The following is a 57,671-nucleotide window of genomic DNA, read 5'->3' on the forward strand; positions in this document are numbered from 1 at the left end:
TTTTCAACAGCAAGAACATTGAGTTCTTTCTCGCCCTTAAGCAGTTGGAGGACAAGATTGGTTTTAAATTCAGCACTGAAATTTCTTCTTGATCTGGACATAATAAGTACCTTCTTTCTTTTGGGGATTATAGTATATCAGATTCATTAAGAAATGTCGCTTTCAGTGTCTTAATTTATGAGGCCATTATATTCAATCGTGGTAAATCTGTGGTAAAATGAGTATTTCCTATACCTCAAAATGTTTAAAAGTGTAGTGTTTATGCGGATAATCTAAAATTAAATATAAAATTTAATATAAAAATGCTATATGGTTTATTTTATTTCCTCAACGTTACCGCCGTGGCAGCACTTCGCTTTTTATCATCATCGAGTGCTGCATAATGCTTTCTGGTCGTATTTACATCATTATGCCCAAGAACTTCCGCTACCAGGTAAATATCGCCTGTTTCACGATATAGAGAGGTGCCATATGTACTGCGTAGTTTATGTGGTGTAATATGCTTAAATGTTGTGATCTGGCTGGCATATTCCTGCACAAGATTTTCAATTGCCTGCACGCTGATACGTCGACGCTGGATAGAGTAGAAGAGTGCATGTTCATGTCCGGGAAGAGGTTTGATATTGGCTCGTGATATCTCAATATAATTGGTAAGAGCTTTGCAAACTTCATCACCAAAATAAACATATTCTTCCTTGCCGCCTTTTCGCATGATTCGAATACGGTTTTCACGAAAATCAATATCTTCCATATCGAGTCCGACACATTCGGAAACTCGAATACCCGTTCCTAAGAATAATGTAAAAATAGCAATGTTTCTTAACTTATTTTTTTCATAAAACGATTTTTTTCGTCCTGTCAAAGAATTACCGGCATTTTCTACCAGATCAAGCAACTCATTGACCTCTTCGGCATCCAGTCGGATGATTTCACGGTCATGTAATTTAGGCATATCGACAACAACCGTTGGATTATTCGTGATCAGGTCTCGTTTCTGATAATATAAATAGAACTTTCTAAGCGAAGCCAGTTTGCGATGAATTCCTCGTTCATCATTCGAATATTGCCTGCCGTCATAAGTATAAACCTTTAGGTATTCTAAATATTCTTCAATATCAACAGGTTCTAAGGCATTTAAAACTGATAAGGAGATATCTGCAATTTTTTTATCGGCTAATGTAGGATTGTTTGTGATCAGGAAACGGAAAAATGTTCGGAGATCATAGGCATAGCCAATTCGTGTGTTGATCGATGATGTCGGTTCGATACCTCGAAAGAAATCTTTTGAAAAACGTGGAAATTCTTTTAAAAGGCTGCGAAGCTTTTCGACATTTTTTTCGTTCTTTGTCTGATAATAAGTCTGATGATTGGATGTTCCCATATGTTATGTACCTCATTTCTACACAGTTTATAAATTTCAAAAATACAGCAACAAAATCGTAAAACCGGCATTTGCTTTCTATATAAATTTGCAAGTATAAAATAATAAGAAAAGCAATGTGTTTTTTATGTTAAATAGGCAGATGTGTTGTATTTTTTATATTGTACGAAAAGATATTAGCATTGATAAATCTGTATACTAAATAAGCTATACAGTGTAGGTTTCCTTTATAGTATAACAGACTACTTTCGATTTCTCAATAACTATTTGAAAAACTGGAGTTTATCCCAGAGTTAAAATCAAATAGAAATACTCTTCCAGTATCACTATTTACGCTATATTTAAGAATGATTATGGATTATGGATTACAACTTATCAAGGATTATAATAAAAGCACCAATACATATCTTAATTGCTCCGGGCTTTCAGACTCGTTAAACATGTATTGGTGCTTTTTCTGTCAAGATTATATGACTGCTTTAAGATTGCTTTCGTTGTGCCAATTGTAATAATGCAGCTCGTTCTTCCTCATTCATTCTATAATTCATCATGTATGAGTTTATAAAATTAACAAGTGATCCGCCATAAAATTTGTCCAATAAAATATTAGTTTCTGTTTCCTGAATTTTTTTCTTAGTAACATTTGCTTTGCAAATAAAACCGGGATCTTCGCGAACAATAGCACCTTTGTCAATTAGTCGTTTGATCACCGTATAGGTTGTGTTTTTCTCCCAACCGATATATTCCTTTATGATTTTAGAAATATCTCTGGCAGCCAATTCTTTGTTTGACCATAAAAGTTCCATTACATTTAGTTCACCATCATGTAAACGTATCTCATTTTTCATAACATTCTCCTATCTGAAGTACAGATATTATCATGCATATTTTTCTGTACATTCTCCTTGTAATTGCTACTGTCCTGCTTAGATCATTTTTATAAATAATACGTTAGTTCGCCCTCTTTAAATGTTCATTTGCTGCTATAATACAATTAAATTCATTATAATAATTTCAATATCATTTAGACAAATACAAATTTGTTTTTTTCTGACCTTACTTCTCTTACAATACACAATACTACAAAAGTAGAAAACATTTATAATACAAAATAAATATTCTATGTTCATAGAATATTTATGAGATATCAATTTTATTTTTTCAAGTGAAAAAAATTTGATATAAAAAAACAAGTAAATTATATATTCTACTATTGTAGAGGATGCAATGGTATGATTGACATTGTTTAATTGTTCCTATTTTTATAGTAAAGTATAAAACCATCTCGTAATTCGTTTTTAGCACTTAAATTTTCTTAATTATATCATATCGTTTATTCTATTCTACTCGTGAAGAACAAAATAGTCAATGTGCATTTTTACTAATCCTATCATTATTTTACTGTTAAAAATTTTGAGATCTATATGTTTTCAGAAAAGTTTTGCTCATATCATATATAGAAAGCTTTTATACTAATGCTAATACCAATTTTTGTTTAAAGTCTAAAGATAGAAGAAAATGAGGCTTGTTCTTGATGATATGTTTCCATAATGAAAAGATCACCATGCTCTATTCAATGCATATAAGAACATGATGATCTTTGTCGTTTTAGATTACTTCTATTCTATTTTTATCTTAGATTTCTTACTTTTTTAGATTGCTGTTTTTACTTTAGTATTCTGCTTTCTTGTTTTTGTTTTAAATTACCATTTTCTTATTTTCGTTTTAGCTTTATGTCATCCTGCTTTACTTATTTTTTCTGCTTCTGGCTGTAGGGTATTTTTTGAAAGTTTCTGAAACACCTTTATACAATGATTTCGCGGCTTTCATCTGATATGTGGATGTTTTTAATTTACCACGTTCTCTAGGATTAGATACAAAGCCTAGTTCTACTAATACAGCAGGAACAGTATTTCGCTTAATTACAACAAAACCTGCCTGTTTGATACCTCTATTTTTGGTATGTAGATTCTTTACAATCGTATTACGCATACGTGTAGCAAAGATCTTGCTGTTCAAGCCCGAAAAAGATTTTTTGTTATTTACTTTAGAGTAATATACTTCTGTTCCTTTGGCTTTTTTTGATGTACTAAAATTCATATGAAGACTTAGGAAAAGGTCTGCAGAATATCTTTTTGAATATTTTGGTCGTTGGTACAAATTGATAAATGTATCATCATGCCGTGTCAAATACGCTTTTACATTGGATGAAGTTGAATCAAAGTATTCTTTGGCTTTGTTATATAAAATATCCAAGCAAAGATTTTTTTCCTTTACACCTGCTGCTGTTGCACCACTATCTTTTTTACCATGTCCTGCATCAAGCATAATAATATTGCGATAAATTTTTTTAGGAGAGCCAATATTAACGGTAAATCCGTTTTCACAGGAAAGTAATTTGTAACCCTTTAGTGATTTAGTATTCACAATGATCTGGGTATTTCCTGCAGAAGTTTCCTTAATTGAAATATTTTTAATGCAGGAATTATTTTTATATGGAGGGTTTTCTTTATAAAAATTCTTTTGTTTTCCGGGAATAACGATCAAAAATCTTTTCTTCCAATATTGGTCTGTTGTTTTAATTTTAGAAAATTTTACGTTGTCAGGCAATGCCACTTTTAATGAAAAATTACCTTTTGATAATGTGATTTTTCCGCCATTCGATAATGTTTTCTTTGTATAGACATATTTTTTTTCATAATAAATCTTTACATATGTGGAATGCATAGATGTGTCTTCCCAGATATGGATTGAACGTACAATACCATTTTGAATGTTTTTTTCATATGCACCAATACCATTTTTAACGCCAGAAAACGCCATTGTTACCGAATATTCCTTCGCATCAGAGGATATTTTTAGATCAGATGCATTCATTTCTTTGACTGTTGTTACTTGAATACTATTTTCTGTTCCGGACGCATTGGCATCAAGTATTATTCCGGATATAGCATTAGAATAGACTGTATCGTTATAGGAATTATCCGGTGAAGTGACTGCAAACAGATGTGATGAGGTCACACTTAACGTCTGGTTATTGTAGGTATAAGAATAACCTAACTGTTTTAAATAAAAATCCATTGGAATATAAAAATCTGCGGATTGATCTGTTATATTCTCACCACGAATAATGGGATATGGTAATGTAATGTTTGTGCCATCTACTGTTGCAGATAATGCATTGACATTAGCAACAATACGATGTTCGCCTCCATTTCCGGTGATTGTTAATGCACCGGTAGTTTCATCATATCGGTAGGCTGCGGACAATGCAGTAATCGTGCTTTTTACCGGCAACATATCAATATTATTAATGCGGATACAGGTTATTCCTGTGGCTGTTGTTTTTCCGTTAAACTGAACTGTAGTGTCTGATGCAGTATAGTCATTTGTACTATTATTTACAGCTGTTTGAATTGTTGCGGCGGATACAGAAGCAGTATGACTCAGCATAGCAAGTTCAATGCAAACAATACTTCCTAAAAAAAATTTTGTTGCAAATAAAAGTTTTCTTTTACAGGTGAAAAATTTGCAAATATCCTGACGATGATATTGCACCAAAGACTGCTTTAGTATTTCGGTGGGGGTTGCTAGATTCTTTTTCTTGTGTCGTAACATTATTATAGAGTCCTCTTTTCTTTTTTCTTTTTATATTAGTCTCGAAACATCACAGTTTGCATCTATATTTTGCATAGGCTATGATTTTTTAAACCACTGTCTATTATAGCAAAAATAAAAGCAAAAATATGGCAATTTGAAAAAAATATGTCGAAATCAAAAAAGTTGGACAAGACGATTGAACTAGTTCTGATCTGCAGAGTGTTCCTGAACATAAACAGGAACAATGATTGAACATCCTGCATTAATGCTGTCAGAAGATAATGAATTACATTCTTTAATATCTTTAATATAATTTTGTAAAGAACCATATTCCTTACGATAATTGTCTTTTGCAATACTCCATAAAGTATCCTTTGCAGTAATACGAACTGTCTTATAACTGATCTCAGAACAGATTGCTGCTTGAGCATGCGATGCATTCTGGCCGGAAATATACCAAGCTAAGAACAAAGCAAGGAGCAGACTGCCTATAATGAATAACAACTGTACTTTTTTTGTTAAAAATGTAACGTGTGATTTTTTTTTCATATCGTACCTCTCTTTCAAACAAATGTTCGTTTTCTATGTATACAATATATCACCCGAACATTCGTTTGTCAATGCTTTTACGAACATTTGTTCATAAAACTTTATATTTCATAAATGAGAGCCTGTTTTTTTGTGTATGGATGATTATAATTCACGAACGATAAAATAATGGAGCAAAAAGTACGATAGATATAACGCATTTGGATTTAAAAGTTATGATATAATAACTCCAAAATCCAAGCATTGCATGCTTGTCGCACTTCGTGCTTGACGATTTTGTCGTTCATAAATTCTGCACAGAAAAGCAAGCTCTTCTGTGTTGCGAATTCATTATATAATAATTACTTTTGTGATAAGACAAAAAACAAAAAGCCAAAGATCCATATAATGACATGGCCTCTGCCTGTGTAGGCGAGATCCTATCATAAAAAATCTATTGGCTTTTTCTTCAATGTTATTAATTTGATTTTATTAAATTTGTTTTATGCTCTTTTGCCACAGCACTTCTTATATTTCTTTCCTGAACCACATGGACACGGATCGTTTGGATAGATTTTTTTGTTATGCTGAACCGGATTGGCAACCGGAACATATGGAGCCTGACCATCTTTTGCAACGTTCATAACATGAGGCGCAACACCGATGATAGGAGTCTTCGTATGAGTAGTCTTTTTTTGTACTGCTTTCTCTTTTGTCTCTTCTTTTACAAAGATATTCTTGATTTCATCCGGTACATCTAAAGATGCAACTTCTACCTGCTCTAACTGTTTGCTGACAGCTTCTACAAGTTCTGCTTTTTTTAGTTTTGAATAACCTTTTAAGCCTGAAGTTTTAGCTAATTCTTTTAATTCTCCTACTTTATATCCGTCTAAAATTTCTACGAGATTTTTGCTCATTTGTACTACTCCTTATATATAATTTCTTAATTTGAATATCAATGCTGATCCAATCATATCAAAATATTTCTTTTTGAAATTTTTTTGATATGTCGTCATAGAACAAAGTGTCCATTACAAAGAATAAGCTTATTCTACGACCTTGTAAATTATAATGGAAAATCCCCTAAAATACAAGTATTTTAAGGGATTTGAATTTTTTTCGTGAAACTTAAACAATAGATTTTTTTTTTCATGATTAAAATTTGGAAAAAACACTATAGGATTACGCACATTATACTCTTTTCTTTCAGCTGCAGCTCTTTGCATGATAATTTTTAGAGAGGTATATGGAAGTTTTTAGAGAGAAGAATGTTTTATTCTTCCTTTTTTTCAGAATCCATTTCTAATATTTCCAAAGCATCGCTATAATAATACATCTCAGATTTCTGAAAGCAGGCAAGAAATACAGCATCAAGCCAATATTTATCAGGATCTAATTTTACCATGCCGCAAGAAAGTAAAATAGCATTGGCGGATTCTATAAATTGTTTCCGGGCTTCCGACATATTATAATTTAATGTCGGTGTGATCATATCCATATAACGCCTTTGTGCCACATAATGGATCATTGGCAGTATATCAGATCGTTTCACATATAAACATCTTCTTTTCTGCTCTTTCCTAAGAATTTCTAATTGCTTTTTGGCATTTTCCACGCTGTGGTCCTGTAATTCTTTATGACTATATTCTTCAATAAGTTTTTCTATATTGTTAGGACAGCTTTCATTTTCCTTACAGGAATATAATTCTCTTAATGCAAGATGGATCATAATCTCTTTTTCTTTTTGAAATGGCTGGTTTAAAAGATCGGATAAATATTTTTCAGACATATGCGGTAATTGTGCGATTGCATGATTATTTCCAAAAAGCTCCGACAAAAACATGCGATTACTGCCAAAGTCAGAAGCGACGATATGGTTTAATTCCATGATCGTCTGCAGGATCACATCATTCTCAACGCTGCTCTGCTTTTTTTTATAAGCAAGACAGTATTTTTGTATCAGTTTACTTCGTTTTTTACTTGTAAAAGCTCTTTTCCTATGCAGCCATGATAAAAAATCCGTTTCGATCAATAAACTGTTCAGCTGCTTGTTGGTATCCTGCCTGATATATTCAATGATCAGTTTTTTATATGTATTGATATAATCCCAGGTTGTCATACTGTATCCCTTAAACCAAGCTGCATTTGTGATCATCCATTGCATAAAAGAATCTTTGTCGATCTTTTTGTACATACGGAATTCACTTGCAATCTGGTTGGTAGAATGGGTATGCATAAAGGAAGGCCCATCAAGAATGGACTGTTCAAATTTTTCGATCATTTTGCAGCATTCCTCATACGATAAGCTGTTTTCTAATCCATAACAGAAAATCGTTTCAGAATAGTCATTATAGCAGATACCGGGTTCTAAAATTCCTTTTGTCAGCCATTCCTGCAAATCTTCGATCGATAACTGAAGTGCAAAAGCAATACGATATATCTGATAACGCTTAGGGATTGTAAAGCCATTGATACCAAACCATTTTTTTGTTGTTGGTCTCGATGAAATATTCTGATCGGCAATCAGGGAATAAAAGTTCTTATATGCCTGACGACGCAGGGCATCATCTACCTTCCCCGTAACTTCAAATCCCATTTTAGAAATAATAAACCGGTCAAATGTATCATAAGATCTCTTGTTTTGTAATTGTTTTAAAGCAATATATAACTCATTATTTTTTAAATCTTTGTTCTTAAATCTTGTCATATCGTTCTCCGTGTTTCTTATGGAATCGTTGCTACAAAATCATCCTTATTCCGATCAGAACGTTTTGTACTGTCAGATGTACTGACCGGCGCAGAAGTGGTGCTGTCCGGTACTGAGACTGCTTTCTTTGCTCCTTTTTGCCTGCTGATTGTTAAATATATGACCGTGTTTTCCTTTTGCCTGCTGTTTGGCTTTTTATCCTGTCTTAATACAATTCCGGTTTTTCCCGTTGTTGTTTTGTATTGAATCTTCCATTTTAGCCTGTGCTGCTTTAATCGTTTTTTAGCTCCGGAAACCGACAGGTTCGTCAAATCCGGAACAGATACAAAAGCCTCCTGCTTTGTTGATTCCGGTGTTGGAGATGATGAACTTATTTCTTTTGTTGTGTTACTGCTTTCCAAAAGCAACGTTGGTTTTGTTGATGCTGATACCGGATTTTTTGTCTTGTCATCGGAAGACATCCTATTGATATGCCCAATGGTATTTATGCCTGTAAAGATGACAAAGACAAAAATAAGAACCGGCAGAATATGGCGTACAAAGAAAATCCCATTATTACTGATAAAAGAGAACCATTTTCTCCTAGGATACAGAGCTTCATTTAATTCCTGCATAGTTTGATAACGGTTTCTGGCATAAATTTCCATGCCTTTCATGATCACACTTGATTGCCAGCGACTTAAATGAACATTCGGAACAGATGATAAGGGAACTAACTTATCTTTAAGTATCCGTTCAATTGCTTCATTCGGAACAATCCCCGTCATCATAAAATAAATCGTGGCACACAGTGAATATACATCAGAATATGGTCCCTGTTTACCCTGGCTGCGATATTGTTCTTCTGCTGTATATCCTCTTTTGAACATTACAGTAAGACTTTGTGTCAGAGATAAATTTTCATGACGTGCAGATCCAAAATCAATCAGGATCAGTTTTCCCTCTGCCGTCAGCAAAATATTATCCGGACTAATATCACGATGTAATATTCCTTCTTTGTGAACTGCTTCCAGTGAAACAATAACCGGTTTGATCAGACGCAGTACATCTTCGGAAGACATTGGACCATTCTGTCTGATGTATTTTTTTAATGTCATTCCATTGATATAATCCATCACCAGATAGCCGGTCTTGTTTGCATAAAAAAAATCACGTACCGTTACGATTCCATCCATTATATGAAAATCCGATAAAATTTTTGCCTCTCTATAAAACTGCTTTAACCCTTTTTGATATGCTTTGTTTTCTTCACCTGCCAGTACATATACATTATTATCTAACTCTTTTCTGGTATCCCTGCTGACTAAATGTAAAGGAAAGTATTCTTTAACAGCAATTGTCATATTCAGAACTAAATCTTTACCAATATAAGTAATTCCTGAGCTGCCTTCTCCTATCACTTTACCAATTAAATATCGGTTTTCTAAAATAACACCCAGCGGGAGGCATCGTGGTGTCGCTTTGTATTTTTCCGGTAAAAAATCACAAAAAGAGCAATTTCCCTGTTCTCTTAACGGATGCATACATCCCATGCAAAAATGTTGCCTGTCCATTTTCATTTCTGTCATTTTCTCCTTGTATCGTATACTCATCTTTTTTATTATACTACATTTTCTTAGAAACTTTTTTCCGTTTCTTTCACTTTTCTCCATTTTTTCCCAATATATAAAGCAGCCCTATGTAAGTATTTTTCTGTCTGAAATTTTAGGCTTTTTTCTAAGGATTATCCCAAAAATATATTTTGGGTTTCCGGAACTTTTTGACAAAAAGTCAAAACGAGGACCTGTCAAAACAGACAAGTCCTCAAAAAAGAGAAATATTCTTTTTTAATAATTAGAATTTACCATTGTCGGCTGCTTCCTGTACAGCAACTGCAACTGCAACTGTCATACCAACCATTGGGTTGTTACCTGCACCGATCAGACCCATCATTTCAACGTGAGCCGGTACAGAAGAAGAACCTGCGAACTGTGCATCTGAATGCATACGTCCTAATGTATCTGTCATACCATATGAAGCAGGACCTGCTGCCATGTTATCAGGATGAAGTGTACGGCCTGTACCACCACCTGAAGCAACTGAGAAGTATTTCTTACCCTGCTCAAGACATTCTTTCTTATATGTTCCTGCTACCGGATGCTGGAAACGAGTTGGGTTAGTTGAGTTACCTGTAATAGATACATCAACGCCTTCTTTGTGCATGATAGCAACACCTTCCGGTACAGAGTTTGCACCATAGCAGTTTACTTTAGCACGAAGTCCTTCAGAATATGCCTTACGGAATACTTCCTTTACTTCGTTTGTATATGGATCGTACTCTGTCTCTACGTATGTAAATCCGTTGATACGTGAGATGATCTGAGCTGCGTCTTTACCAAGACCGTTTAAGATAACACGAAGAGGTTTCTTACGTACTTTGTTTGCTTTTTCTGCGATACCGATAGCACCTTCTGCTGCCGCAAATGACTCATGACCTGCTAAGAAAGCGAAACAGTCAGTCTCTTCTTCCAAAAGCATCTTTCCTAAGTTACCATGACCAAGACCTACTTTACGTGTATCTGCTACTGATCCGGGAATACAGAATGCCTGTAATCCTTCACCAATTGCTGCTGCAGCATCTGCTGCACGACGACAATCTTTCTTAATTGCGATTGCTGCACCTACGATGTATGCCCAACATGCATTCTCGAAACAGATTGGCTGAATGCTCTTGATCTGATCGTAAACGTTCAAACCGGCATCCTTAGTGATTTTTTCAGCTTCTTCAATAGAAGCAATACCATAGCTGTTTAATACGCTATTGATTTTATCAATTCTTCTTTCATATGATTCAAATAAAGCCATTATTCGTTTGCCTCCTTTATATTATTTTGCGATTTCTTCATCTGTTCTAGGGTCGATGAGCTTAACTGCGTCATCTACACGACCATACTGACCACAAGCTTTTTCATATGCTGTGTTAGGATCGTCACCTTTCTTGATGAAGTCAGTCATCTTACCAAGGCTAACGAATTTATAACCGATGATCAGATCATCAGCGTCTAAAGCGATTGCTGTTACATAACCCTCAGCCATTTCAAGGTAACGAGGACCTTTCTTTAATGTACCATACATAGTACCAACCTGAGAACGAAGTCCCTTACCAAGATCTTCAAGACCTGCACCAACCGGAAGACCATCCTCTGAGAATGCAGACTGTGAACGACCATATACGATCTGTAAGAAAAGCTCTCTCATAGCTGTGTTGATAGCATCACAAACTAAGTCTGTGTTTAAAGCTTCCATTACAGTAAGACCCGGAAGAATTTCTGAAGCCATAGCAGCGGAATGTGTCATGCCGGAACATCCGATTGTCTCAACTAATGCTTCCTGAATGATACCTTCCTTAACGTTAAGGCTGAGCTTGCAGGCACCCTGCTGTGGTGCACACCAGCCAACACCGTGTGTAAATGCGGAGATATCCTTTACTTCTTTTGCTTTAACCCATTTTGCTTCTTCTGGGATTGGTGCTGCACCATGGTGCACGCCCTGAGCTACTGGGCACATGTTTTCTACTTCCTGTGAATAAATCATGTTCATACTCCTTTCAATATGCTTTTAATCTGCTGGTAAAAAACCGCAGTACTGAATTTATTTTCTCACAAAATTCGATTTTCGTCTACTCTTTTTGACAAAAAAATATAATTTTTCTGATCCTTTTTCTGATCAATCGGCTTTTTTTTCTACAATGTCGCCTTGTTTTTTATAAATACTTCCTTTTGGAATATAACCACGAATCATAGACAGCGGATACACATTGGTGTTGCTTCCGATGATCGTTCCCGGATTCATTACGCTGTTGCATCCGACTTCTACATAATTTCCAAGTATTGCTCCCATTTTCTTTAAACCGGTTTCAATCAAGTCACCCTCATAGCGAATCGTAACATTGCTCTTATCCGATTTAACATTGGATGTGATCGATCCGGCTCCCATATGGGACTTATATCCAAGGATGGAGTCTCCTACATAATTATAATGAGGTACCTGCACATTGTTAAATAAAATGACATTTTTTAATTCTGTTGAATTTCCGACAACACAGTATTCTCCCACAATTGCATTGCCACGGATAAAAGCACCCGGACGTACTTCCGTCTTTTTCCCGATGATACATGGTCCATTGATCGATGCATTGGCTGCGACGGTTGCACTTTTGGCAATCCAGATATCTTCCTGGGGATGGCTATATTCTTCTAAAGATAATGTCTTACCAAGTTCAATTATAAAATTCTTGATCTTTGGAAGCACTTCCCATGGGAAAGTTACATCGTTAAAGATGTCTTTTGCAATGGTTTCATCCAGATTAAATAATGTTTTGCACTTTAAATTATCATACATTGTTCTCTCTCCTTTTTAATTTAATTTTTTTCGTTATTTTTTATAATAAACAGCCGCCTGTTCAAACATCTGTTTTAACAGGTATTGATTATTGGTATGTTTTACATAGTCCACACGCCTCGTAATAAATCCGTTAAGCTTTTCCATATATTCATCGGATGTGATCTTCCCATCGGCAACCTGTGTCAGTCCCAATTCCCAGCTTGCGGTCAACTCAGGATTTAACAAAGACCGTATCGAAGAATTCACAACATCATAGACCATTTCGCCAAGCAGCTCCGGTGTAATGATCTGCGTTTTTTTATTTAATTTTAAGTAACGGATCTTCACTAATTTACTCAGAATCTCCGCTCTTGTAGCACTTGTTCCGATACCATTGCTTTTAATCTGGGAACGAAGTTCTTCGTCTTCGATCAACTGTCCTGCATTTTCCATTGCGAGGATCATTGATCCGGAATTATAACGCTTTGGCGGAGAGGTTTCACCTTCTTTGATTGAAAGCATGGACAGTTCCACTTCCATTCCTTTTTTCAGATTTTGCATAACAGATAAAACAGTGCTGTCTGTATTTTGCGTCTCTTCTGTATCATTATCTTTCTTATCGGCTGCTTTTGTCCGTGAAAATGAAGCCGAAGCAATTGCTAAATATCCTTGTGCCGTCATCACTTTAAAATTAGCAAAGAAAGCTTCTTCTTTACGTTTTGCAATGATTGCAAGCTTTAGATATTCTGCAGGTGGATAAAAGATGCAAAGAAAGCGTCTGACGATCACTTCATAGATTCTTTGTGCTGTCAGGTTCAGTCCGGCAATCGCACCAAATCCCTGACCGGTCGGAATAATCGCATAATGGTCTGTGATCTGTTTATCATTGACATATCGTGTCTTAGCAATGCCCTGATATGACTTTTGTTCTAAAATGTGTTCGGCAATCTCTTTGACAACCGGATAGTTTCTTAATCCTGTTATATTTTTATGTATTTCTTTTGAAACAGCTGTCGAAAGCACTCTGGCATCGGTACGCGGATAGGTAACGAGCTTTTTTTCGTATAATTCCTGAATGATCTTTAATGTCTCATCGGGACTGATCTTAAACAGTTTCGAACAGGTATTCTGAAGCTCTGCTAAGTTAAATAATAATGGCGGATTTTTCTTTTCTTTTTTCTTTTCTACTTTCTGAATAACTGCCATTCGTGGCACGTCTGTCTGGTTCTGATCCTGTACCGGTTCTGTTGTATCAGTCTTTGTTTTATTGGTATCCGTTCCTTTTTCGACTTCTTCTTTTGTAAAATCCAGAGATTCGCATAGTGCGATGGCATCTTTGTATTCTTTAAAACCATTTTCTTTATAAAGTAACGGAGATTGAAAATAGGCAGAACCTTCTATTGCTTTCCATTCTCCGTCAAATTGCTGCCCTTCATAGGAAAATGTACCAAGAACACGATAAAACGGAGTCTTAACAAAGTTTCGGATCTCACGTTCACGACGCACCACCATACCAAGCACACAAGTCATAACACGGCCTACCGAGATTGCTGACCATTTTCCGTTATTTAAAAAGTTCATGACATTGCGTCCGTATTTTAAAGAAAGGACACGCGAAAAGTTAATTCCCATCAGGTAATCTTCTTTTGCACGCAGATAAGCGGCATCGGAAAGATTGTCGTATTCTTTTAAGTTTTTTGCCTCTTTGATACCACGTTCTATCTCTTCTTCGGTCTGTGAATCGATCCAGACACGTTTCTTTTCCTTGGATGCAGGAACATGCGCCATCTGGTCTACAAGCCGGTAAATGTATTCTCCCTCGCGTCCCGAGTCGGTACAGACATAAATGCAGGTCACATCTTCCCGGTTAAGCAATCCGGCTACAATGTCAAACTGTTTTTTGACATCCGGTATTAATTCATAGAGAAACTGTTCCGGTAAAAATGGAATTGTTTGCAACGACCACTTCTTTAAAGCCGGATCGTAGGCATCGGGATAACTCATTGTAACCAAATGACCGACACACCATGTTACGACATAGTCTTTGGATTCTAAATATCCATTTCCGGCATTTCCATTGACACCGAGTACTTTTGCAAATTCTTTTGCAACACTTGGCTTTTCGGCAATAAATAAATGTTTTCCCATATGGATTAATTATCCTCTTTCGTTTTTTCGTTTTTTTTGCATTCTACAAAGCTTTTCGAACCAAAAATAATCCCAACGATTGCAATGCCGGCCAAGCAGACATACTTGACAATGTTTGTAACATTGATTTGCACTTCTACATTTGCTCCTGTTTTTGCCGGTTTTACGGCATCTGTCATTTTCATTAAATCTTTACATTTCCACATAATAAACCTCATTTCTTCTTGCTTTTTCTATACAGTTGCTTTATTTTCAAAAAAAGAAACATAATCCCCACGGGATGTTACAATATGATATCCAACCGACTCCATACGATTTTCCAAACAGCCACGGCATTGTGCTGATTCTTCACCGGTACAGATCTTATTATCATATAGTTCGTATTTTTTACGGACTGACACCGGAGAAAGATTTGGCATAACCACATTTGCTCCGGCAAGGATTCCTTTTTCTCTACCTTTTGGATCAATCGTTCCTAATGCTGTCGTTGCCGGAAGTAATACTTTTGGCAATGTCAGACGGATCAGACCTAACATCAAAAGTGTTTCTCTTAAGGTACCATTCTTTTCTTTGGCAAATGGGGAATCTTTCTGTGCGATAAAAGGTCCAATCCCCACCATGTGCGGATCAAAGTCCTTTAAAAAACACAATTCTTTTGCCAGATGTGCAGCTGTCTGATAGGGAGATCCTACCATAAAACCGGCTCCTACCTGATAACCGATCTCTTTGAGATCTCTAAGACATTGTATCCGATGTTCCCATGACATTTCTTTTGGATGTAATGCCTGATAATGCTCTTTTGTAGCAGTTTCGTGACGCAGAAGATAACGTTGTGCACCACAGTCATACCAATATTGGTATACTTCTTTTTCACGTTCTCCTATCGACAATGTGATCGCACAATCAGGATGGGCTTGTTTAATTTTTTTTACCAGCTCTCCGATCTGTCTGGCGGAGTACGAAAGATCTTCGCCCCCTTGTAAGACAAAAGTACGAAAGCCAAGTTCATAGCCCTGATTCGCACATTCTAGAATCTCGTCTTCACGTAAACGATATCGTTGTGCATTCCGGTTACTGCATCGTATTCCGCAATAGAAACAGTCGTTTTTGCAATAATTTGAAAATTCGATCAGTCCACGTACATAAACATCTTTTTGATAATACTGTTCTCTTAACTTTCTGGCTTTTTCAAACAGATATTCCATGTCCTGTGTTGTATGGTTCGTAATGATTGCAGTATATTCTTCCTGTGTTAAAATATGATCTCTTTCTAAACGGTCGATCAATTCCTTTGTTTCCATAAATTATATTCTCTCTTTTTCTCCTTTTCAATACATTCTGTTTCAAACTTACAAATGCACTCTTTGCAAATCGTTTGATCAATAGCCAAGTTCTTCGCCCACTAAGATGACTTTGATCCTGCCCGGCACACGGCACATTCTTGTAACTACAGTATGGCAGCACATACAGTCATCCGTCAGACAATCGACACATCTTCCGTATTCCGCACAAGGTGTATTTGTGTTTAATCGTACTCCGTTTGGCGGAGCGGCAATGTTTCTGACGCGGGCAATCCCGCTTTGTATATCAGGAACTATTTTATTCATTCCTGCAACAATGATCACATGATCCGGTCCGTTGCAAAGACAGGCAACACGGTTTCCGTTGCCGTCAATATTTATTAGTTCCCCATCTACCGTAATCGCATTTGTACTCATCAAAAAGAAATCAGCCGTTACCATCTTTCCATAGAACTCTTTTGCAGATAAGGCAGGATCAGGATTTTTACGGTCAAGGATCTCGTATTCATTTTCAGATTCCTTTAAGTCTGCAATCAGTCCGATCTGTTCTAAGGTTTCTGAGCCGCCCCATGAGATCGAACAATCCGGCATTAAAAAACGCTTTACTTTTGCATTTGCTTCTTCCCGGTCTTTGCAATAATATCCTTCCATATTACGCTGGGCTAATTTTGCGATAATACTTTCTGCAAGATTTTCATAATTTCTCTCTTTTGCTGTCATATGCTACCTCCAGTCGGAAAAAGGGCAAAGACCATGCTTTGCCCCCGAAAACTATAAATTACTCATATAATGGATATTTGTCTGTTAATGTTTTTACAATAGCAGTTGCCTTTTCTTTGTTTCCTTCCGGATCATTAATGATCAAAGCAATTGCTTCTGCAACTTTATCCATATCATCTGTACGGAATCCTCTGGTTGTTACGGCTGCTGTACCAAGACGGATACCACTTGTGACAAATGGAGACTGTGGATCATTTGGAATGGTATTCTTATTACATGTAATATGCGCTGCATCGAGCCATTTTTCTACTTCTTTTCCTGTCAGACCCTTGTCGGCAAGATCCACTAACATTAAATGGTTATCCGTACCACCGGATACGATCTTGATTCCACGGCTTTGTAAGCCTTTTGCTAAAGCCTGGGCATTGTCGATGATATTTTTTCCGTATTCTTTAAAAGACGGATCTAATGCTTCTTTGAAGCAGACTGCTTTTGCAGCGATCACATGCATCAAAGGACCACCCTGGATTCCAGGGAATAATGCTTTATTGAAGTTGACTTCTTTTGCAAACTCTTCACTAGAAAGTATCATACCGCCACGAGGTCCGCGAAGTGTCTTATGTGTAGTGGTTGTAACAACATGTGCATATGGGATCGGGCTTTCATGATAACCTGCTGCAACCAGTCCGGCAATATGAGCCATATCAACCATCAGATAAGCACCTACTTCATCAGCAATCTCACGGAAGCGTTTGAAGTCAATCTTACGTGCATATGCACTTGCACCTGCTACGATCAATTTAGGTTTGCAATCTTTGGCGATGCGTTCTACTTCATCATAATCAATGAAGCCTTCATCGTTAACACCATAAGGAACGCAATGAAAATATTTACCTGACATATTAACAGGGCTTCCATGCGTTAAATGTCCGCCATGATCCAGGTTCATTCCCATAAAGGTGTCTCCCGGATTCATTAAAGCGAAAAATACCGTCATATTTGCCTGAGCGCCGGAATGTGGCTGTACGTTTGCATAAGTACAGTTAAAAAGCTTCATGGCACGATCACGGGCAAGGTTTTCTACGACATCGACATATTCGCAGCCACCGTAATATCGTTTTCCCGGATAACCTTCCGCATATTTGTTTGTCAATGTACTTCCCATAGCTGACATCACTGCTTTGCTGACTAAGTTTTCAGAAGCGATCAATTCAATGTTTTCTCTCTGTCTTCCTGTTTCGTCTGCGATTGCTTTTGCAATTTCCGGATCAAAATTTTCTACTTCTGCAAATGAATACATATTTCCCTCTTTTCTGCACATTTTAAGAGCATTTTGTGCTATTTTATTTTTTAGAATACAGTTCACATATCTATAAACATTATCCTGTTATTATTGTTCTGGTATGCTTATTCGTTTACTTCATCAATTGCTTTACCGATATCATGTCTCATATATTTATTTTCAAAGGAGATCCATTCGGTTGCTTTATACGCATTGGCACGAGCTTCTTTTAAGTTAGAGCCTTTTGCAGTAACACCAAGTACTCGTCCACCGTTTGTTACAATACCTTCATCGGTTAATTTTGTTCCTGCGTGGAATACATAATATCCGTCTTTTCCTTCAAAGTTTTCTAAGCCTGTGATCAGCTTGCCTTTTTCATAGCTCTTTGGATAACCGTCAGAGGCTAAGACTACACATACTGCTGCATTGTTTTCAAATTGCAAATCAATCTGATCTAATCTGCCATCAATGCAGGCTTCCATAACATCAATGATATCATTTTTCATACGTGGTAGAACAACCTGTGCTTCAGGATCACCAAAACGGGCATTGTATTCTAATACCTTAGGACCATCTTTAGTAAGCATTAATCCGACAAATAAGATACCGACAAAATCTCTGCCTTCTGCTTTCATCGCATCCATTGTCGGCTGATAGATCTTTTCTTCACAGAATTTCTGAATATCTTCTGTATAGAAAGGACTTGGTGAAAAGGTGCCCATACCACCTGTGTTCAAACCTTTATCGCCGTCTTCGGCTCTCTTATGGTCCTGTGCACTTGTCATTGGCTTAATATGGGTACCATCGCAATAACATAATACAGATACTTCACGTCCTGTCATGAAATCTTCGATCACGACCGTATCACCGGCTGTACCAAACTGCTTATCAAGCATCAGGCTGGCAATCCCGGCTTCTGCTTCTTCTGCTGTATTACAGATCAAAACACCCTTTCCAAGAGCAAGACCATCTGCTTTTAAGACAACCGGATAGGTTACATTTTCCAAATAAAGCAATGCTTCTTCCGGTGAATGAAAAGTCTCATAATGACAGGTTGGAATACCGTATTTTTTCATAAGATCTTTTGAAAAGCTTTTTGAACCTTCGATGATCGCTGCATTTTTGCGTGGTCCAAAGACACGGAGTCCTCTTTCTTCAAAAACATCAACGATACCGCCAACTAACGGATCATCCATACCGATGATCGTAAGGTCGATCGCATGTTCCTGTGCAAAATCAGCTAATTTGTCAAATTCCATTGCTGCAATATTGACACACTCTGCATACTGGCTGATACCGCCATTTCCCGGAGCACAATAGATCTTATCTACGCGCTTGCTCTGTGCAACACTCCATGCGATCGCATGTTCACGTCCACCACTTCCTACAATTAAAACCTTCATTAAAAATACTCCTCTCTGTATGAATCTCCCTGATAACGGCACAACAAAAATCAATATGTTAATGATTCATTGTGCTAGTCTGCTATATGGGCGATGCCATTTACAATCGTTACTTTCTTTTGTCCGATCAGGTCGATCGCTTCGGGAAGAATGTGCCATTCAGCTTCTTCCATTACTCTTCTTTGAAGAGTCTCCGGTGTATCACCTTCACAGACTTTTACGGCCTTCTGTAAAAGAATTGGTCCGTGGTCAGCTACTTCATCCACAAAATGTACTGTAGCTCCCGTTACTTTATTTCCTGTTGCCAATACACTTTCGTGTACTTTTAATCCATAATATCCCATACCGCAATGTGCCGGTATCAAAGATGGATGGATATTAATGATCTTGTTTCGATAATGCTGTACTAATATCTCAGGAATAATAACCAGATAGCCGGCTAATACGATCAGATCGATCTCATGCTCGTCAAAAATACGAACCATTTCTTTGCCAAATGTTTCCCTGTCAGCATAATCTTTTGGACATATGCATGCAGTCTCAATCCCTGCTTTTGCCGCACGTTCTAAAGCATAAGCCTCTTTTTTGTTACTGACAACAAGTTCAATCTTTGTATCACGGATCGTTCCGTTAGCAACTGCATCGATGATCGCTTGTAAATTTGTACCGCCTCCGGATACACAAATTGCGATTTTTTGCATGATACTTCCTCGTTTCTGCACATTTTTCTGTTATCCGGCAAACCATGTGCGGGTAATATACCGGAGTCTTTTATCAGTCAATAAAAGACTTCATAATTTATACAGGTAATATAACTGTCTCCCTGCTTTCTGTATACTAAACTAAAGTAATACCTTTTTCACCTTCTGTGATCTCACCGATGATAAATCCTTTCTGACCGGATGCATTGACTAATTCTACAGTCTTATCTGCATCTTTGGCATCTACGGCAAGGATCATACCCACACCCATATTATATGTATTGTACATCATTTCTTTTGCGATATCTCCATCTTTTGCAAGCATATCAAAGATTGGAGGAATCTCATAACTGTCTGCTTTGATCTGTGCATGAACACCATCATGAAGCATACGTGGAATGTTCTCATAAAATCCACCACCGGTAATATGGCTGCATCCCTTGATCGTTATGCCGCCCTCTTTAACACTGCGAAGTGCTTTGACATAAATGATCGTCGGTGCAAGCAAGGTCTCTCCTAATGTCTTTCCACCAAGAGATTCAAATGTTTTATTCAGATTTGTCTTTTCAATATCAAATACTTTGCGGACTAACGAAAAACCGTTACTGTGAATGCCCGAAGAAGCAATTCCGACCAATACGTCTCCTTTGGCAATTGTCTTTCCTGTGATCATATCTTTACGATCTACAACACCTACTGCAAATCCGGCAAGATCATATTCATCAACAGGATAAAAGCCCGGCATTTCTGCTGTTTCTCCACCGATCAATGCAGCATTTGACTGTTTACATCCTTCGGCAACACCGCTGACGATCTGTGCGATCTTTTCCGGTTCATTCTTACCGCATGCAATATAATCAAGGAAGAACAAAGGTTCTCCACCCGCACATGCAATATCATTTACACACATCGCAACACAGTCGATACCTACCGTATCGTGTTTGTCCAGTTCAAAAGCAAGTTTTAACTTTGTTCCCACACCATCTGTACCGGAAACTAGCGTTGGCTGTTCCATATTCTTAAATGCTTCCATGGAAAATGCACCGGAAAAACCACCGATATCTGTTAAAACTTCTTTGCGCATTGTACTGGCAATATGCTTTTTCATTAATTCTACCGATCTGTATCCTGCCTCAATATCAACGCCTGCCTTCTTGTAATCCATCATTGCCTCCATTCTGCCGGTAACGGCAAATATCTTTCTTTCATACTTATCTTGTCTTTGTAATCTTTTTTCTTTTTACACGATTTATCAGCAAAATCGCACAAAAATACTCAAAATCCTTTTTATTGTATCACAAAGCATAACGTTTGTCATGTATATTTGCAAAATGTTTCGATCTTTAAGGAATCGTCTTTTTTTCGGTTTAACAGACTTTTTGGTTCTTCCTTGATACTGATCGCGCCGGATGCAGGTGTTGTATAGATATGAGAATCTATCTTTTTAAGTCTTTCTAGCAACTCGGCATGTGGATGACCATACCGGTTCTGATAACCGCAGGATATCAGAGAGACTTTCGGTAAGACTTTTTGTAAAAAGACCTCACTTCCTGCATTCTTAGAACCATGGTGTGGTACTTGCAGGAAATCATATCTTGCAGGAAGCGACGGATTCTTTTGTAATTCTTCTAATACCGCTTCTTCGCCATTCTTTTCTAAATCTCCCGTCAAAAGAATGGAATACTTCTTCCATTGTAAGGATAATGTCGTAGAATATGCATTTGCAGAATCCGCACAAAAGTTTTTTTCGGGATGTACACAATACAAAGAAAGATCACCGATCGTTAATTGCTCTTTCTTATGAAGATATTGCAACGTAATACCGGCTTTCTTTGCTTCTGCTACGATCTTCTTATAATTGGAATCCTGCAAAGACTGTTCCGGCTGTGGCAGCAGATACGTTGTAATCGTAAGCTGCCCTTTTTGCATCATTTCGATTAATTCCAACTGACCGGATATATGATCTGTGTCAGCATGTGTCATGATCATGGCATCAATACAGGTAATACCGTAATATTTCAGACATGGCAGCAGTCGGTATTTTCCAACCTCAGTCACATCACTGCTTCCACCATCCACTAAAATTGTCTTCTTTGCTGTCTGTATCAGAATACCATTTCCCTGTCCTACATCTAGCATTGTGCAGGAAAAAGCAGCCTTTTTGCGATAGCTAAAAAGCAGGATCATCAAAAACATACATACCATAACAAATATATTTCTCTTCCAAAAAGGAAAGTGTTCCTGCTCATAAAGGATTTTTCTGATTAAAAAAATCATAAAAAATAATATAACATAATAGAAAACTATTGTTTCAAGTGGTGGCTGTCCCGGTGTTAGAAGAGAAAACGGAAGCTTTCTTGTGACGCGGCATAACGTATCATAACCTGCCAGAATGCAATGTATCAAAGAAAATATCCCTTTTGTAAAAGGGAATGACAATATTCCTGCCAGACCACCCAGTGCAGATAAAATAACGAGAAAGGATACTGCAGGAAGAACCAGAAGATTGATCAAAATGCTGTAGGTTGGCAGTTCATAAAAGAACCATAAGAGTAAGGGGGTTGTCATCATGGAAATACTAATACTCGCAAGCAGCAAAGATCCAAACATATGCAGACATTTCTTTTTCAAATGTGCAAAGAAAGCTTCTTTACAACATAAAAACCGTGGTATTTTTTTGGAAACTGCCCCAAAGTGCCGCTCCTCTTTTATTTTCCAACTGCTTTCCTGCTCCCGTTCTTTTCGTAATCGTTTTCGATAATAATGATCCTGCTCGTGATGGGAACCAAGAACAATCCCTTTACAGACAGGAATTATTAGGACGACTCCAAGCACGGCTCCGTAGGATAGCAAAAAACCGACCGAAAAAACGGCATATGGTTTCTGAATCAATATAATCATTGCACTCAATGCCAATGCCGTAATCGTATCATAGCTTCGACCAATCTCCTTTGCCAAAAGAAACATGCACATCATAATGATCGCTCTGCTTGTCGAAACAGAAAAACCGGTCATGATACCATATAAGAATAAAAAGAATACAATCAGGCAAAACGGAATCGGACGTGGCAGACAAAGTTTTTGGAAAAGCCGGTATAAAGCCATAGATAAGATAGAAATATGTAGTCCGCTGATTGCAAGAATATGTCCGATTCCGTTTTGTTGATAGAGTTCTTTGATCTCACTATCCAGAGCGGATCGGTCTCCAAGTAACATAGCGGTCACCACCCCTGAATCTTTTGGATTCAGATACTTCCGATAGATCTTTTTCATATGTTGTTTGAAAGAAAATAATGTTACTTTTAATGAATTTTTTGTATTGCTGATACAAAAACTATTTTGCTCTTCTATTTTATAAAAAATATTCTGCTCTCTATAATACGACCGTTCATCAAATTGTCCGGGATTTTGTGCCGGAAGCAGCTTTTTTAATTTTCCTTGTATCCGGATCTGATTCCCATGATTATAGGAAGACGATGTTAATGTATTAGATGTCATAATTACATGACCGATAGAACAGATGCCCTGATCCAGCTGAGACGGCAGTTGGATAGAAACATCCTTTAGATAAATAAAAACGGAGTTCTTCTTTTGCTCAATCTGTTCGATTGTTCCTATTGCATTACAAAAAGCTTCTCTGTCAAAAAGTGCATCCAGACAATATTGTTCTTTTTGAACCTGCTTATTAAAAAAAGTGATACGAATCAGAAAACATAGAAACAAAAGACCGACTCCCCATACCATTGGTCTTTTCAAATAACCTCCTTTCTTTTTAACGTCTTAAATAGACCTTACAGGATCATTTTAAGACCAGATCAAGATTGCGTTCAAATGGTTCTCCGAAATTGATCGAATCGTTATAAAGAAGAACCTGTTCTCCATCAATACTAAATTGTACTTTATTGATATTAGATAATTCTACTAATGTGTTTACGACAGAGTAAATCGTTACTTCATCCGATATATTATCTCTTTTATCAAGAAAATCCGATGATAGATCCAAATAGCAGGTATTATCTTTTACAGATATTTTGTTTACTTTTGTGCCGGAAGGTATCGTAGCCAGCATACGTGTATTGCTGATTCCGCCAACAGAAGAAGGACCTTTGATCAACTGTTTCAGTGCAAGCTGCTCTAACGGGATCGAGGCGTCATATGTGATCTTAACAGGTACTTCTACGAGCGATGTCCCCGAGGCACTTGCAAAATACATATTTAATGTAGTATTTTGAGTGTATTCCATATCTCCGGTATTATCAACAAAGGTATCTGCTGTCATAAAACCGATCGTATTCATATTTGTGTCAGTCAGTGGCTGTCCGGCAACATAGAATTGTACGCTTTTTACATCCGGTACCTGACAAAGAGTCTTTACGATTGCGGCACGGCGAAGCACTTCCGAAGGACCGGTATAATTCGTATAAGAGGCTGTCCAGTATAAAGAAAGTTCTCCGGAATTCGTCAGAGTATAATCGTCTAATGTAATGCTGTCAGACAGTGCATTTTTTAACGACACTGTCTCCGGTTCTTTTCTCATCTTATGCAAAAGTTCGCGGATCATTTTATCGGTATCTTTACTTTTAATTGTATATTTTTCTCCCTCAATCTTTGTTTCATTCGAATCCAGACAATAAATGTAAGAACCGGTATAACTGCTTTTTTTCTTATCTTTTTTGGTGCATCCATCAAGTACAGATAAGCATAACAGGCAGACAAATGCTGTCAGAATCAGATGTGTTTTATTTCTTTTCATAGACTGTAACATTTGTTTGCCTCCTATCAGTTTTCTGCTGTGACATAATTTAACGGAATACGGATTGTAAAGGTAGTACCTTCTTTTTCTTTACTATAAACTTTAATTGAACCGCGATGCAGCAAAATAGCACGTCTGGTCAAAGCCAGTCCAAGTCCGGTACCACCGGTTTCTCTTGACCTCGCTTTATCAACTCTGTAAAAACGTTCAAAAATTTTATCTTGTAATTCTTCCGGAATACCGACTCCGGAATCCTGAATACGGACATAGAAGAATTTGTGATCCGCATTTAATGTGACATGTACCCAGCCGCCATCATAGTTATATTTGATGGCATTTTCAATCAGATTGTTTAATGCGATTGACATTTTAACTTCATCTACATCAGCTACTACCGGTCGATAACTCTCATATACCAATTCAATATTGCGCTTGGCTGCGATCGGACGGAGTCGTTTCAAAACACCATCCAGTAATTCATTGATACTGATATTTACAATCGTCATATCGGCACTGTTTTTTTCTAACTTTGCCATAGAAAGCAGATCGTTGATGATATTTGTCATTCGTTCAATCTCGCTGGTAATATCTCCGAGAAATTCCCGATACAGTTCTTCCGGCATTCCCTCCTGGGAAAGCAAAGAATCCGAAAGTACTTTCATGGATGTTAATGGTGTCTTTAATTCGTGGGAAACGTTGGATGCAAATTCCTGTCTTGCATTATCCTGTTCCTGAATAAAACCGATCATACGATTAAAGGATTCCGAAACAGACTCCAATTCGGAATAAGAATGAATGTCCAACGCAACATCAAAATCACCTCTTGTCACTTCATCAATCGATTCGGTTACTTTTTGTAATGGCTTAGATAATAATGCGGAATACAAGAAACTAAAAAGTACGATACAAATTGCTAATGCCAGTATGATCAGGATCGCACGATAATTGACCGAGTCTTCCAATACTGCCAGGCTTTTTGTTGAGAAACTGATCAAAACAGCACCGGTTACTTTTTCGGTTGATGGATCTACAATCGCTGATGTCAACTGGATATAATCACCGATCGTATTTGTATATTTATCTTTTGAACCATTCATGCATTGGATTACTTCGGTAGAAATGGCAGTTTTTCCTGTTTCAACATTGTATGTATCTTTGATAATACGCAGATTCTGATCAATGATCATAACCCTTCCCTGATAAATATTGGCAATCTCTTCGGATTCTCGATTAACTTCATCAGAGCTTTCACCGGACAAAAAACCGGAAGATAATACTAAGTTTGCAATAACAGTTGCATAGGACTGAATCTCATCGGTTCTTTGTGTAATGATCTGTGAATTATATGCTTTAATAATAATATTTGAAAAGAGTATAACAGGAATAATGCCCGCTAAAAACATTGTGGTAAATACTTGAATACGCATACTGCGCATCTTATTAAATATCGCTGTCCACTTCTCTTTCAAAACAATTCCTCCGACATTTTGAGCCTCTATTTGATCGTATCATTTCTACATATGAAAAGATATCTGCCCTTTATTTTTGAAAATAATATCCAACACCCCATTTTGTGTGAATGAATTTGGGATCACTTGGTGTTGTCTCAATCTTTTCACGCAGTCGACGAATATGTACATCTACTGTGCGGACATCTCCGGGATAATCATAGCCCCATACGGTATTTAGAAGTTCTTCCCTGCTGTATACTTTGTTAGGATGCATCATTAAAAGTTCTAACAGATCAAATTCTTTTGCTGTCAGATTAACTTCTGTATTATTGATATAGCCACGGCGGCTGTCAATATTAATCCGCAGCTCTTCAAATGATAACTCATTTGTCTCCGGAGCTTTTGGTTTCTTTACTTCACTTCTGCGGATGATCGCTTTGATCCGGGCTTTTACTTCTAAGATATTAAATGGTTTCGTGATATAGTCGTCTGCACCGTAATCCAGCCCAAGGATCTTATCCATATCATCCCCTTTGGCTGTCAGCATGATAATCGGAACATCCGAAAACTCACGAATCTGCTGACACACTTCAAATCCTGTCATTTTTGGAAGCATCACGTCTAACAGAATTATATCATATTGGTTTTGTGATGCCAGATCAAATGCTTCCTGACCATCATAGGCACAATCAACTTCCATTCCTTCCTGTTCCAGACTGAAACGGATTCCTTTCACGATCAGCTTTTCATCATCGACTACCAATACTTTTCTTGCCATTTCTCTTTCCCCCTGCTTATTTACCATCAGATTATACTGTAATATTTTCTTTGATTTTATTATATACGCCTTCTTTAATACCTGATATCTTCATAATATCTTCAACCTTTTGAAAAGCACCATTCTGCGTGCGGTAATCAAGGATCATCTTTGCTTTTGCCTCACCGATTCCCGGTAGCTGCATCAGTTCTTCTACGGATGCGATATTGATATTGACTTTTGAAGCACCCTGACTGTCTTGTCTGTTTTTTGAATCATTGACCATAGCAGGATCTTCTTTTGGACTCTTTTGCTTTTTTGCCTGTTTCTTTGTCAAAACAACGATCTGTTCGCCATCCTGCAAAAATTGAGCCAGGTTAATACTTTCTGTCGACGCATTTTTACAAAAACCACCAACAGCCGTGATTGCATCATCTACTCTCTTATTGCCATAATAACGATATAAACCGGGATGCTTTACCGCTCCTGAGACATATACTGCATTTTCAGTAGTATGATCCTTTTTGTCTTTTTTAGGCGCAGGAGTCTCTTTTGGGGTAGTTGCCTGTTTCGTTGTAGCAGTATTTTCTACAAAAGACAACGTTTCTTTGTTTTTCTTTGGCGGCCCGAATAAAAAAAGTGCAATCGCAGCAACCAAAAAAAGAAAACAAAGCACCCAAATCATGCCTGTATTCTTGTTTTTCACAAATAACCTCCCTTTCTTTTGAGTGTTTCAAAAGCAAGATTGGCTGTTTCGCAATATACAGTAAACTCCGATTACTATTCTAACGAATTTTTTCTCCGATTACAATAGATACAATGTACAAATAATCAGCAATTTTTTTAATGATTTTGCACTTAATATCTACTCTTTTGTTCTTTTAAAACAGTTCTTTCCATTTAAAGACAACAATTCCGGTAATAAAAATAGCAACACCTGCTAATTTTAGCCAGTCAAATCCGATTTTTTGTGTGCCAAACCAGCCAAATAGTTCTACGATATATGCCGCGATCAATTGCGCAGCAATAATAAAAAGAACAGCTTTTGCAGGACCTAACTGGTTCATGCCAAGGATTACCGTATAAGTGATAAATGCTCCCATCACACCGCCAAGAAGCATATACCATGGTCTGACATGCATGATTCCGCTAATACTGCCTTCTCTTCCGGTTACAAACCATGCAATCATACATACTATTAATGCCGTTAATTGTACGAAACCTGCACTAATCCATACACTTGTCTGCTTTGTGACCTGTGTATTAAAAACGCCCTGAAGACTCATTAAGATTCCCGATATAACAGATGCGATCATTCCAAACATAAAAAACCTCTTTTCTTTTTCATGTCTATGGGCTGTCTTATCCGTTTTGCAAGAAAAAGCAACGTAAGATATGCCCATATCTTCATTTTTATACGTTTCTTTCCTCTTATTTTTTCCACATTTTATGGAAATATGCATTTAAAAAGAAAAAAGCAGAATGATTCAAAGGACATTCTGCTTTTTTCTGCCTTATTTCACAACAGTACGTTGACAATAGCACGTTTTGATATCGTTAAATAGAAATAGGGAGTGTTTTAGCGTATATCTTACATTTTATATATCTTATGACAGTTCTGCAAAAACACTGTCTAAAATAGAAATACACTGATCAATATGCTTTGTTTCAATTACAAGCGGAGGCACCAGACGGACAACATTAGAACCGGCTGCGATCACAATCATGCCCTTTTCTAATGCCTTCTTTACCACATCGCCATTTGCACAGGATACTTCGATACCGATCATCAATCCTTTTCCGCGAACATCGGTTAAAAGTGCCGGATGTTTTTCCTGTAATCTTTGTAATTGTTCTGTAAAGTAATTCCCCATTTTGGCAGCATGTTCTACGATATGTTCTTTTTCAAAAATTTCAAACACTTTACATACAGCCGCACAGGCTAATGGGTTGCCTCCATATGTTGTACCGTGGTCTCCCGGACACATTGCTGTTGCAAATTTCTCTGTTGCGCAGAATGCGCCAACCGGCATACCACAGCCTAATGCTTTTGCACTTGTCATAATATCCGGTTTGATACCATAATGTTCGTAGGTAAACATCTTTCCGGTACGTCCCATTCCACATTGGATCTCATCTAAGATCAAAGCGATATCGTTTTCGTCACAAAGTTTGCGTACTCCAAGCAGGAATTCTTTCGTTGCCGGATAAATGCCGCCTTCTCCTTGTAATGTTTCCATAATGATCGCGCAGGTATCTTTTTTGATCAGCTTTTTCACACTTTCTAAATTATTGTAATCCGCAAAAGAAACACCACCGATCAGTGGTTCAAACGGATCACGATAATGCTTGGTACCTGTCACTGCCAACGCACCCATGGAACGTCCATGGAATGAGTGGTTCATTGCAATGATCTCGCCTTTGCTGTCTTTGTTCTTTAAATACGCATATTTACGGGCAAGTTTGATTGCTCCTTCAATCGCTTCTGTTCCGCTGTTTGTAAAAAATACACGATCCATACCGGAAGCCTTTGAAAGATACTTTGCGGCTTTTATCACCGGTTCGGTATAAAACAGATTCGATACATGGATCAACTGATCAATCTGGTCTTTTAAGGCTTTTTTATATTCTTCGTTGCTATATCCGAGAGCACAGACTGCTATACCTGCACCCATATCAAGATATTCCTTCCCTTTGTCGTCAAAAAGAGAAACACCCTCCCCTTTTACTAATGTAACCGAACGGTTATAGGTATGTATTAAATGTTTTTCTAACTCATTTTTCATCTGAAGAATCCTCCCTTGTTTCCTTCGGACAATTTATTATTATGCCCATTTCTTTTTTATTATTGTGACCGCTGTTCTAAAAAAGAACCTGCTAACCGGCTTTTCATATATGTTATTTCATTTCATCGGTACTCTATTTTTCATTTGAATATAATTCGCTGTCATCTCCGATGATCGCTGTACCGATACCTCGTTTGGTAAAGAATTCCAAAAGCAGACAATGTTCTCTTCTTCCATCCAGAATATGGACACGTCCTACTCCCGAGTTTACGGCATGAATACAATTATTGACTTTAGGAAGCATACCACCGCTGATCACGCCACTTTCAATCAGCTTGTTTGCTTCGATCAGATTTAATACAGATACCAGTGTTGAAGGATCTTTCGGATTCATGCAAACCCCTTCTACATCTGTTAAAAATGCAAGCTTTTCCGCACGGATACCACCGGCGATCGCACAGGCAGCATCATCTGCATTGATATTATACGTATCTCCTTTATCATCCATTCCGATCGGAGCAATAATCGGTATAAAATCATTTTCGAGTAAAGTATCGATCACTTCTGTATTAACAGACTTAATGTCACCAACATAGCCGATATCTTTTCCGTTTGGCATTTTCTTTTCCACCTGAAGCATACCACCATCTTTCCCACAGATACCGATTGCTTTGACGCCAAGATGTTCTACCATTTGGACTAAGTTTTTATTGACACGGTTTAAAACCATTTCTGCAATTTCCATCGTATTTTTATCAGTTACACGAAAACCTTCTTCAAAGTGTGTCTCCATGCCGACTTTGTCAATCCATTTGCTGATTTCTTTTCCGCCACCGTGAACAATAATCGGTTTCATTCCAACAAGCTTCAAAAGGGCAACATCCTTGATCACACTTTCTTCCAGGCTTTTATCAAGCATGGCACTACCACCATATTTTACAACAACTCTCTTATTATTAAAATCACGGATATAGGGAAGTGCTTCGATCAATGTCTCCGCCTTCACTGTAATCTGGTCCATAAAGTTTTCTTTTTCTTCGCTGCTCATTTTCTGTCTCCTATCTGTATTTTTCTGTTACTGATTATACTCCTGGTCTTATATTTATGCAATAACTTTTTTGCATATTTTTCTGTTTATATGATAATTTGCAATGTTTATATGACTTTTTATAAATAAATATTGCATATTTATAAATAATGCTGTATAGTAAACTATAGCTTGAAAGTCAGATCACGTTTTTGATCCTATGGATTTTAGAAAAAAACATTGCATTGTACATTGTTTCTGCTTATACTAAAAGGTAACGGTGTCTGATGCTTCATACTATTTTAGTCAGAATAGAAAAGGATCATGAGTGGCATCTGGAATTGCATAAAATATATGCAAAATTTCTACATATTTATAGGAGGATTTTATAATGAAAGAAAAAGTTGTTCTTGCCTACTCTGGCGGCCTTGATACTACTGCTATCATCCCTTGGTTAAAAGAGAACTTCGATTATGAAGTAGTCTGCGTTTGTATTGACGTTGGACAGGAAAGCGAATTAGATGGTTTAGAGGAAAGAGCCAAGCTGAGTGGTGCTTCTAAGTTATATATCGAGGATGTTGTTGATGAATTCTGCGATGACTACGTTGTACCTTGTGTACAGGCGAATGCTGTATATGAATACAAGTATCTGCTTGGTACTTCTATGGCACGTCCTGTCATTGCGAAAAGATTAGTAGAGATCGCACGTAAAGAAGGTGCGGTTGCTATCTGTCATGGTGCTACAGGCAAAGGAAATGACCAGGTTCGTTTTGAGCTTGGTATCAAAGCATTAGCTCCTGATATTAAGATCATCGCTCCTTGGAGAAGCGAACTTTGGAAACTCGATTCCCGTGAATCAGAGATTGAATATTGCAAGGCTCATGGTATTGATCTTCCATTTGCTGCAGACAGCAGCTACAGCCGTGATAGAAACTTATGGCATATCAGTCATGAAGGTCTTGAATTAGAAGATCCTGCAAATGCTCCAAATTACGATCATCTTCTTGTTCTTGGAACACACCCTGAGAAAGCTCCTGATGAAGCAGAAGAAATTACAATGACATTTGAACAGGGTATCCCAAAGACGATCAATGGTGAAGCCATGAAGGTTTCTGATATCATCCGTACATTAAATAAACTTGGCGGAAAGCATGGTATCGGTATTGTTGACATCGTAGAAAACCGTGTTGTAGGCATGAAATCACGTGGTGTTTATGAAACTCCCGGTGGAACAATTCTTTTAGAAGCTCATGAGCAGTTAGAAGAACTGATCCTTGATCGTGATACCATGACAGCAAAGAAAGATATCGCCAACAAATTCGCTGATATCGTATACGAAGGAAAATGGTTTACACCTCTTCGTGAAGCCTGCCAGGCATTTATTGAGTCTACACAGAAATATGTAACCGGTGAAGTAAAATTCAAGCTTTATAAAGGTAATATCATCAAGATGGGTACAACTTCTCCATATTCTATGTATAGCGAGTCTATCGCTTCCTTTACAACAGGTGATCTTTATGATCATAAGGATGCAGATGGTTTCATCAACCTCTTTGGACTTTCTTTAAAAGTTCGTGCAATGAAGCAGGGTTCTTTTGTAGAATTAAATGATAAATAATTCCGACGATTTGTTACAGACATCTCATTATAGGCTGATCGGATCATGAATCAGATATAAGTGAGTTCTGCATCGGATCTGTTTATCGTTTTAAAACAGTTTCATTCATACATAAAAAAGTGCAAAGCCGGCGCTTTGCACTCCAAGAATTGCTAAAGCAATTCTTGGAGGTGTACCGCTACTGTACGAGCATTTTCCTATTCCATAAAAAAGAAAGCAGATGATATAAGATCATCTTGCTTTCTTTTTTTATGAAAAGTCAAGAGTAAAACATCTCTTTTTCTAAAACGAGCTAAGATAAAAAAACATGCATTTCTTTCATCAGATGAGCAAGCGGAAGCCCGACTACATTATAGTAATCGCCGACAATTCCCTTGATATATTGTGCAAAAAATCCCTGAATCGCATAAGCACCTGCTTTATCCATCGGTTCTCCGGTAGCAACATAAGCTTTGATCTGTTCTTTTGTCATTTCCGCAACAGCTACTTCGGTCTTTTCATGAAAACGCTTGATGATTTTTTTATCTCCATGTGATACCACTAATGTTACTCCGGAATATACCTGATGCGTTTTGCCCTGAAGACTTTCTAACATCAAAAAAGCGTCTTTTTCATCTTTTGGTTTGCCGAGTATCTTTTCATCCGCAACAACGATCGTGTCTGCACCGATCACAATATACGAATCATCCAGTCTGTCCGCTACATCAATCGCTTTTAATGCCGACAGCTCTTCGACAATCTTATCCGGTCTGGTCTCTTTATAAGTTTCTTTTGCATAACTTGGCATAATGGAAAACTCTAATCCAATCTGTTCTAACAATTCTTTCCTGCGTGGCGACGCAGAGGCTAATATAATTTTTCTCATTCTTTTTTCAATCCTTTTTCCTTATTGATTCGGTGCAAGAAAATGACTTCGAAGAAGCTCCGGTCTTTCTTCTAAATGCGCGTAATCATTAAAACGGTTCAGATAGAACCCTTTTTTTGACTCATCATAATACAGTTCCGTAATGCTGCAATTTTCTAATGATCCGCCAAATTGCAATCTTTTTGCAAAATCTCCACCAAAAAGAGCACATAGCAGAATACGGATCAAACCGCCATGCGAAACAACGGCAATATTCTGATATGGTTTTTCAATCCATTCTTTCACCACCGGTAACAGGCGTTCTAACACCATTTCACCATTCTCACCATTCGGATAATGCATTTCCTGTATTGGCACAAAGAACTCTCCGACATAAGTATTTACCTTTGCTAAAGCAGAACCTGTCGGACGATTCTTTTTATTTTTGAAAAGTGAAAGCTGCTTTTGATAATATTCTTTATAGTACTCCTTAACAACCGGATCTTTTTCTCCTGTCAGATCACCAAAATCAACTTCCGCAAGACCTTTTCTGATCTGAATATCAGAAATGAGATCAGGACGATCAGAAAAAGCAATCTGACCGGTCTCTACTGCACGGATCAGATCACTTGTATATAACGCATCCACCGGATAACGTTTCATTCTTTTACCTAATAATTCTGCCTGCATCTGTCCTTCTTTTGAAAGTGGTACATTCACATTACAGTCGGAGCTGTTTTGTCTTCCATGGCGAATCAGATAAATGATCATTTGCCTGTCACTCCGTTTCTTTTAAGTTTTCCACCAGATCGATCACGGCTGATAATTCACTGCCTTCTGTCGGAGCCACTCCACAGTCAACCGGTGTTCCGTTTTTTTCTACACGCATAATATGTCGATCGTTCTGGTCTTTTGCTACAATTGCAAAGTAATAAATCTCTTCTGCAGCCGCATCCCAGACTACGATCACACTAGGACAAGTCATGGGATATGCATTTTCTTTTGGCATTGTGATCTGCATAATTTGCAACTCATCAGAAATCTGAAGAGACATAAACTCAAAATCATCTTCTGTATATGGACAAGCCACTTCTGTGTCATAAACAGCATTGTATAATTCTTTCATACATTCGCCCTGACGCGTACGCAGATCATCAAAAAGTTCCTGTTTTCTTTTAAAAAGCTGCAAAGGAAGATAATTAGATTCCAGGCGTTGTCTTGTCAGATGATGAAATTGCTCTATCGTAACCTCTACTGTCTTCTTACCATCTTTCGACTCTGCGTTTGGCGTAAATAAAATGTTATGAGAATACGGATTGACTGCAATACCGCTTAATTCCTCTGTTTGCTTTAAAAGTTGTAAGCAGGATGCAAATGGCATTGTCATCAAAAGTGGAAATTTTGATTCTTTCGGTGCATTTCGCACCTGCTCTTCTGATGTAAATACCGGTAAATATTTCTGTCCGGCCGGATTTTGCAATACACATGGCTGTGGATTTGCCTCAGGCGGAAGTCCCATATTCTTATCGGAATATTCCATTAACTTATGCAAAATCTCCGGATCGGTTCCTGCCGGCATAATAGCAGGAACGATCACATCGGATTCTTTTAACATCGCAATAAAATCATCCGGTAATTTTTTTTCACTTGTTCTTGCTCTCATTTCATCTAACATATTTTCTAATTTCTGATTCCCCATATTTTCTCCTTCCAAACTATGTTTATTTTTATTAACTATTGTTATTTTGCCATATGAAACAATTTTCTCATGGTGTCCTTATCGGAATCACTATAATACCCATATTGCAAATATTCATAATTTTCTAACAACTTATTAATGTTTCCTTTTTCATCATCATATTTATGCCAGGTTCCTGATTGATCCATATACCCATTGACATTCATTGCCGGAATTGTATCTGAAACCTTTTCGATGTATTGATTATATAGAGGAAGATCAATACCGGCTTGTTTTAATACCAGATTTTCAAGATAGTTGTTACTTAATACAACATCCTGCCCTTCCTCGATATCATAGTTCGCCCATACAACAAACGGAGTCACATACCGCTTCTGAATATCATTTAATTCCCAGTCACTCTGTTTTTTCTTCATGATCTCTTCATAGAACTCTGTTTCAATTGATGGCTGGTGATCACCAAACATGCAAATGATCGTTGGTTCATCCGCTTTCTTGAAATAGTCAGTCAGATATTTGAAAGCATCATCCGAAACTTTTGTTGCAGAAAGATACTCTTTTGCTTCCTGATAATAAGAACCTTTGACATAAACAGGATCATCCCATGCTGTATTGGTCAGATAGCCACCATGATTCTGGATCGTCATATCAAACGTAAACATCGGCGTTCCTTTTTTCTTGTTCTCATACAGTTCGATGACTTTCTTATAACTTTCCTTATCGCTGATATAACGGACATATTCCGGATTTTTAAAATCATCGATCGTTACAAAACGGTCAAAACGCATACTGTTATATGTGTTGATACGGTTCCAGTTTGCACCGCTGCTTGGATGAACGGCATCCGTCTGATAACCGAGTGATTTTAGATAATATGCCATAGAAAATGTTGAATCATGCATAAACTGCTGATATACATTACTTCCGCTAGGGAAGAATGACATGGTATTACCCGTCATAGCTTCAAACTCTGAGTTACTTGTTCCCGCACCATAAACAGATACATAATCTTTACCATAGATCGTATTATTACGAAGACTATGTAAGAACGATAACGGATCTTTATTAAAATTCGTCTTTCCTACTTGCTCATAATCCGCCAGACTTTCATTCATGATCAGGATAATATTTGGTTTTTGACCATTCAATCCCGTATTCTTCTTAAAATCACTGTTTGTCAGGAATTTTGTCTTTGATGGTGTTACTTTCTTTGATGATTCCTGTGTCGGATCACTGGTTTTTGCAACACTCTCCTTTTTCGATTCTTTTGCGAAATCTTTTAAGATCGAAGCAACTTTATCCTGTGAATAGCCGGATGGCTTTGAAACACTCAGATAGTGCAGATTAATAAAGAAGTTTAAGTAAAATCCATTCGAACGGCTAGAAGCTACTTTATTCCATACATTATCAACAATTCCGCAATTTTCCAATACCGGTGTATTATATAACACTCCGATCAAAACAAAAGATGCTGCAGCCGGTGTCAGACGACGTACCAGTTTTTTACGGATCGCTGTATTCTTTTTCTTTGCTTTGATCCTATAGATAAAGAAACACCACAATACAAACGCCGGAATCATAACGAACTGGGATGGTGTCAGAGAGATCTTATACGTATTTGCTACTTCTGTTGCTGTACCAAGTGCAAGAAGATCTCCCGGTAAAAATGGTGTTCCACGTACATTCATAAGGATCAGGTTTGCAAGACCTGCCGGATATAAAATACAATCCAATACCAAAATGGCAATACTCATGTTTCCGAATATTGCATAGAAAAGCATTTCTAATGCAAGCATCAATATGGTTGCAAAAAGCCAGACAAACGGATTCATTTTTAATAAAGCATCATTCATCAATTCAATAAAGAAGATAATGAACACCGGATTTAAGATTACAACTGCCTGACGGACTCTTTTTAAAACTTTTGGTTCAGTCAGACACCATTTTACAAATGTTTTCAATGAATATGATTTTTTCTTTTTATCCCATTGTTTTTTGTTATGCTTTTTCTGGTATTTCTTTATTTTCTTTTGCTTTGCTTTATCCTGCATATTTAAGCGGGAATAACGTACTTTCGCATCCTTACTGTTGCTATGGCTTCTTTTATCCATTGCTGCGAGTTCTAAGGATTTTTCTTTTTCTCTTCTGCGTTCTTCCTTTTTCTTTTTACGAAGCAGAATAACAGCATACTCTGTCAGACGCTCAAAGCAAAGTACAAAAAGAAGCACAAATTCAATAATGATCGTAATCATAGGTGCTATCTGGCGATAGTAATATGTATACGAGATATTCAAAGCTTTTTTATGCGTCTGCATATTCATGGTAGACAGGTAAGTATTCGGATCGGTACGGTTTGTAGTATTTAACGTTGGTACGGTATTATATTGCTGCGTTGAAGAACTGCAGCTGATCTTGATACAGCAGGTAACTCCTTTTGGTATCGTTACCGTATGATCCATCGAAACACGATAGGCTGCATTTGGCGTAATGTCATCAACCGGAATCTTTGTTTCGTAAACAATATTATTATCTCCATCGGTCATCTGAATGTCTAGCGAATCTCCGACTTCGTTTCGCTCAAAAGACCCAAAGCTTAATGAGAATTCTTTTAACACTACTTTCCTTGAAAACGCGAACTTCTGACGCACGATCTCAGTCTTATCGAGAATACCGATAACCGCACTCTCTGCGTTACCGGCTTCTGTTGTAACTGTCTGACGGGCTAACAGGGAACCGGTAAAGACAATTTGCAGTCCTAATATTAAAACAGATAAGACAGCAAATGCTGTAATCCTTTTTTTTGTAAATTTAAAATATTTGTGTAACATCTGATAATTTCCTCATTTCCATGTTCTTTCGTGCCATATACCGTTTTAAGAACAAAATCTTTGTAAAAAGTGTTTTATCTGAAAAACTTTTCTATCGAAAAACACAGTATCTTTTTTTGCACTTTATCCTCTATGATACAATTATTTATGATTGCTTGTCAATCTTTTTCATTGCCTGAACTGCTTTTTCCAATTCTTTCAAGAGCATCTCCATTCTATTTTCATAAGCATATAAAGACCGGTACTTTTTTTGTCCGGCTATGGCGATTTCCTCTAACTTTTCCTCTGCTTGCAATAATTTCCAAAATGAATCCTGTGTTTTTAACTGTGCAAAATGATATCCGAGATATTCCTTTCGGTCTGTAAAATTTGTTTCTAATGCTTCACAGGGATCACTGACTACCACAGCACCACAGCAAAATGCATTTGTGATACGATCATGCATTGCTTCGCGAAAAAGGGGTTGTACATTCAGTACTGTCTTTGTATTGGCAATATACGACAGAGATTCCTGATACGAACAGGATGGGTGAAAATGAAATGCTTTGTTCTTATATAATTGAGAGTACTCCCAGTTATCTCCTACAATATCCATCACAATATCATGAGAGGCGAACTGCTCTAATACAAATTCACGAAGTCCGGCTCTTACATAGCGGTCAACAAAACGTACCCGGTATATCCTTTCAGCATCCATCTCTTTTTCATCTTCCTTAGCAAGGCTTTTGTATAGGTTTTCAAAATCTTCTCTGCTTCCCTGTATACATAATGAAAGGATCTCTTTTGCGATCAACAGATCCGACGCATTCCGCTCTTTGATCTGATCTTCTAAATACGACAACGGGATATAGGTTGCCGGAAATAAAAAGGCATATTTGCGTTTTGAAAAGGGGATTTGTTTCTCTGGCACTTTTGCTAAAAAAGGCAATGCAATGACATGGTGGATATGCGGATATTTTTTTTGAAGATATCTTTTATGATGTTCATCCAGACAGATTACGCATTCTTTTTGATAAGGAACCTGTAAAGACGGGTGCAAATGTAATGGATGATCTAAAATCCTATGAAAAAACGGAATATCCAGTTGTTCCAAAAAAAGCGTATCATCCTGATAAATCCCCGGAAGCTGTGAATTGATATCAAAAATCGCATCAAAGGATTTTTTTGAAAATGTTTCTAATTTCTGTGGATCATTACAAAGCGCATCATAATCAAAAAATTCGACTTCTATCTTCTTTTGTTTAAAAAAGCGGCTCAAACGATCAATCAGATAATAAGAAGATCCATAACATAATCGTCTGGACTCTACAAAAAGAACTTTTTTCATGGAATCTCTGTTCTCTCCTTTTCTTTCAAACTCTTTCAGGTTCGTTCATTCACCTTGAAAAGCAAATGTCAGCTTTGCTGTCACCGTCTGTTTTAGAGACTCGTTACATTCTGTTTTTTACTCACAAATCCGTTCTTGCAAAGTTTTATTTTTTTGTTGGGATATCACTTAATTTTTTGTTAGCAACTGCCCAGTTCTTCTCGTCCGGTGCTGAAGTTCCTTTTCGCTTTGTCTTCTTTTTTTGCTCTTCTTCTTTGACACCCATCTCATGGTAAATATGCGCAGCAAAAGCAACCGCAGCAGCCATGACAACCAATGCCAGAACAAATTCTACTGCTTTTGGTACCACATGGATATCATACAACCCCTGTGGAAGATAAAAGATTGTATGCAAACCGATCGCATATGCCATCAGACGCTTACACAACTTTGAATTACGAAAAGCCTGAAAGATCATAACAGACAACGCAATCTGTAACGCAAAAGATGCTACCGCGATCAGGCCATTCAGGATACAGTCAGCCGATGTCATTCCTTTTAAGACATTCAGGATCGTAGCAGGAAGTTCTTTTACCGTAGCATCATTTGAATTGATCAGAGTTGCTGCCACATAGTATTGTAAGTTTCCCCAGCCAAGTGTAAACATACAGGCAAGACCGGCATGTCCGAGACCATAACTGATCGCTGTTTCTCTCTCTTTTCCATCCTGCTCGGTCATAAAACGTTTAAATGCTACCAGCCGTCCAAATTCTTCCAGTATTGCCGTGATCAGACCGGTACACAACGCCAGTGCCAATGCATTCGAACGGATTGCTTTTCCGATTGGATGACCTGCCTGGATCAAGATCATATAGGGAATCGAAGTGAATAATTGTGAGAACACAAAATAAGCTCCCATACCTATAAATACCGGACGAAAACTTTTATGATGGCGCATCTTCCATACCAATACAAATACAACCGGGAAAATAAAACTGATAACGGCTATCTCCAATAAAAAATTTAAAACTGCTGTCTGAATCATTACAATCTCCTTTTTCTTCTTTATAATTTGAATCGTTTCTTACTATTCTTACATGTATTCTTTTATCTCTTAACTTTTATCTGTTTGTTATCTCTGACTTTTCATGCCTGACTTTTTAATCTTATTTCTGTCTTGTTTGATCATCTTCATATAGATCTTCTTACTGTTTGTTATTTTTACTTTCTGATCTGTTTATTGTTCTTATAAAGAAATAATGATAGCAAAATATAAAAACAGATTTTTTGATCTTTTTATTGTTCATTGCTCAACAATTCAATATAATGTTTTGCATTCCGGGTATTATGTGCAATCTCTCCCGGTGTCATATTGCGCATACGTTTTGCCGGGTTTCCAAAAGCAATCGTATTATCCGGAATATGCATTCCCTGTGTGACCAAAGCACCGGCACCAATAATACAGTTTTTGCCGATCACTGCTCCATTTAACAGGATTGCCCCCATACCGATCACAGTATTGTCTCCTATCGTGCAGCCATGTACAACGGCATTATGACCGATCGAAACATACTCTCCGATCCTGACCGGATAATCTTTATCGGTATGGATCGTTACGTTATCCTGTACATTCGATCCATTGCCAATCTGTATGCTGTCACAGTCACCTCTTACTACCGCATTGTACCATATGCCAACCTGATTCCCAAGAGAAACCTGACCGGTCACATGCGCTCCTTTTGCCAAAAATATCTTTTTATCCATATATCCTCCTGCTATATTTATCTTACCCTATAGGATCATAGATTCCTTTTTTGCTCTAACCTTATAAGCATACCATATTTTCGGATTTTTTTGCCTTAAAATATTCTTATTTTTCAAAGACATTTCTAAATCTCTTTACAAAACCAAGCTTATCCCATAGAATATGACAAGACACACAAAAAAGTCATAAAAATACAGATTGGAGAATATCGAATGAATAACGATGTAATCGCAGTAGTTGCAGGAAACGAGATCACAGAGACAGATTTTGCTGCATTTACCAAAAATCTTCCGGCACAGCAGCAGGCATATTTACAGAATCCTGAAGCAGTTGCTTATTTTAAAGAGCAATTTGTCGCACTTCACCTTTTTGCAGAATATGGACGTGAAGAGAAACTGACAGAAACTGAAGAATTCAAGGCCATCATGAAGCAGACAGAACGTGATGTATTAAGCCAGTTAGTAATGCAGAAAATCTTTAAAGACATTCAGATCACTGACGAGGATGCACAAACTTACTATGATGCAAACAAAGAAAAGTTCCAAAAGCCTGAGACAGTCAGTGCAAAACACATTTTAATGGACACAGAGGATACTTTAGAAACGATCAAAAAAGATATTGAAAACGGTGTGATCACTTTTGAAGATGCCGCAAAAGAAAACTCTACCTGCCCTTCCGGTCAAAAAGCCGGTGACCTTGGCGAATTCGGACGCGGCCAGATGGTAAAGGAATTTGAAGATGCTGCTTTTGCCGCTAAAATCGGCGAAGTAGTCGGACCGGTAAAGACACAGTTTGGCTACCACCTGATCAAAGTAGAAAAACGTTCCGATGCTGCTATCGCACCATTTACAGATGTAAAAGAAAATGTCAAAAACACCCTTCTTCGCGAAAAACAGCAGGAAGCCTACAACAAAACATTAGCACAGTTGAAAGAAAAATATTGCTAATCACACACATCTGACATAATAACAGCGATTTTGAAATCAATAATGCATCCTTTCACAAACGTCTGTTTCGTATTTCTATTTTGTTTTTTCTTTTGGAAAGACACGACGTATGGTTAGGATATCTGATTTTTAAGCTTTTTTGCTGATTGGGTGCGGGTCATAACTATAGGGGCGACTCAGCCTGAGTAGCATTGCTGTGTAGGGCACGCTTCCGCTTCGCAAAGCCACGTAGCGCACACATAGCACATTAAAAAGGCAGATCATCTTTTTAATGCGCAAGTGGCGACGGGCTTAGAGAGCCCAAACAGCAATGTACATCAGGACTGGCCCTGCCCCTATATCAGATGAGAGCACCCATAATCAGGGCAAAAAAGCAAAAAATCTTAGATATCCTTAGCATACGAAACAGTGCTTCAAAAGAAAAGAACAAATAGAAATACGGATACACTCTGTTTATAGGATGCATTCGTATTTCAAAATCGCTGTTTATTTATTGCTTATATTGTGATTAGCAATATTTTTTTAGAGGGTAGATATGATGTCTGCTACAATCTGGTCTTTGGTCAGATGATTTGCTTTGAGGACATCTTCTACGTTGTAGCGGTCAAGGAATTCCTTTTTCAAGCCAAAGTTTAAGACTTTGACATTGGAATTTCCATAGAAACGTGTGATCTTTTCGCCAAAACCGCCATCTAAGATACCATCTTCTAATGTTACAACGACATCATGATCTTTCTTTAAGTCTTCTAACATAGCCTGATCAATGCCTGTGATGTAATATGGATTGATCACGGTTGCTTTTGTACCGGTTTTTGCTTCTATTTCCGCAGCAACTTCTTTTGCAAGAGAATAAAATGTTCCGAGTCCGATCAACGCTGCCTTGCTTCCTTTTTGTGTCATTTCATATGTGTTGATCTTAGAGAAATCTTTTGTAACTTCTTTTCCATCCGAGATCATTGTGCTACCCGGTGTTCGGATCGCAACCGGATGTTCGTTCTGTTCCATACTCCAGTCTAACATTGCAAGATACTCTTCTTTGGTCGTTGGTGCAAGGTAGACGAGATTTGGAATATTTGAAAGCATTGCAATATCATATAATCCAAGATGTGTCACATCATTCATGCCATAAACTGTTCCCCAATATACAACCATTGTTGCAGCATTTCCATTGATGCAAAGATCCTGTGAGATCTGGTCATATGTTCTTTGAACAAAGCTGCTGTAGACACCCCAGATCGGCTTACCGCCATTTGCTGCAATGCCGGAAGCTAATGCAACAGCCGTTTCTTCTGCAATTCCCACATCGACAAACTGGCTTCCGGCTTCTTTTCGTTTATCTGCCGTAAAACCAAGTACCGTTGGTGTACCCGATGTAATTGCAACAACCGTTGGATCTTTTTTCATCTTGTCAAGCAGATACTTCACTGTAACATCAGAGTAATCTTCAGACACTTCCTCTACTAAAGGTTTCCCTGTATCCATATGGAAAGGTCCGCTGTAATGCCACGTTTCTTTGTCTTTTTCTGCCGGTAGATACCCTTTTCCTTTTTGGGTACGAATATGCACGACAACTGCTTTCTTCGTATCTTTTACTTTCTTAAAGCCCTCGATCAGACTTGCTACATCATTTCCTTGATCTATATAGAGATAATCTAATCCCATTGCCTTAAAAAGATTGCATTCCGCCTGTCCTTTGGTTTCTCGTAAAAGTTTCAGATTTTGGTAGAGTCCGCCATGATTTTCGGCAATTGACATATCATTATCATTGACAATAATAATAAGATTGCCATTTAATTCTGCTGCATAATCAAGACCTTCTAATGCTTCTCCACCGCTTAAAGATCCATCTCCTATCACGGCAATGACGTTATATTTTTCATGCTTTAAATCTCTTGCTTTTGCCAGACCACAGGCAAGACTTACCGACGTAGAAGTATGACCGATTGTAAAATGATCATGCTCACTTTCGTGTGGATTACTATATCCTGATACATCATCATAATGTTCCTCATATAAATATGCATCTTTTCTTCCGGTAAGCATCTTATGCGGATACGTCTGGTGTGATACATCATATACTATCTTATCTTCCGGAGAAGAAAAGACATAATGTAATGCGATCGTTGCTTCCACCATACCAAAGTTTGGTCCAAAATGTCCGCCATGGATGCTTGCACGCGTTAATAATGCCGTACGCATTTCTTCTGCCAACTGTGTCATTTCTTCTACCGATAATTTTTTTACATCTTCCGGTCCGTTGATCTTTTCTATATACATCTTAATCCTCCCATGATAATTTTCCTGTTTTGACTGCAATTTCATAACGGGATATCTTATAATCCAGTTTGTCTAATGCTTTTTGCAATTTTTCTTTCTGTTCATTTAAGCTTTCTTTTTGTTCTACAAGAAGCTGTAATCTTGCAGGTATGGTTTCATCTCCCTGTTGAAAGAGTTTTACATACTCAATAATGGATTCGACTGCAAGACCGGCACTTCTCATACAAATTGCAAGTTCTACCCAGCCAAGATCATCTTCCTGATAATTTCGAATACCGCCGCTTGTCCGGGTTACTTTCGGGATCACACCGATCCGTTCATAGTATCGAAGTGTATCCTGTGAAATCTGATACTTTTCACTTACCTCTTTGATCGTCACATCGCTCACCGCCTTTTTGGATTCAAAAAAATAATACAATACCTTGCTTTTTTAAATTTTGTCTTAAACTACTTTCGATTTGTATTGTAGCACTTGGAGTTTGCTCTAAGTCAAGTGCTTTTTTGAAAACTTTTAAAAAATTGCTAAATTTCAATTGGGGAGTCAAAAGCCGGTTTTATAACAAATATATTTTTAAATCTGACCGGTTTTCTGATTATATAAAAAGAAGGAAATGTGTTACTCTCTGCTGTACAAACCAGCTGTTTGTGCATGAGAGATACCTTTCCTTCTTTTTATGATTTAACAATATGTTATTTTGTGATTATATTTTCTTATTTATGTACTTTCCTTTACTGCTTTGATAGCAAACAGTATGCATTTTACATTTCAAACTTTCCCTGACAATCAGCTTTTTAGTCTCCTCTTTATGCTTCCGGGCAGCAGTCTAATGCATTTGAAATGTCAGCGATCAAATCTTCTTTGTCTTCGAGTCCTAAGCTGATCCGGATCAATTCTGCAGGAACGCCTGCTTCTTTTAATTGTTCATCATTCAGCTGTCTGTGTGTTGAAGTTGCAGGATTTAAACAGCATGTTCTTGCATCCGCTACATGAGTTTCGATCGCACCAAGCTTTAAGTTTTGCATAAATGCCGAAGCTGCTTTGCGTCCACCCTTTAATCCAAATGATACAACACCGCATCCACCATTTGGAAGATATTTCTTTGCTCTTTCATAATATGGACTTGATGGAAGTCCCGGATAATTGACATAAGCAACTTTAGGATGCTTTTCTAAAAACTCTGCAACAGCCTGTCCGTTCTCTACATGCTTTGGCATACGCACATGAAGAGATTCCAGACCGAGGTTCAGAATAAATGCATGCTGTGGTGACTGGATTGATCCAAGATCACGCATGATCTGTGCGGTACATTTTGTAATAAATGCCCCTTCTTTTCCAAACTTCTTTGCATATGTAATCCCATGATAACTTTCATCCGGTGTACAAAGTCCCGGATATTTATCCGCATGTGCCATCCAGTCAAAACGTCCGCTGTCTACAATCGCTCCACCAACAGCCGCTCCATGACCATCCATGTATTTTGTTGTAGAATGCGTTACAATATCTGCTCCCCATTCAAATGGACGGCAATTTACCGGTGTTGGAAATGTATTATCCACGATCAATGGTACACCATGTGCATGGGCCGCCTTGGCAAAAAGCTCGATATCAAGCACGGTTAGCGCCGGATTAGCGATCGTTTCACCAAAAACCAACTTTGTATTTGGCTGAAATGCCGCGTTTAATTCCTCTTCTGTCGCATCCGGTGACACAAACGTTGCCGTAATTCCCATTTTCTTCATCGTAACAGATATCAGATTAAATGTTCCGCCATAAATCGAAGAAGAAGCAACAATATGATCACCACATTCGCAAATGTTAAACATTGCAAAGAAATTCGCTGCCTGACCGGATGATGTCAGCATTGCTGCGCTTCCACCTTCCATGGATGCAATCTTTGCTGCTACATGATCGTTTGTCGGGTTTTGCAAACGGGTATAAAAATAGCCTTCTGCTTCCAGATCAAAAAGTCTTCCCATATCTTCACTCGTATTGTACTTAAAAGTCGTTGATTGCACGATCGGGATCTGTCTTGGTTCTCCATTTCCCGGTGTATATCCTGCCTGAACGCATTTTGTGCCTATTGTATAATCTTTCATAGCTTCCTCCTTTTTATACATATATATATCAAAAAAATACAATTATTTTAATTGTATCACTTTCCAAAATTTATGTCAAAAATCCTTTAAAACACGATAATTCCAGATAAACATCAAATAAAGCCAATGTATTTTCACTAAAACCATCAAAAAAACATAAAGAGATATACATAATAAATACATACATTATCATGTATACCTCTTTAATTCAACATTTTGAAAAAATTATTTTGAAAAAATTATTTTGAAAAACGATTGATAATTTCACGGATTGATATCGCATTTTCTTCGTTATCCTGCACGATCTGTGTCAAATTCTGTGTCATCTTTCTTGTCTGCTCAACCTTTTCTAACACATGCTCTGTACTGTTCTTGAATTCTTCCGGATTCTTTTGTACCTGATCAATCTGACTTTGAATATCAGTAACTGCCTTAACAAACGCATCAGAGCATTCGCTCATTTCATGAATGATTTCCTGGATCTGTGCAATCGAATCATTGTATTCATTCGTAGCTGTGACAAAATCCTGGAACTGTGTCTTGATATCATTTTCCATAAAGGCAATAATATTATCAAAACAGCCTTCTACCATAGTAATATTTTGCTTCGTATCTTCACAGATTTCCTGGATCGCTGTCGCTGTATCTCTTGAAATATTAGCAAGATTTCCTATCTCATCCGCTACAATACTAAAGCCTCTTCCGGCTTCACCGGCTCTGGCAGCTTCAATCGACGCATTCAAAGATAACAGATTCGTCTGGCTTGTGATCGACAGGATCTGTTTTGCCATTTCATCAATCTGTGTTAAGGATTGTAAATTCACAATTGCTTCCTGAATAGCCTGATGATTTTCTTCAATCTTTGTATTTGCATTGTCAAGAGAAGAACTTGCAATATCACGCATATCAAGCACTTTTTTCATCAACTCTGAACTCTTCTCATTACCAATGCGAATCTTACTTTCCACATCCGATACAACAGCTGATATCTCTCCAATTCCTTCATCTACCTGCTCTACCGTCTGATTGATCGTGTCTGTATGCTTTGCAAATTGTTCTGTAGTCGTGGCATTTTCACCTACACATTGCATTAAGACTTCTGAAGAATCTGTCATATTTTCAGCAGAAGAATTTAAAGAATCAGAACATTTTTCTAATTTTGTAACAATATACTCAAAGGAATCATTTAAGGAATCTAATGCTGTTGCAATCTGTCCTACTTCACTATTCGTATTGATATACTTCTGTAAACGTGGATCTTTTGAAATTTTTAAGTTTTTTAATGCTAACAGATCCTTTGTTACATAATCAAGAGGCTTCGTATATCCATGGATAAAGAACCATGACAAAAATGCGATCAATAAGAACGAAATTACACAGATAACTGCTAATTCATTCATTGTTTTATACACATCTGCATACAGCTCTTTCTCATTTGCTTTTGCAACAACTGCCCAGTCATGTTCTGCATTATATTTATATGACAAAACGTAATTTATGTTTTTACTGTCTTTGTATGTTAAGACATCTGCAGATTTATTTTTATTCTGGCTTATATGCGTAATAATGTCTGCAATCCCTTTGTCTTTGACTTCCTTCGTTATCAATGATTTATTCTTATCAAAAATATACATTTTAGAGGTAACATTGATCATAGAATATTTGGCACATTCATTCTTAGCCTTTGTCTTGTCTAACATGTTTTCCAGCTTTTTCATAAATGGTCCACCACCAACATAACCAAGGATTGTTGTACCATCCGAATCAAATACAGGACAATACATAGAAAGAATCAGCTTTCCGGAAGCCGGAGAAATGATAATTCCTGCATCATACAAGCCATTTTCTTTTGTCATTGCATTTTGCAATTGTTTTAATGAATCTCCTTTTCGAGTGTACATACCTATCACTTTTTTGTTCGAATGTGCTATTATATGTGTATTCCACTCTGCCACATATAATCCTTCCCAGTTGTCTAAACCGGCATAATACTTTTCTGTAAATGCCTGTGCTTTTTCTTTTTTAGACACATTATTCAAGTCCTTTAAATAATCTACAACTTCCGGACTAATACTGTACTTTTTTAGTAAATCCTCCTGATGTGCCACATACTCATCCACTAATGCAGCCTGTGAATTCAATGATGTTTTCATTTTTTCTTTTGCAGATGTTTTCATAAGACGTGTCATTCCTGACTGTGTTGTCACATATAAAAACGAAAGGCAAAGGATCGAAAAAAAAGAAATCACAATTGTAAGTGCTGTTTTCATCTTCATATTTTTTATCATACATATCTCCTCCAATATATTTTTCTTATTATAGCAAAAATGAGTCAATATGTATTTCATTTTTAAGACATTTATTATACAATATAGACAAATCGTTCAAATAAATAATAGTTAAAGGAGATTTTAAATGCAAACAACAATTACATCCTATCACTCTGTTTTAATGCTCTTTCACCAAGCAACCGGTATTCCATTTTGCATATTTGACTCAGCAGCGAATGTAATCTTTCGTGACCCTGTCATTGAAACTATGGAATGTTCTCGTAAAAGCTTAAGTCAATATGATAAAATGATACAAATGTATGCTTCATCCGTTCCTGTTGTGATCACCTCCGTTGCTTGTTATTTTGCTTTACTTCCATTAGATAATAAACTTAATATTATACTAGGTCCAGTCTCATCCGTCCCACTGACTTTTCATGATTTTTGCCTGTATAATAACTTTATGGAAGATACTGATGATCTCCTGCATCTTTATCTTATTATGCAAAGGTGCCCTTTATTTTCGCTTTCCCGATTTACGGAAAATATTTCCCTTTTTCTTAAATTAGTGTTAAAAAAAGACATTCGATCTTCTGAAATCTTAGCTAATCAAAAAGAGATATACCCTGATAGAAACATGAAATGCAGAGATGTCAAAGAGCAAATGCCAGAGTACTATGGCATTAACGAAACCATCACCTTCCAAAAGCAGATATTATATCATATCAAAAATGGAAATATTGCAAAAATAGAAAAAGCATTTGATACATCTGACTTTTTTCTTCATATAAACTTTGGTATTTCAACTATAGAAGAGAAACAAAAATTTTATATGATATACGTTTCACTTTGCTGTGTTACAGCATTAGAAGCAGGTGTGTCAAATGCCAAAGCAGTTCCACTTTTAGACTCCTACCTTTCCAAAATATCTTCTATCCATTCAATAAGCGATCTTTTTATTCTTTGCCGGAAAGTATCTCTCAACTATTGTCATTTAGTATGCTTAATGCAACATAATGCATCTTCCTCTATCATTGTAATGGAATGTTTGCAATACATCCAGGATCATATCCAGTCGCGAATCACACTAAACGATCTGGCAACTTATTGTAATACCAGTGTTCGAACAGTCAGTCGGGAATTTAAGAAGTACTATCCCGTCTCTGCATCAGTATGTATAATGCAGCAAAAATTAAAAGAAGCAGCTTTTTTGCTGACACATACAAATATGAAACTTATAGAGATAAGTACATATTTAGGTTTTTCAGCACAAAGTCACTTCACTACCATTTTCAAAAAACAATACCATTGCACCCCTCAAAAATTTCGTATTGAGCATGCCCTCTCTCATCCTCACAAACAACCATAACATTTAAAAATGCTGTTGTTTCTTCCAGACATACATGACAAGTCTTTGCGGAATGATCTTAGATAGCACATGACAGGTTTTGACATACCAGCCATAGACAGAGATATCTTTTCCTTTTTTTGCATCTTTGACTGCTTTTTTTGCAACAAAATGAGGCATTACGATTCCCCAAAAGCAATTGACGGATTTTTTTGCCCCGATCTTGCCCGCCTGTATGAAATCGGTATGCATCCATCCCGGACAAACTGCGGTTGCACTAATCCTACATTCCTTTAACTCCCGATGCAATGCTCTGGTATAATTTCGTACAAAGGCTTTGGTTGCTGCATAAATGTTCAGATACGGTAATGGCTGGAAGGATGCCTGTGATGCAATATTAATAATATGACTGCCTGCAGACATATACGGAATGCTATACAGCCCCATCGCAACAACACTATTGACATTAAGCTGTATCATATTAAGTGATTGCGATACAGAAATATCATTATATGCACCAAATTTTCCATAGCCGGCATTATTGACCAGATAGCTGATATGAATAGAACCTTTCGTATATTCTTTTGTAAATATTTCGATCTGTTCTATGTCCGAAAGATCATAAGAAAAGATCCTGATTTTTGATCCGAATTCTTTTTGCAATTTTTCTAATTTATCTTTTTTTCTGGCCACTGCCCAGATTTCCTGAATCGAATCATCCTTTGTAAAAAGACGTACAAATTCGCGTCCGAGTCCACCGCTGGCTCCAGTGATGACAGCAATATTTTTTGGCATATTTTCTACTCTTTCTTTCCTATCATAATAACAAAACACAGGATGCCGGCAAAGCTTATAATACTCCACTGACATCCCAAACGTTTTCATTGCTATATTATACTGTCATTACAAATGATTTTATTCACAGTAATTCTCATTAACATATTCTTCAATCGCTTTACTGTCTCCCGGCATTCTACAGCCAATAATATACTCACCATCATTATCAGAACTTCGTATAATACATCCGGTTAATGGTTTGTTTCCAATCACATCAAAGTTTTCCACCTGTACACGGAGATCTTTTCCTTTTGCAATTGCAAAGTTTTTATCTGTTGTTGAGAAAGCAAAACCATTCGCACTGATATTAACCATATGTCCATTATATGGTCTTTCACTGCCTTCTAATACAATTTCGCATTGGTTATTTAATGGCATACGAGGATATTTTCTTCTATTATAAACTTGTGGATTTGCCTCAATATGAATCTTATATTGACCTTTTTCATTTGATTTACAACGTCGCAATGCAATGTCATGCCAACAGTATAATACATTGTCTACAACAATGTTTAAGCGAAATCTTGCATTTTTATCTGCTAAAATACTGCTATCTGCATCTTCAAAAGAAATATAAATTTCTTTGTCCATACGGTCTGTTACTTCTCCTAAGTATTCTGTATTCTGTCTGCCACTGCCTTTTGGCTGTGCAACAGAAATCTTCATACCACGACGAATATCCTGTACTCCCATGAAACCGCCTACACCAAGTTCACCCATCAGTTTGCCGACAACCTGCTCAATATCAAGTGCACTCTTTGCACTCGCTTCATACTTGCTTAACATCGTTTTTGTCGTAACCTCAGCACCATTGATGCTTTCTGTCATGATATCCATGACTTCTCCAACCTGATTCATATTTTCTGTTAATGTCTGGTTAGAATTTTCTACTTCTTTGACAGCCTGATCGACGATTTTGATATTTTCTCCAAGACGTGTAGCATCATGCGTAATATTAGTCACACTTTGGTTGACATTGGATACCTTTTCAATATTGATCTGGATTAGTTTGACGGTTTCTGCAATCGAATCCATCATCTTTTCAGAAGTCACTTCCAAATGAGACAATGCATCCATAATACTGTTAGAAGAAGCCTGTGTACCACTACTTAGATCACGGATCTCATCTGCAACAACAGCAAATCCCTTTCCTGCTTCGCCGGCTCTTGCCGCTTCTATCGAAGCATTCAATGCAAGCAGATTGGTTTTGGATGTAATGCCTTCAATCGTACTTGTTTCTTCTTTTACATTTGCAAATCCAATCTTAAAGTCCTCTAAAATCTTTTCTACTTCTGTAGATAAATCAGCCATTTTATTTGTAATCTCAACCACTTCTGTCAGCTCTTCTGCACTGACATTCGAGTGTTCCACGGATGCTCCAATCAATGTAACAACCTGATCCATTTGTTCTGCTACATTTTTCACCTGATGGTCAATCACTTTCGTCATTTCAATAGAAGATTCCGTTTTATCATTTAAAACACCATTATTGGTAGAAAGTGTCTTCATATCTTTCATAACATCATTCGCACCCGTCTTGTTCTCATCCGCAAGCTCACGAACGACTGTCACACCATCCACGACAGCATTACTTGCTTCCTTAACCTGCTCTACAGTCTGAACGACACGGTTTAAGTTATTTTCAATTGAACCGGTTAATGCACTATCGGACGCTACCAGATGACGGATTGCCATGTTTGTACAGGCATAACTGCATAGTACGATCGCAAATTGCAATACACATTCTGCACTCGACACAAAATCCATCATTCCCTTTACCATGCCTTTGTATACATTACTTGATGCTAACACAAACACTGTCAGCCACATCATGATCCTTACAAACTTAGGATCTTTATACAGAACCAGAATGGAAATCAATGGAAGGATAAAAACAAAAGAAATCTCATCCAACGATACCCATGCAATAACAGAATACAAAAGGATATAACCTATTCCTGCAATCCATCTATATCTGTCATATGCCGGACCTTTAACCTTACAAAGAATGCCGGCAACCAGAAATGTTCCCCAGCCAACTACAGCATAAATCGCAAAAAAGTTTGCCGACAGTTTTCCGGAATGCACTTTCGAACCATAAAAGATCGTAATGATCACAATCAATGCCAGCCAGACAATTCCTGCCATTCTGTTTGCTTTTGCCCTAAAAAATTCTTCATTGTACTTTTGCATATTTTTCCTCATTTCCGAGCGACTTATCGTAAAAAAGCACATTTCACTCTGTACTGCTTTCTTTGTACCGGTTACCTGCTTTCGTTCTTTTTACAGATAATTGTATAAAAAACAGTAACAAGTTTATCTATGTTGCTTCTTTGTCTCGATCATCTGCCTTCGCCCCTTTAGCAGATAACTGTGTGAAAAATATGTTTTTATAATCTTCACACCAAACTCCTTAATCTTTCTTATTTTACCATAGATTTTCTCTTCATGAAAGCACGTTTTCGATACTTTGCCCTTTCTTTTTGTATGATTTTCTTTTTGTATTATAATTTTTGTGCTTTTTTTCCTGCTATGTTTTTTATACGTTTTCTTTTCTCGTTTTCTTTTTGTGCATCTTTATTCTAAGTTCTTTAAGGCATCACTCTTTGGAATCTTTTGGATCTTGATGATCTGGATCAAGCAAACAACAAGATAACTAAAAATTCCCATGATAAGCATTTTTACATAACAACTGTCAGAAACGATGTATGGGATATATCCGGTCATCTGCGTATACAGATATCCGGTAAACATCCATTTCATGATCTGATCAACCAACGGAATCGTCAAAAGAAGCGACAATGCAACCACAATAAAGGTTGTAATAATATATAATCCACCGATCTCTCCGTTCGTATAGCCAAGGATCTTTGTTAAAGCGATCGAATTGCTGTTCTTTTCAATAATCTGTTTCGATAAAAGATACATCAGAAGAATAAACATGATCACACCGAAATATTGTAAAAGTTCCATATAATTTCCCATTGAAACCTTAAGCTGTGTCGAAACCTTACGCAGATCTTTTACCGTGATCACAGAGGCTACATACTCCTTTGGAATATCTTTTAACTTTTTCTTACTGAAATAGCCGTTGTAATAATCTTTCTCCTTATCAAACGTGTCACAGAAATCATCAGTATTCATAAAGACAGCCAAAACAGCATCATAAGTATAATATCCTGCAACCTTAAATGTATATTTTTTCTTACTGTAAGGATCTTTTAAGGTAATCTTATCTCCTGTCTTAACACCGAATTTCTCCCAATATCCGTTTGAAACAAGAACTTCACCTGCCGGAATGTCTGCTTTAATATAGTTACTGTTTTTTTGGACACCATAAATCGTGATCTCATCTTCCATATATTTTCCCGGAAGTGTCTTTAAACTCTCGGCACAATATTTCTCTGCATCTTTGACCTTAGTTGTAACCGGGGCTTTTAAGGCATATTGATACTTGGCGATCACGCTCTTTCCTACCATTGTAGAATAATCATCTAATAAAGGTCCAAACATCAGACTGAAGATCACAATAACTGCTGCAAAGAAAATGCCAATAAATAATGTGATATAGTTTGAAACATTTTGGAATACAACTCTCAAACGGAAACGATGCATAAATGGTATTTTCGTATTCAGCCGGAACGCTTTCTTACGCGGCTTCTTTGTGATCTCTCTTTGTAAGAACTGCAATGGTGATATCTTAAGCTTTGAAGAAAGTACCATAAAGTTGATCAAAAACATTAGAATAACCGGAATAACCGTTGTATCAATAAATGCTTCGGCATTCCATAATGTATGGTAGGTCGGCAGACTATAACTGTTATAATACATACCTGCCATCATATCCACTAATGCCGTATACCCTAATATGTTACCGATGACCGCAGCGATCAATGTTACAAGAACCGGATTGACCATATAATGTCTTAAGAGTTCTCCTTTCGTATATCCCGATGCACGAAGCGTACCGATCACTCCGGCTTCCTTTGCAATCGTGTTAGAAGTTGTGATTGCAAAAACAAACGCTAAGATTACGATCACAATGTAATCAAAAAGGATAAACATTGCTTTGTCGCCACCCATATCATCTCCGGTAAAGTTGATTGCTTTGTTGGCATATCTTGGGACATAAGATGTAACGATCACTTTCTTTGTCAGTTTTTCTAAGAAACGATCTGACATTTTCTTTTGTGCTGCATCATCTTTTGGCTCTTTTTGATAATACCATGCGTAATTATAGGTAAGCTTATTTTGATCTAATTGTGTAAGTGCTTTTTCTGTCATAACCGCAACGCCAAAGTTTACGGAATCAAACATCATATCCGCATTGTCCGAAAAAAGACAACTATAGTCAGGCAATGCAACCATACCGGTGATCGTATAGTTCTTTCCTGCGATCCGAATCGTATCGTTGTTCTTATAATTGTTATTTTTTGCATAAACACGATCCAATGCGATCTCATTGTCCTTTTTTGGATAGGTACCGGACATCAGACACAATGTATTGACTTTCTTTCGCATGCCATATATACGGATCGTCGCATTCTTTTTACTTTCTTTTAATTCATAATAATTCTGTTCGTATAAAATAAGTTTGTTCTCTTTTTCGATTGCTTTACGGTCTTTTGAAGCAATCGCATTTTTCGTTGATAAGTTTCCATACTCTACATTATATTGATCGAACCCTTTCTGATAAGCATCCATAATGCTGTTATCTGCTACCAGAAAACCCGATACCAGACTGATCAGAAGAACCATGAACAGAAAAATAACCAGATATTTTCCAAAATCTTCTTTTAACTCCCGTGGCAGTCTTTTTCTCAATGGATTTTTCATAACGACCTCCTACCATTCCAAATCATTTGCAGAAATCTTATGCTCATTTTTATAATTTTTCCGGACCTGCCCATCGCGAAGTGTGATCACGCGGTCTGCCATGTTTTTGATCGCATCATTATGTGTCACGATGATAATGGTATTTCCATATGTCTGATTGATCTGTTCGATCAGTTTTAAAATCTCTCTGGATGTATTATAATCCAATGCTCCGGTCGGTTCATCACATAACAAAAGATCGGGATTCTTAATGATCGCTCTACCGATCGAAGTTCTTTGCTGCTGTCCGCCCGATAACTGGTTTGGCAGCTTATGTCTATGCTCATAAAGTCCTAATCCTTTTAAGATCTCATCAGTATCCATCGGATGATCACTCAAATAGGCTCCGGTCTCTACATTTTCTTTGATATTCAGATTCGGTATCAGATTATACATTTGAAATACATATCCTAAATGTTTTCTACGATACTGTGTAAGCTGCTTTTCTGACATATCTTCTATCTTGTCGCCATGGATCGCTATGTAACCTTCATCCGCTTCATCAATCCCACCGATAATATTGAGTAACGTTGATTTTCCTGAACCGGAAGGACCAAGTAAAACACAGACTTCCCCTTTTTCAATCTCGATATCAATTCCTTTTAATACCTCGATCTTATTTTCTCCCTCGCCATAATGCTTTCTGATATTTTTCATTTCAAGAAACATCGGTATTCTCCTTTCTGCCATATGACCATCGTTTCTGTTTTTGCTTATCGGATGATTTCATTCGTCCAATGATGTTAGTATAAACTAACCGCGATTAGCTTTCAAGTACCTGTTGTAAAAATTTCATATTTTGCAATATCGTAAAACATAGAATAAATTCATTTTCGGTAACGCACAAAAGCGATAAAACATATCTTTTATATGCTTTACCGCTTTTCATACCATATATTCTTTTACTTCTTTTTTGAAAAAACAATCGTATACCTCTTCGAATCATAGGATTGTTCTAAAAATGCCTGTAACATCTTTTTAGCATTATCATAAGCATTGTCTAATAAACCATTTGCTATTGCATCTTTTCTGGCAGTCTTTTCTAACTCTTTTATCGATGCATTATGCTCTTCTAAGGAAATAGGTGAAAAAATACTTTCTTCTTCGTGATAGACTTTAAAAGAATCATAATCGATCGTGGTTGATAAGACCTTTACTTTCGGAATCTCTACATATATTTTCTTAGACGTTCCCGACCGGTCCGTCACTTTTACTTTACTAAAATCAATTCCTGCTTTTACAACAGAATTATATGTATAAATATATTTTGTCTGTGTAAATGGAATCGTCATGCCAAAAAGTTTTTTGTCCTTTCCTTCTACACGCACCGAAGTACAGGTTGCAGACTGCGTTGCTAACTCACCGATATCTTCAAACCCAAGCTTTGCGGTCTGCCCAGTCTTAAAAAATTCTTCTTTGACTCCCCATGATATCGACGCAATACCGATACAGATCGCAATGGCGATCAGCACTTTCGGTTTCATCAGCTTTTTTATTACTTTTATTGCTTTTTTTCGTATATGATTCGTTTGTTCCTTTTTCTCGTTCAAAATGTTCCTCCATATCTGTATCCTATATTTGAAAAATCAAAACGCTCAAAAAAACTACTTTGCAAGACTGATCTGAATGCGTTCTCTCTTTCTCCAGCTTAAAAATCCATACGTATCATTGATAAAGAAGATAGAAAAATTCATAATGACCGGAATATAAACCGGATTTTTGATCGCAGCTAAACTCCATAGTACGATCAATACAAGATCATTGGCTGCATATGCCATAGCATAATAAGAAGAACGTAGCATCGTTAAAGAGGCTGCCAGAAAGCTTGTTGCGATCAATGTCAGATAATCAAGCTGCCTTCCTGCACGATTTGAAATTGTTACGATCAATAAAGAACCGATCCACAGACACCATTCTTTTCTTGAAAGTTCTTTTAACGGATTACTCATTTCTTTTTTTCCTTGATATCCTGATAAATGCCTGCTCCAAGAAATACGATACCGACAATCAATGCAATGATCGATGCGATCTTTAATTCCGGTCCGATATATTC

48 protein-coding genes (1 of these 48 running past the window's edge) are annotated in these 57,671 nt (G+C 37.2%); 3 read left to right on the forward strand and 45 right to left on the reverse strand.

Features of this window, described 5'->3' with window-relative positions:
- Positions 1-319 precede the first annotated feature (319 nt).
- From H8700_RS03775 to argB, 26 genes are all read right to left on the reverse strand, one after another.
- Positions 320-1,381: a tyrosine-type recombinase/integrase gene (locus H8700_RS03775; protein WP_249303219.1), complete on the reverse strand. Its 1,062-nt coding sequence runs from the start codon at positions 1,379-1,381 to the stop codon at positions 320-322.
- Between the two features lie 479 nt (positions 1,382-1,860).
- Positions 1,861-2,229 (reverse strand): BlaI/MecI/CopY family transcriptional regulator, encoded by a 369-nt coding sequence (locus tag H8700_RS03780; RefSeq protein ID WP_249303221.1) that lies wholly within the window; start codon positions 2,227-2,229, stop codon positions 1,861-1,863.
- Positions 2,230-3,127: 898 nt separating this feature from the next.
- The gene (locus tag H8700_RS03785) at positions 3,128-4,999 is read right to left on the reverse strand and encodes an N-acetylmuramoyl-L-alanine amidase (RefSeq protein WP_249303223.1); all 1,872 of its coding nucleotides are present in this window, start codon (positions 4,997-4,999) and stop codon (positions 3,128-3,130) included.
- 183 nt (positions 5,000-5,182) lie between these two features.
- Positions 5,183-5,530: a LysM peptidoglycan-binding domain-containing protein gene (locus tag H8700_RS03790; protein WP_249303225.1), complete on the reverse strand. Its 348-nt coding sequence runs from the start codon at positions 5,528-5,530 to the stop codon at positions 5,183-5,185.
- A 482-nt stretch (positions 5,531-6,012) separates the two neighbouring features.
- The gene (locus tag H8700_RS03795) at positions 6,013-6,426 is read right to left on the reverse strand and encodes an SEC-C metal-binding domain-containing protein (protein ID WP_249303227.1); all 414 of its coding nucleotides are present in this window, start codon (positions 6,424-6,426) and stop codon (positions 6,013-6,015) included.
- A gap of 356 nt (positions 6,427-6,782) precedes the next feature.
- Positions 6,783-8,216: a hypothetical protein gene (locus tag H8700_RS03800; RefSeq protein WP_249303229.1), complete on the reverse strand. Its 1,434-nt coding sequence runs from the start codon at positions 8,214-8,216 to the stop codon at positions 6,783-6,785.
- Positions 8,217-8,233: 17 nt separating this feature from the next.
- Positions 8,234-9,775 carry a serine/threonine protein kinase gene (locus tag H8700_RS03805; RefSeq protein WP_249303230.1) on the reverse strand — a complete coding sequence of 514 codons (1,542 nt, stop codon included), beginning with the start codon at positions 9,773-9,775 and terminating at the stop codon, positions 8,234-8,236.
- 274 nt (positions 9,776-10,049) lie between these two features.
- Complete coding sequence (locus tag H8700_RS03810; protein ID WP_249303231.1) at positions 10,050-11,060, reverse strand: GGGtGRT protein; 1,011 nt, start codon at positions 11,058-11,060, stop codon at positions 10,050-10,052.
- Between the two features lie 21 nt (positions 11,061-11,081).
- Positions 11,082-11,789 carry an iron-sulfur cluster assembly scaffold protein gene (locus H8700_RS03815; RefSeq protein ID WP_022140737.1) on the reverse strand — a complete coding sequence of 236 codons (708 nt, stop codon included), beginning with the start codon at positions 11,787-11,789 and terminating at the stop codon, positions 11,082-11,084.
- Positions 11,790-11,921: 132 nt separating this feature from the next.
- A complete protein-coding gene (locus tag H8700_RS03820; RefSeq protein WP_249303232.1) occupies positions 11,922-12,596 on the reverse strand; it encodes an acyltransferase in 675 nt (224 codons plus the stop codon).
- Between the two features lie 33 nt (positions 12,597-12,629).
- Positions 12,630-14,726 carry a DNA topoisomerase gene (locus tag H8700_RS03825; protein ID WP_249303233.1) on the reverse strand — a complete coding sequence of 699 codons (2,097 nt, stop codon included), beginning with the start codon at positions 14,724-14,726 and terminating at the stop codon, positions 12,630-12,632.
- Between the two features lie 5 nt (positions 14,727-14,731).
- Positions 14,732-14,932 carry a hypothetical protein gene (locus H8700_RS03830; protein WP_249303235.1) on the reverse strand — a complete coding sequence of 67 codons (201 nt, stop codon included), beginning with the start codon at positions 14,930-14,932 and terminating at the stop codon, positions 14,732-14,734.
- Between the two features lie 27 nt (positions 14,933-14,959).
- Positions 14,960-16,027: a [FeFe] hydrogenase H-cluster radical SAM maturase HydE gene (hydE, locus tag H8700_RS03835; RefSeq protein ID WP_249303236.1), complete on the reverse strand. Its 1,068-nt coding sequence runs from the start codon at positions 16,025-16,027 to the stop codon at positions 14,960-14,962.
- Positions 16,028-16,105: 78 nt separating this feature from the next.
- Complete coding sequence (locus H8700_RS03840; protein WP_022140742.1) at positions 16,106-16,747, reverse strand: lactate utilization protein; 642 nt, start codon at positions 16,745-16,747, stop codon at positions 16,106-16,108.
- A 58-nt stretch (positions 16,748-16,805) separates the two neighbouring features.
- Positions 16,806-18,047, reverse strand: a complete 1,242-nt coding sequence (gene glyA / locus H8700_RS03845) for a serine hydroxymethyltransferase (RefSeq protein ID WP_022140743.1) — start codon at positions 18,045-18,047, stop codon at positions 16,806-16,808.
- A gap of 107 nt (positions 18,048-18,154) precedes the next feature.
- Positions 18,155-19,432, reverse strand: a complete 1,278-nt coding sequence (gene purD, locus H8700_RS03850; protein ID WP_249303238.1) for a phosphoribosylamine--glycine ligase — start codon at positions 19,430-19,432, stop codon at positions 18,155-18,157.
- Positions 19,433-19,506: 74 nt separating this feature from the next.
- Positions 19,507-20,133, reverse strand: a complete 627-nt coding sequence (purN, locus tag H8700_RS03855) for a phosphoribosylglycinamide formyltransferase (protein WP_249303240.1) — start codon at positions 20,131-20,133, stop codon at positions 19,507-19,509.
- A 136-nt stretch (positions 20,134-20,269) separates the two neighbouring features.
- The gene (gene purM / locus H8700_RS03860) at positions 20,270-21,298 is read right to left on the reverse strand and encodes a phosphoribosylformylglycinamidine cyclo-ligase (RefSeq protein WP_249303242.1); all 1,029 of its coding nucleotides are present in this window, start codon (positions 21,296-21,298) and stop codon (positions 20,270-20,272) included.
- 149 nt (positions 21,299-21,447) lie between these two features.
- Positions 21,448-23,889, reverse strand: coding sequence for a ComEC/Rec2 family competence protein (locus tag H8700_RS03865; protein WP_249303243.1), 2,442 nt, complete (start codon positions 23,887-23,889; stop codon positions 21,448-21,450).
- A 43-nt stretch (positions 23,890-23,932) separates the two neighbouring features.
- Positions 23,933-24,898 (reverse strand): GerMN domain-containing protein, encoded by a 966-nt coding sequence (locus H8700_RS03870; protein WP_249303245.1) that lies wholly within the window; start codon positions 24,896-24,898, stop codon positions 23,933-23,935.
- A gap of 14 nt (positions 24,899-24,912) precedes the next feature.
- Positions 24,913-26,355, reverse strand: coding sequence for a sensor histidine kinase (locus H8700_RS03875; RefSeq protein WP_022141430.1), 1,443 nt, complete (start codon positions 26,353-26,355; stop codon positions 24,913-24,915).
- Between the two features lie 70 nt (positions 26,356-26,425).
- A complete protein-coding gene (locus H8700_RS03880; protein ID WP_249303246.1) occupies positions 26,426-27,115 on the reverse strand; it encodes a response regulator transcription factor in 690 nt (229 codons plus the stop codon).
- Positions 27,116-27,146: 31 nt separating this feature from the next.
- On the reverse strand, positions 27,147-27,800 hold the full coding sequence (locus H8700_RS03885) for a helix-hairpin-helix domain-containing protein (protein ID WP_249303248.1): 654 nt from the start codon (positions 27,798-27,800) through the stop codon (positions 27,147-27,149).
- 175 nt (positions 27,801-27,975) lie between these two features.
- Positions 27,976-28,419: a DMT family transporter gene (locus H8700_RS03890; RefSeq protein WP_022141433.1), complete on the reverse strand. Its 444-nt coding sequence runs from the start codon at positions 28,417-28,419 to the stop codon at positions 27,976-27,978.
- Between the two features lie 282 nt (positions 28,420-28,701).
- Positions 28,702-29,880 carry an aspartate aminotransferase family protein gene (locus H8700_RS03895; RefSeq protein WP_249303250.1) on the reverse strand — a complete coding sequence of 393 codons (1,179 nt, stop codon included), beginning with the start codon at positions 29,878-29,880 and terminating at the stop codon, positions 28,702-28,704.
- Positions 29,881-30,013: 133 nt separating this feature from the next.
- Entirely contained in the window at positions 30,014-30,928 is a 915-nt protein-coding gene (gene argB / locus H8700_RS03900; protein WP_249303252.1) for an acetylglutamate kinase, read from the reverse strand.
- 370 nt (positions 30,929-31,298) lie between these two features.
- Here argB and H8700_RS03905 point away from each other — a divergent pair, with 370 nt between their 5' ends.
- Positions 31,299-32,525, forward strand: a complete 1,227-nt coding sequence (locus H8700_RS03905) for an argininosuccinate synthase (protein WP_022141436.1) — start codon at positions 31,299-31,301, stop codon at positions 32,523-32,525.
- Positions 32,526-32,817: 292 nt separating this feature from the next.
- Here H8700_RS03905 and H8700_RS03910 read toward each other — a convergent pair whose 3' ends face one another.
- From H8700_RS03910 to H8700_RS03940, 7 genes are all read right to left on the reverse strand, one after another.
- Positions 32,818-33,390 (reverse strand): Maf family protein, encoded by a 573-nt coding sequence (locus tag H8700_RS03910; RefSeq protein ID WP_249303256.1) that lies wholly within the window; start codon positions 33,388-33,390, stop codon positions 32,818-32,820.
- A 21-nt stretch (positions 33,391-33,411) separates the two neighbouring features.
- Positions 33,412-34,140 carry a histidine phosphatase family protein gene (locus H8700_RS03915; protein WP_249303260.1) on the reverse strand — a complete coding sequence of 243 codons (729 nt, stop codon included), beginning with the start codon at positions 34,138-34,140 and terminating at the stop codon, positions 33,412-33,414.
- Between the two features lie 7 nt (positions 34,141-34,147).
- Positions 34,148-35,068, reverse strand: a complete 921-nt coding sequence (locus H8700_RS03920; RefSeq protein WP_249303262.1) for an SseB family protein — start codon at positions 35,066-35,068, stop codon at positions 34,148-34,150.
- A gap of 41 nt (positions 35,069-35,109) precedes the next feature.
- Positions 35,110-37,896, reverse strand: coding sequence for an LTA synthase family protein (locus H8700_RS03925; RefSeq protein ID WP_249303263.1), 2,787 nt, complete (start codon positions 37,894-37,896; stop codon positions 35,110-35,112).
- 145 nt (positions 37,897-38,041) lie between these two features.
- Complete coding sequence (locus tag H8700_RS03930; protein WP_249303264.1) at positions 38,042-39,223, reverse strand: glycosyltransferase family protein; 1,182 nt, start codon at positions 39,221-39,223, stop codon at positions 38,042-38,044.
- Between the two features lie 145 nt (positions 39,224-39,368).
- Positions 39,369-40,247 (reverse strand): YhfC family glutamic-type intramembrane protease, encoded by an 879-nt coding sequence (locus tag H8700_RS03935; RefSeq protein WP_249303266.1) that lies wholly within the window; start codon positions 40,245-40,247, stop codon positions 39,369-39,371.
- A gap of 251 nt (positions 40,248-40,498) precedes the next feature.
- Entirely contained in the window at positions 40,499-40,966 is a 468-nt protein-coding gene (locus H8700_RS03940) for a gamma carbonic anhydrase family protein (RefSeq protein ID WP_249303268.1), read from the reverse strand.
- A 213-nt stretch (positions 40,967-41,179) separates the two neighbouring features.
- On the opposite strand from H8700_RS03940, the gene H8700_RS03945 reads away from it, so the two are divergent.
- On the forward strand, positions 41,180-41,914 hold the full coding sequence (locus H8700_RS03945) for a peptidylprolyl isomerase (RefSeq protein ID WP_249303274.1): 735 nt from the start codon (positions 41,180-41,182) through the stop codon (positions 41,912-41,914).
- Between the two features lie 522 nt (positions 41,915-42,436).
- Here the strand turns inward: H8700_RS03945 and H8700_RS03950 are convergent.
- From H8700_RS03950 to H8700_RS03965, 5 genes are all read right to left on the reverse strand, one after another.
- Positions 42,437-44,191 carry a 1-deoxy-D-xylulose-5-phosphate synthase gene (locus H8700_RS03950; RefSeq protein ID WP_249303278.1) on the reverse strand — a complete coding sequence of 585 codons (1,755 nt, stop codon included), beginning with the start codon at positions 44,189-44,191 and terminating at the stop codon, positions 42,437-42,439.
- A 1-nt stretch (position 44,192) separates the two neighbouring features.
- Complete coding sequence (locus H8700_RS03955) at positions 44,193-44,570, reverse strand: MerR family transcriptional regulator (protein WP_249303284.1); 378 nt, start codon at positions 44,568-44,570, stop codon at positions 44,193-44,195.
- Positions 44,571-44,995: 425 nt separating this feature from the next.
- The gene (locus tag H8700_RS03960; protein WP_249303287.1) at positions 44,996-46,288 is read right to left on the reverse strand and encodes an O-acetylhomoserine aminocarboxypropyltransferase/cysteine synthase family protein; all 1,293 of its coding nucleotides are present in this window, start codon (positions 46,286-46,288) and stop codon (positions 44,996-44,998) included.
- Positions 46,289-46,358: 70 nt separating this feature from the next.
- Entirely contained in the window at positions 46,359-46,481 is a 123-nt protein-coding gene (locus H8700_RS12175; RefSeq protein WP_283242187.1) for a hypothetical protein, read from the reverse strand.
- A 46-nt stretch (positions 46,482-46,527) separates the two neighbouring features.
- The gene (locus tag H8700_RS03965; RefSeq protein WP_249303290.1) at positions 46,528-48,576 is read right to left on the reverse strand and encodes a methyl-accepting chemotaxis protein; all 2,049 of its coding nucleotides are present in this window, start codon (positions 48,574-48,576) and stop codon (positions 46,528-46,530) included.
- 127 nt (positions 48,577-48,703) lie between these two features.
- Here H8700_RS03965 and H8700_RS03970 point away from each other — a divergent pair, with 127 nt between their 5' ends.
- A complete protein-coding gene (locus tag H8700_RS03970; RefSeq protein ID WP_249303293.1) occupies positions 48,704-49,927 on the forward strand; it encodes an AraC family transcriptional regulator in 1,224 nt (407 codons plus the stop codon).
- A gap of 3 nt (positions 49,928-49,930) precedes the next feature.
- Here H8700_RS03970 and H8700_RS03975 read toward each other — a convergent pair whose 3' ends face one another.
- The 7 genes from H8700_RS03975 to H8700_RS04005 all read right to left on the reverse strand — a co-directional run.
- Positions 49,931-50,701, reverse strand: a complete 771-nt coding sequence (locus H8700_RS03975; RefSeq protein WP_249303296.1) for an SDR family NAD(P)-dependent oxidoreductase — start codon at positions 50,699-50,701, stop codon at positions 49,931-49,933.
- Between the two features lie 120 nt (positions 50,702-50,821).
- The gene (locus H8700_RS03980; RefSeq protein WP_249303299.1) at positions 50,822-52,936 is read right to left on the reverse strand and encodes a methyl-accepting chemotaxis protein; all 2,115 of its coding nucleotides are present in this window, start codon (positions 52,934-52,936) and stop codon (positions 50,822-50,824) included.
- Between the two features lie 384 nt (positions 52,937-53,320).
- Complete coding sequence (locus H8700_RS03985) at positions 53,321-55,579, reverse strand: FtsX-like permease family protein (protein ID WP_249303301.1); 2,259 nt, start codon at positions 55,577-55,579, stop codon at positions 53,321-53,323.
- Positions 55,580-55,588: 9 nt separating this feature from the next.
- Entirely contained in the window at positions 55,589-56,287 is a 699-nt protein-coding gene (locus tag H8700_RS03990) for an ABC transporter ATP-binding protein (RefSeq protein ID WP_249303303.1), read from the reverse strand.
- A gap of 233 nt (positions 56,288-56,520) precedes the next feature.
- Positions 56,521-57,168, reverse strand: coding sequence for a DUF4230 domain-containing protein (locus H8700_RS03995; protein WP_249303306.1), 648 nt, complete (start codon positions 57,166-57,168; stop codon positions 56,521-56,523).
- A gap of 54 nt (positions 57,169-57,222) precedes the next feature.
- A complete protein-coding gene (locus H8700_RS04000) occupies positions 57,223-57,567 on the reverse strand; it encodes a nicotinamide mononucleotide transporter (protein ID WP_249303307.1) in 345 nt (114 codons plus the stop codon).
- Positions 57,564-57,671, reverse strand: partial view of a hypothetical protein gene (locus H8700_RS04005; RefSeq protein WP_249303313.1) — the 3' end only. Its footprint extends 132 nt past the window's final position; the window shows 108 of its 240 coding nt (coding positions 133-240); the start codon falls outside the window, past its right edge — the gene reads right to left on this strand; its stop codon occupies positions 57,564-57,566. The genes H8700_RS04000 and H8700_RS04005 overlap by 4 nt, the downstream gene beginning before the upstream one ends.

This window comes from Jutongia hominis (assembly GCF_014384965.1).
In the GTDB taxonomy this organism is placed as follows: Bacteria; Bacillota; Clostridia; order Lachnospirales; family Lachnospiraceae; genus Butyribacter; species Butyribacter hominis.

Excerpts from the sequence above, each read along its gene's own strand:
- purN (WP_249303240.1), bottom strand. The coding sequence starts at position 20,133 with ATGCAAAAAATCGCAATTTGTGTATCCGGAGGCGGTACAAATTTACAA.
- H8700_RS03970 (WP_249303293.1), top strand. The coding sequence starts at position 48,704 with ATGCAAACAACAATTACATCCTATCACTCTGTTTTAATGCTCTTTCAC.
- H8700_RS03990 (WP_249303303.1), bottom strand. The coding sequence starts at position 56,287 with ATGTTTCTTGAAATGAAAAATATCAGAAAGCATTATGGCGAGGGAGAA.
- H8700_RS03940 (WP_249303268.1), bottom strand. The coding sequence starts at position 40,966 with ATGGATAAAAAGATATTTTTGGCAAAAGGAGCGCATGTGACCGGTCAG.
- H8700_RS03920 (WP_249303262.1), bottom strand. The coding sequence starts at position 35,068 with ATGGGGAATCAGAAATTAGAAAATATGTTAGATGAAATGAGAGCAAGA.
- H8700_RS03985 (WP_249303301.1), bottom strand. The coding sequence starts at position 55,579 with ATGAAAAATCCATTGAGAAAAAGACTGCCACGGGAGTTAAAAGAAGAT.
- H8700_RS03890 (WP_022141433.1), bottom strand. The coding sequence starts at position 28,419 with ATGTTTGGAATGATCGCATCTGTTATATCGGGAATCTTAATGAGTCTT.
- H8700_RS03795 (WP_249303227.1), bottom strand. The coding sequence starts at position 6,426 with ATGAGCAAAAATCTCGTAGAAATTTTAGACGGATATAAAGTAGGAGAA.
- H8700_RS03785 (WP_249303223.1), bottom strand. The coding sequence starts at position 4,999 with ATGTTACGACACAAGAAAAAGAATCTAGCAACCCCCACCGAAATACTA.
- H8700_RS03975 (WP_249303296.1), bottom strand. The coding sequence starts at position 50,701 with ATGCCAAAAAATATTGCTGTCATCACTGGAGCCAGCGGTGGACTCGGA.
- H8700_RS03780 (WP_249303221.1), bottom strand. The coding sequence starts at position 2,229 with ATGAAAAATGAGATACGTTTACATGATGGTGAACTAAATGTAATGGAA.
- argB (WP_249303252.1), bottom strand. The coding sequence starts at position 30,928 with ATGAGCAGCGAAGAAAAAGAAAACTTTATGGACCAGATTACAGTGAAG.
- H8700_RS03925 (WP_249303263.1), bottom strand. The coding sequence starts at position 37,896 with ATGTTACACAAATATTTTAAATTTACAAAAAAAAGGATTACAGCATTT.
- H8700_RS03980 (WP_249303299.1), bottom strand. The coding sequence starts at position 52,936 with ATGCAAAAGTACAATGAAGAATTTTTTAGGGCAAAAGCAAACAGAATG.
- H8700_RS03870 (WP_249303245.1), bottom strand. The coding sequence starts at position 24,898 with ATGTTACAGTCTATGAAAAGAAATAAAACACATCTGATTCTGACAGCA.
- H8700_RS03815 (WP_022140737.1), bottom strand. The coding sequence starts at position 11,789 with ATGATTTATTCACAGGAAGTAGAAAACATGTGCCCAGTAGCTCAGGGC.
- H8700_RS03945 (WP_249303274.1), top strand. The coding sequence starts at position 41,180 with ATGAATAACGATGTAATCGCAGTAGTTGCAGGAAACGAGATCACAGAG.
- purM (WP_249303242.1), bottom strand. The coding sequence starts at position 21,298 with ATGGATTACAAGAAGGCAGGCGTTGATATTGAGGCAGGATACAGATCG.
- hydE (WP_249303236.1), bottom strand. The coding sequence starts at position 16,027 with ATGGAAACAAAGGAATTGATCGACCGTTTAGAAAGAGATCATATTTTA.
- H8700_RS03895 (WP_249303250.1), bottom strand. The coding sequence starts at position 29,880 with ATGAAAAATGAGTTAGAAAAACATTTAATACATACCTATAACCGTTCG.
- H8700_RS03840 (WP_022140742.1), bottom strand. The coding sequence starts at position 16,747 with ATGACAGCAAAAGAGAGAAATTATGAAAATCTTGCAGAAAGTATTATC.
- H8700_RS03910 (WP_249303256.1), bottom strand. The coding sequence starts at position 33,390 with ATGAGAAAAATTATATTAGCCTCTGCGTCGCCACGCAGGAAAGAATTG.
- H8700_RS03905 (WP_022141436.1), top strand. The coding sequence starts at position 31,299 with ATGAAAGAAAAAGTTGTTCTTGCCTACTCTGGCGGCCTTGATACTACT.
- H8700_RS12175 (WP_283242187.1), bottom strand. The coding sequence starts at position 46,481 with ATGATAATGTATGTATTTATTATGTATATCTCTTTATGTTTTTTTGAT.
- H8700_RS03810 (WP_249303231.1), bottom strand. The coding sequence starts at position 11,060 with ATGGCTTTATTTGAATCATATGAAAGAAGAATTGATAAAATCAATAGC.
- H8700_RS03800 (WP_249303229.1), bottom strand. The coding sequence starts at position 8,216 with ATGACAAGATTTAAGAACAAAGATTTAAAAAATAATGAGTTATATATT.
- H8700_RS03825 (WP_249303233.1), bottom strand. The coding sequence starts at position 14,726 with ATGGGAAAACATTTATTTATTGCCGAAAAGCCAAGTGTTGCAAAAGAA.
- H8700_RS03880 (WP_249303246.1), bottom strand. The coding sequence starts at position 27,115 with ATGGCAAGAAAAGTATTGGTAGTCGATGATGAAAAGCTGATCGTGAAA.
- H8700_RS03935 (WP_249303266.1), bottom strand. The coding sequence starts at position 40,247 with ATGATTCAGACAGCAGTTTTAAATTTTTTATTGGAGATAGCCGTTATC.
- H8700_RS03820 (WP_249303232.1), bottom strand. The coding sequence starts at position 12,596 with ATGTATGATAATTTAAAGTGCAAAACATTATTTAATCTGGATGAAACC.
- glyA (WP_022140743.1), bottom strand. The coding sequence starts at position 18,047 with ATGTATTCATTTGCAGAAGTAGAAAATTTTGATCCGGAAATTGCAAAA.
- H8700_RS03790 (WP_249303225.1), bottom strand. The coding sequence starts at position 5,530 with ATGAAAAAAAAATCACACGTTACATTTTTAACAAAAAAAGTACAGTTG.
- H8700_RS03960 (WP_249303287.1), bottom strand. The coding sequence starts at position 46,288 with ATGAAAGATTATACAATAGGCACAAAATGCGTTCAGGCAGGATATACA.
- H8700_RS03965 (WP_249303290.1), bottom strand. The coding sequence starts at position 48,576 with ATGATAAAAAATATGAAGATGAAAACAGCACTTACAATTGTGATTTCT.
- H8700_RS03830 (WP_249303235.1), bottom strand. The coding sequence starts at position 14,932 with ATGTGGAAATGTAAAGATTTAATGAAAATGACAGATGCCGTAAAACCG.
- H8700_RS03805 (WP_249303230.1), bottom strand. The coding sequence starts at position 9,775 with ATGAAAATGGACAGGCAACATTTTTGCATGGGATGTATGCATCCGTTA.
- H8700_RS03950 (WP_249303278.1), bottom strand. The coding sequence starts at position 44,191 with ATGTATATAGAAAAGATCAACGGACCGGAAGATGTAAAAAAATTATCG.
- purD (WP_249303238.1), bottom strand. The coding sequence starts at position 19,432 with ATGAAGGTTTTAATTGTAGGAAGTGGTGGACGTGAACATGCGATCGCA.
- H8700_RS04000 (WP_249303307.1), bottom strand. The coding sequence starts at position 57,567 with ATGAGTAATCCGTTAAAAGAACTTTCAAGAAAAGAATGGTGTCTGTGG.
- H8700_RS03915 (WP_249303260.1), bottom strand. The coding sequence starts at position 34,140 with ATGATCATTTATCTGATTCGCCATGGAAGACAAAACAGCTCCGACTGT.
- H8700_RS03930 (WP_249303264.1), bottom strand. The coding sequence starts at position 39,223 with ATGAAAAAAGTTCTTTTTGTAGAGTCCAGACGATTATGTTATGGATCT.
- H8700_RS03775 (WP_249303219.1), bottom strand. The coding sequence starts at position 1,381 with ATGGGAACATCCAATCATCAGACTTATTATCAGACAAAGAACGAAAAA.